Source organism: Specibacter sp. NPDC057265 (assembly GCF_042668835.1).
GTDB lineage: Bacteria > Actinomycetota > Actinomycetes > Actinomycetales > Micrococcaceae > Specibacter.
Map to the genome: position 1 here is coordinate 171462 of NZ_JBHUYE010000002.1, position 57075 is coordinate 228536.

Sequence of the window (57075 nt, forward strand, 5' to 3'; positions counted from 1 at the left end):
AGGATGGTGTTGATCTGGCCGTCGCTGGCCAGCAGCATCTGCCAGGCCAGGCCCACCACCACGGTGGAGCACACGGCCGGAAGGTAGTAGGCCGAGCGGAAGAAGCCAATGCCGCGGACCTGCTTGCTGACCAGCACGGCCAGCAGCAGGGGCAGCAGCATCATGAGCGGCACCACGCAGACAAGGTAGAGCAGGCTGTTGGCGGTGCTTTGCCAGAAGGCGGAGTCCGTCAGGAGGGTGGCGTAGTTGTCCCACCCCACGAAACGCACCGCGCCGCCCATGGGCTTGGCGTTGGTGAAGGACAGCAGGATGGTGTTCAGGAACGGGTAGATTCCAAAGGTCACCACCGCCACCACGGCCGGGGCCACCCACAGCAGGGGAACCCACCAGCGGCGGTACAGGGCCGCGCCGCCGGCCCGGGCCGCGTCGCCTGCGCGCGGCCGCCTTTTTCTGGCGGCGGCCTTGCCGGAATTCCCGCCGTCCCGGGGTGTTGCGCCGGCGGCGGGACCACCTGGTGCGGTGGTCAATGCGTTGCTCATGTCTGCTCCATTAGCTGTACAGCTGGGTGTTTATGTGGGCACCATGTGCCGCTGCAGGCAGGTTTTTGCCTGCCCGCAGCGGCACCTTGGGGTGGGTGCCTAGTCGGCGTTTGCTGCGCTGAGCAGCTTGTTGGCGTTCTCCTGGCCGGTCTTGAGCGCCTCGGCGGGATCCTTCTCGCCAATGATGGCCAGCTGGAGTTCCTTCAGCACGGCGTCGCCCACGGCGCCGTTCAAGTAGTCAGCTGCTGCGTAGGGCTCGGCGTTCTTGGCTTCCTCGGCTGCCGTGGCGCGGGCGGCGGAGAAGGGGTCGGAGCTGTCCGTTGCGGTGAAGAAGGGATCCTCCAGGGCCTCGGCGGCACTGGGGAAAACCACTACATTGGGATCCATGGCCCAGGCCAGCTGGCTTTCGGAGCTGGTGACGAACTCGGCGAACGCGGCGGCGGCAGGCAGGTTCTTGGTGCTCTTGGGCACGGTGATGTACTGGGCGTTGAACATGGAGGGCACGCCCTCATTCCGCAGGCCCTTGGAGACGCCGGTCTGCGGGTAGATGGTGGGGGCGTTCTTCTTCACGTTGCGCAGGAAGCTGGCATTGGTGGAGCCGAAGGCCAGCTTGCCCTGGTTGAACGACTGGCTGGGATCGGGATCGCTCGTGACGGAATCCTTGGGGATGCCGCCGGCGGCGTAGACCTCGGCCATGCCGGTGAGCCACTCAATGGCTGCAGCGTCCTCGGCGAAGGTGAAGGCCGTCTTGTCCTCATTCATGGCCTTGACTTCCATGCCGTGCCACTGGTCCACGTAGGTCCAGTCAATGGCGCCCCAGAATGCTGAGGCGTCGCCACCGGAGGCGCCAATCTTTTTGCCGGCCTCAAACAGTTCCTCCATGGTGGCCGGCGGGTTCTCCGGATCAAGGCCGGCGTCTTCCAGGATGGTCTTGTTGAAGGTGGTGATGGACGGGCCCCAGTACCAGGGAAGGGCCGTGTGTCCGCCGTCCTTGCTGAACTCGATGGACTCCCAGATGGAGGGGACGTAGGTTTCCCCAATGCCGGGGATCTTGGCATCGAAGTTGATGAGTTCGTCGGCGTTGGTCAGGCCCACAATGGTGGAGCTGGGGGCGTTGATGACATCCGGAAGGGTGCAGCTTTGGGCGTCCGTCAGCATCTTGGAGTCGAAGTCCGCGCCGCCGGGCAGGTCCGTCCACTTGACCTTGACGCCCGGGTTCTCGGCCTCGAAGTCGGCAATGAGCGGCTCGAAGAAGCTGGCAAAGTCGGCCTTAAGCCCCTGCGTCTGGAAGGTAATGTCACCGGTGACCTCACCGGAAACGGCGCTGGAATCGGCATTGCTGGCCGGGGCGCCACATTTGCCGCCGTCTGCGGAGTCGGATGCGGAATTGGTGATGCCGCAGGCCGTGGAGGACAGCAGCAGCGCCGCCGTCCCCACCAGTCCGAAGGTGCGGAAAATGGTTGATTTCATGGTTACTCCAGTTGGAAACGGGCATGCGTCATTGCGGCGCGTGCAACAGATGTTTTTTGGTGCAACGGACTCCCGGCGGGAGCCCGGTCGTAACGTGTGGAAAAGTCTTTAGAGCGTCATGCGTAACACTGGGTGAAGGCGCGTTCGCGCTGGGTTTCCAAGGCCAGTGCCATGGCACCGGCGCAGATGGCGTTGTCCCGCACCATGGTGCTTCGGACGGAGACGGGCGAGGGGATGCTGGAGGACTGGATGCGCTGCTGCACCTTGTCCACCAAAGCCTGACCGCCCACAATGCCTACAGGTCCGGCCAAAATCAAGTACTCCGGATCCACCACCAGCCCCACAATGGACAGCAACATGGCGATCCGTTCGCTGACGGCCTCCACGTACCCGGTGGCGGTGCCCGCCATGGCCTCCGCCAGGCAGTCCTGCACGGTTTCCCCGGCCAGGCCGTGCTCACGGGCCAGCTGGACCAGGGCGTTGCCGCCTAGGAACGCCTGCAGGCCGGTGGAGTATTCGCCGTGGCCGGCAATGGGCGCCAGGTCCGACGGCGTGCGCGGCATGTAGCCGAGCTCGCCGGCCGCACCGTGCGCACCGCGGTACAGCTCCCCACCAATCATGATGGAGGCACCAATCCCCTGCCCGAGGGCGATGAGGACAAAGTGGTGCAGGTGCGGGTTGGCGTCGTGTTCGGCCACCGCACGCAGATCCACTTCATTGATGCAGGCAAAGGCGCCGGGAACGTACCTGGTCCATTCCTCCTCCACGTTCAACGTCCAGGAGGGAAGGTCCCAGGAGCTGACTTCCATGGTCTTTGGATTGACGGCGCCGGGAACACCCATGACGGTGGATCCGATGCTGTCCAGTTTCACTTTGGCTGCGGCACATGCATCCCCCACGACGCCGGCCACATCCTGAACCGTGGGCTCCGCCTGGATGGCAGCTTCCGTGGAGCCCAGCTTTTTGCCCGTGATGGTGTAGATCTCCACACGGACCGATTCAGGGGTCAAGGCAACGGCGGCAACATTGCCCAGGGTGGGCACCAGACGGAACAGTTCCGCACTGGGCCCCGGCCGGCTGGCAGCACTGACGCCGGCGTTTTCAATGAGCCCGGCGGCCAGCAGCCTGCCCAGGACATCCAAGACCGCAGGCTTGCTCAAGCCCGTCTTCTTCCCCACGTCCGGTTTGCTGAGCAGCTTGCCCCCAACAAACAAATCGTAGACAAGACGGTCATTGATGGTCCTAATGAGCGTGCTGTCGGCCTTGTTAGCCATTTGTAATCTCCATCACCTTGATTGATAGGTAATCTACCTATCAATCTTCCTGCGGTCAAGGTGGAATGAAAATCTATCGATTGGAGTTTTCCGAGTGGTGCTGCGGAGGTGATTCAGGGGTGCTCCCAGGTCTTTTTTTGCGGCGTGATCGGTACAGTTTTCTATTCTTGCTAGTGGCGGCCGCCTCGATGGAGTGCGGACTGGCCGCCGAGTTGGGTAGAGTAGTTGCCGGACTGCGCCGCAGCCTTTGACCCGCGTTTATGCGTGGTTCACGGGCGCTTGGCCTGGCCCAATGCCTCGGTAGCTCAGCGGATAGAGCAGGAGCCTTCTAATCTCTTGGTCGTGGGTTCAATTCCCGCCCGGGGCACCAATGTGATGTGTCGAGACATCGTTGACAGATGTGTCGGGACATACTTGACAGAAGCTCTCTCCTTCGGGAGGGGGCTTCTGTTATTTTTTGGGTGGGTAGTTTTTGCTGGGGTCGATGGTGTGTTCTGCGAGGAGTTCTCCGGTAGTGACGTCGGCGATCATGACTTCGGGGCCGGCGAGGAGGATTATGACGTGTTTTGCTTTGTGGGCACGCCCGATGGCCAGGTGCCGCATGGCGCTTTCGTAGCGGAGGCTGACCGTGCCCACGTCGTCGATTTTGTCGTAGCGTACCCGCCAATGTTGTTCACTCGAGGTCACCGGTGCGGCTTTGGGCAGCGAGGTGTAGACCTCGGCCGGTGTTTTGCGGTCCAGGGCCCGGTGCGGGCGTTCCTGGTTGTAGATGTGTTGGAAGCGTGCGAGCTGCCGGTCAAGGTCATCGATGGTCTCCGCGGCGGGCTGGAGTGCGAGCCATTTCTTCAATGTTTGGCGGAACCGCTCAATTTTCCCCTGGGTCTGCCGGTGGTACGGGGACCCGCTCTTTTGGATGACCCCCAACCTCTTGAGCAGGTACTCGAAGGCGTTCGGCCCCCGCCCGCACTAAGGCAAGACAAGTCATATATACCAAGGAATTTTTCGGTTAATGCACCATCCCTCACGATAGATTGGTGCAACACGGCGGAGGGCAGCCTTCCGCGGGAGGGAGTGCACCATGTTTACTGTGGCTCTGATTTTTGCCGGATTGTCGGCCTTGGTCCATGTCTATATTTTTGTGCTTGAATCTTTGCTCTGGACGGCCCCCGCCACCCGCAAGTCATTTGGCACAACTGAGACCCAAGCGGCGGCTACGAAGGAAATGGCCTTCAACCAGGGTTTCTACAACCTGTTTCTTGCCCTCGTGGCCGGGGCCGGCATCTGGGCGGTTGCAACCGGCAACGAAGGTGTAGGCAGCGCACTGCTTTTTGCTGGCTGCGGGTCGATGGTCCTGGCAGGGCTGGTCCTGCTCATTTCCTCACCCAGCAAGGCAAAAGCTGCGGTGATACAGCTTTCCATGCCGCTGATCGCCGTCGTGTTGGCCGCGGTGGCCGTGTTCGCGCAATAGATTTTGAAACAGTGGAACAACCCTTCATTCAAGCTGCCAGCCTGCTCCTTTCACTGTCCAAAGGGGGTTTGATCGGCCGGATCAGGTCCAACAACGCCTTGCCCGGGGTCCGTTCGGAATGGAAGACTACCCGTGGAAGCCAACGAAAGGAGCTCAAGATGTCAGATTTGTCAGCCAAGAAGGTTCTTGCAGTGGTCACCAACCGCGGCGTCGAGCAGGACGAGCTGAAGGACCCGGTCCAGAAGCTTCGGGACGCTGGAGCCGAAGTAACCATCGCCGCCCCGGAAACTGGCCAAGTGCAGACCCTGGTGGGCGATTGGGATCTAGGCGAGGTTTTTGCAGTGGACGCCACCCTGGCCGAGGTCAACGAGGCGGATTTTGATCTGCTACTCATTCCCGGCGGAACGCTCAACGCCGACAACCTCCGTCTGGACGAGGACGCACAACGCATTGTGAAGTCCTTCGCGGCAACGGGCCGCCCCGTGGCATCCATCTGCCATGGCCCGTGGCTGCTGGTCGAAACCGGGTTGGTGAAGAACAAAACCCTCACGTCCTACACGTCCATCAAAACCGACGTCATCAACGCCGGCGGCACATGGAAGGACGAGGAGGTCTTCCGCTGCACAGCGGAGAACTTCGTCCTGATCACCTCACGGAACCCTGGCGATCTGGACGCGTTCAACGCCGCCATTGCCCAAGAGCTTGGCGCTTAGACGCATCCTGTTCCACACTTTGAAACCCCCGTTCAGGGCCGGCCGTTATGGATGGCGGATTCCAACGCCATCCATAACGGCCGCGTAGCCCTCGCGGAACGTGGGATAGGAAAACTCAAACCCGGTCCCCCGCAGCCGGCTGTTGCGCAGGCGCTTGCCGCGTGCCTCCTGACCGGGGGAGGAGTCGGCGGCTTCAGGCACGGCCACGCCCAGGCTGCTCGCCAGGAATTCAACCACTTCGCGGCGGTCCACTGGGAGGTTGTCGACGCCGATGTACACCGTCTCGGGCCATTCCTGCATGGTGGCCAGATGCACCAGGGCCGCCGCGGCATCATCACGATGGATGCGGTTGGTGAACTCAGGCGTAGAGGGAATGCTGGCAACTCCCTGGCGCACGCGGTCAATTTCCCGGGTGCGCCCTGGCCCGTAAATTCCACTCAACCGCAGAACCGCAGCGTTGGGAATCAGCCGGAGCAATGTCTCCTCTGCCTCAAGCAGCACGGTTGCCGTGGGCGTGGAGGGCTCGGCAGGAGTGGTTTCGTCTACCCAAGATCCGTCATCAACGCTGTAGACGGCGGTTGAGGAAACGTACAGCACGCGGGGTGGCATGGCACAGTTGTTGCTGATGGCGGCGGCAACATTCCTAACGCTCTCAACGTAGGCTGCCTGATATGCCTCCGCCGTGCGTGCGTCGGGGCTCATGGCAATCACCACAATGCCGGTGTCGGCCGGAAGCGTGGGCACTTCCTCGGAAAGGTTTACTGCCTGCCCCTCAATTGCGGATGGCAGCTTTTCCGCCGACCGCCGAAGCCCCACTACCCGATGTCCCAGGGAAGCGAACCTCAACCCGGCTTCGGTTCCGAGGTCACCACAGCCGGCAATCACCACAGTCATTTCATACTCCTTGGGCTATTGATGGTTCGAACGTTTTCATCGGTGGGTTCCAGCATTGCAGACCACCCTGTGATCCTACCGAGCCATCCAGACGGAACCCTCCATGGGCTGCCGCCTCCCATCCAGTTCGCCTGCCGACCGTAGGCAAGGTGTTCGACGTCAGCGCCCTGACCGGGGTTTCGCAACGCCGGGCCCTTATGGAGAATGGGACCATGCAGAAACCCTCTGATGGACATGAAGCGGCGCCCCCAAATGTTGGGCATGCCTTTGATTTATCGTCAGCACCGGATGCGCCCTACGAGCTCTATTTGCGCTGGCTCCAGGAAGCGCTCGACGCCGGCGTGCCCGACGCCCGTGCCGCCACGCTGTCCACCGTTGACCCGGACGGCATGCCGGATGCCCGGGTGCTGACGGTCAGGGGCCTGGACGGAGACGGTGGCTTCAAGATCACCACCACCGACGATTCCGCCAAGGGCCGCCAGCTGTCCGCCAATCCACAGTGCGCCCTGACGTTCCACTGGGGTTCCCAGGACCGGGCGGTGCGCATCCGCGGCACCGCCCAACGCGCCACCCCTGCGGAATCGGCGAAGGACTTCCTGACGCGCCACCCCCAAACCCGTCTCAACGCTTTGGCGGCCCCGCAAAGTTCAATCATTCCAAGTGATGCGGCCCGGGACGAACTGACCGCACGGGCCCAGTCTGCCGTCGAACGTGGTCCGGACCTTGTTTCCCCGCAATGGGCGGTGTGGAGCATCCAGCCACAGTCCATTGAATTTTGGCAGGGCAATCCAGACCGGAACCATCAACGGCTCCGCTACCTGCGGACCGGGACCGGCTGGGACAAACAGCGCCTTTGGCCGTGACCGCAGGAATCAGAGCAGGCCCATGGCGTTCCGGACCTCATCCAGGATGTGATGGACGGCGGTTTCCGCCATGACCGCATCGCCGCGGGACACCGCCGCCGCAACATCCTCATGGGCCTGTAAAGCCTCGTTCCGCGGCTTGAAGGGCATCAGCCCCTGCTTGGTGCGGCTGGTCAGCACCTCGGCCACCATGCCTTCAAGGGCCGCAAACATCTCATTGCCGCAGCTCCGAAGCAGCAAACTGTGGAACTCAATGTCCACCGCGAGGAAGGCCTCCAATTCACCCGCCTCACCCAGCCGCCTCAATTCGGCGGCCAGAAAAACCAGCCTGGCCCGCTCCGCAGCACTTGCGCGGCGGGCGGCTCCGGCAGCGGCAATGGGTTCCACGGCAATGCGCAGTTCCGTCAGGCTGCTGTATTGCAGCTCGCGTTGCGGGGAGTTTAGACGCCAACGCACCAGATCGGGATCAAAGGCATTCCAGAGGCTGCGCTCCTGGACCACAATCCCCACCCGGCGGCGGGAATACACCAGGTTCATGGACTCCAGAACCTTCATGACGTCCCGGGCAACGGTGCGGGAGACGCCGTATTCCTGCTGGAGCCCCTCAAGGGTCAGCCGGCTGCCCGAAGGGAGAACCCCCTCGGCAATGGCGGATCCCACCGCCTCCAAAACACGTCCATGCATGGCCGGGGCCGCTCCGCCATCCGGTGCATCAAACGCTGTTGCCGCCACCATTTCACTGCCCTCTTCCCGCGCGTGGGCGCAAGTCCATGGTACTAGGAAATCATCAAAGGTATGACTTGAAACACCAAAAGATAGTACCTGTCCACCGAAATGGTGATACCTTTCTGTCAGTGCCTCCGTTACCCAAAATGCAGGCACCGCCCCACTGGCCGACGTCGTCCTTTTCCTGGAGTTGATTCATGCAGCATCACGCTATGCACCTGGTGGTGATGGGCGTTGCCGGTTCCGGCAAGTCCACCATTGCGGCGGCTCTGGCCGGGAAGCTGGGCTGGGCCCATGCCGAGGCGGACGAGTTCCATCCGCAGGCCAACATCGACAAGATGACCCGCGGCATCCCCCTGCAGGATGAGGACCGCTGGCCGTGGCTGGAGGAAATCCAACACTGGATGACGTCCCATGGCACTGCCCGGGAGGGCACCGTGCTGACCTGTTCCGCACTTAAGCGGAGCTACCGCCAGCTGCTCTCCCAGGCGACGGGCCGCGTGGTGTTCATCCACCTCGACGGCAGTGCCGAGCTGATCGGCCGGCGCATGCAGGGCCGTGAAGGCCATTTCATGCCACCGACGCTTCTGCCCAGCCAGTTGGCCACCTTGGAGCCCTTGACGGCTGAGGAGCTTGCCACCGGAAGCCTGCGCGTGGACATTTCCCAATCCCCGGAGGAGATTGTCCAGGCCGTGCTGGCCGCCCTCCAGCCATCCACTCCCCCACAGCTCAAATAAACACGGTCCAAAAAATGCGGCCCGGCGCTTCCTGACGGGGCCCTCGGGTCCGCTGTATTTTTTACCCTACTGCCACATAGTTTCGTTCAAAGGAGAACCATGGTCATCGAAGGATGGACCCAAACGCTGGGCGCAGGACCCCTGCTGCTCATTGCCGCGGCATCAATTGTGGTGCTGCTGTTCCTGATCATCAAACTTCGGATGCATGCACTGGTCGCCCTGATCGTGATCAGCCTCGCCACTGCATTCGCCACCGGAATCCCCGCCAACCAGGTGGTTCCCGTGCTGATCAATGGCTTCGGCACAACCCTGGGCACCGTTGCCCTGCTTGTTGGCCTGGGCGCCATGCTGGGCCGCATTGTTGAGACCAGCGGCGGAGCCAAGGTGCTGGCCGACTACCTGATTGGCGTGTTTGGCGAAAAACGTGCCCCGTTCGCCTTGGGCCTGGCCTCCCTGATCTTCGGTTTCCCCATCTTCTTCGACGCCGGCCTGGTGGTCATGCTGCCCGTCGTGTTTGCCGTGGCCCACCGCCTGGGCGGGGGCGTGCTGCGCTACGGCCTCCCCGCCGCCGGCGCGTTCTCCGTCATGCACATCTTCCTGCCCCCGCATCCGGGCCCTGTCTCCGCCGCCGCCTTCTTTGATGCGAACATTGGCTTGGTCCTGATTGCCGGCCTCATCACCGCCATCCCCACCTGGTACGTCACCGCCTACCTGTTTGGCCTGTGGACCGGCAAGAAGCTGGTCCTTCCGGTTCCTGCCATCCTGGGCCAGGCCAGCGCCGAAGCCGAATCCAACCCGCCGCGCTTCCGCACCATCATTGGCCTGCTGTTGCTTCCCCTGGTCCTGATCTTCCTGAACACCGGCTTGAACACCCTTGCCTCCGGCGGCGTCTTGTCCGACGGCGTCAAGGACGAGCAGTGGTTCCAGATCCTGCGCACCTTGGGCGAAACTCCTGTCGCCCTGCTAATTGCGGTCCTGGTTGCCGTATTTGTCCTGGGAACCCGCCGCGGCAGGGACGCCGGGGACATCGAGAAGCTGCTCGAATCCTCCCTGGGACCGGTCTGTTCGGTCATCCTGATCACCGGCGCCGGCGGCATGTTCGGCGGCGTGCTCCGCACCTCCGGCATCGGCTCGGCCCTCGCCGATGTGCTGGGCGACCTGGGCATTCCGCTGATCCTGGCAGGCTTCCTGATCTCCGCCATCCTGCGGATTGCCCAGGGTTCGGCCACCGTGGCCCTGACCACCACCGCCGGCCTGATAGCCCCGGCCGTTGCCTTGGCCGGCATCTCCGACATGCAGGTGGCCGCACTGGTCATCGCCGTGGCAGCCGGCTCGGTGGTGGTTTCCCACGTCAATGACTCCGGCTTCTGGCTGGTGGGCAGGTTCTTCGGCATGGACGTCAAGACCACCTTGAAGACCTGGACCGTCATGGAAACCCTGATCGGCGTCATGGGCTTTGCCATTGCTGCAGTCATATTCCTGCTGGCCGGTGTGGCCGCCTAGCGTTGTATTGGCCAAAGCTGGCTGATTGAAGCACGACGGCGGGGCGTCCCGGGAAAGTCTGGCGCTCCGCCGTCGTGGTCCCCTGAAATGTCAGACTGGATCCCCACCACGCCCGCGTCCGTTGCAGGGCCATCAACCATCGGGAATTACCACGATGCTCTGATCCAAATTTCCACACCGACGCCTCCATCTCAAAGGTATTGTTGAAGGATGAATGTTGACGCCCAATCAACTGTCACCCTTGACGGCCAGTTTGCCCGCGAATTTCCCGAGCTGGCCATTCACTGGCAGGCGGAGCAGGCACCGGATCCGCAGCTGGCCGCACTCAACGAGCCGCTGGCCACCGAGCTGGGCTTCGACCCCGAATTCCTGCGCAGCGCAGAAGGCCTACAACTGCTAATTGGTACCGCGCCGTTCAATGGCAGCACACCCGTTGCGCAAGGCTATGCCGGTCATCAGTTCGGCAGCTACTCGCCTCGTCTGGGCGACGGCCGGGCACTCCTCCTCGGCGAGCTGGTCAACGCCAGCGGTGACCTGTGCGACATGCATCTCAAGGGCTCCGGACGCACACCTTTTGCCCGCGGAGGCGACGGACTCGCCGCCCTCGGTCCGATGCTGCGCGAATACTTGCTGAGTGAGGCGATGCACGCTTTGGGCATACCCACCACGCGTTCTCTGGCAGTAGTGGCAACAGGACGGCCAGTTCGCCGCGAGACCATGTTGCCCGGAGCCGTGCTGACCCGGGTAGCCAGCAGCCATTTGAGGGTCGGCAGCTTTCAGTACGCCCGTGCAATGAACGACCTTGACCTGCTGCGCCGCCTTGCCGATCATGCCATTGCACGCCACTATCCCGCTGTGGCAGAGGCAGAGAACCGGTATCTTGCCCTGTTCGACGCGGTGGTCTCTGCCCAGGCATCCCTGGTGGCACGGTGGATGTTGGTGGGATTCATCCACGGCGTCATGAACACAGACAACATGACCATTTCGGGTGAGACCATCGATTACGGGCCGTGCGCCTTTATGGACGTCTTCGATCCCGGCACGGTCTACAGCTCGATCGACGAAACCGGCCGCTACGCCTACGGCAACCAGCCCGCCGTGGCCCAGTGGAACCTCACCCGCCTCGCCGAGGCACTCCTGCCTCTCCTCCATGCGGACCAAGAACGGGCTGTGGCCCTTGCACAGGAATCGCTCGGAAGCTTTCCGCGCCGGTACAGTGCCGCATGGCTATCCGGAATGAAGGCCAAGCTTGGCCTGGCCGCCGACGTCGACGATAAAACAGCTACGTCACTCACCGACGGGCTGCTCACCCTCCTGCAGCAGGACCGAGTGGACTACACATCCTTTTTCCGGAGTCTCGGCACAGCTGCGCGCGGTAACGCCGGTGCCGCCCACTCCATGTTCTCCGACACGACCGCGTTCGAAATCTGGTTGAAGCGCTGGCGGACCTTGAAACCGGATGCAGAGCTCATGGATCGGAGCAATCCCGTCAACATCCCACGGAACCACCTTGTCGAGGAGGCCCTTGCCGCTGCAACCGACGGCGAATTGGGGCCGTTTGAACAGCTGTTGGATGCGGTGACCACACCGTTCGAAGAACGTCACGGTCTTGAGCGATATGCCGCACCAGCCCCCGAGACCTTTGGGCCCTACCAAACCTTCTGCGGAACCTAGGCCACAGTTGGGGCCGCATCAGTGTCACCACCCGGGGCAGCACTGAATCCCCGTCAGCCAACCGACACCACCTTGCCCGCCCGGCAGCTGCGCAATCACCGCCGTGGCGGGAACGCTCCCTGGCCCGCCCGCGACGCCAATATATTCAAGGTCATTCAGCGTCAACCCCTGCACGGGAGGCCTCGTGGAGCGCCAGAATGCAGTGGCTTGTTTTCTGTGACCGGTGGGACCGGTACCGCCGTTGGGCACAGCGGGCACGGCTCGTCCCGAGTCAGCGTTGGGATTGAAACAGATGCAAATCCCCCCGGGGGCGCGGAATGATTCCGCAGTGCCGCTCACCCCTTCACTAGAGGCGGTACGGGACGAAATACCCTCTTCCAAACCAGCCTATTAACCCCAATTTGACCCTCGTTTTTGCCCTTTAGACTCCAATTGTCCGGTGTTACGATGAAGTACCGATTGATCACAAACGTGCAGCGTTGCACGGGAAGGAGACGTCATGGCTGAACGTGGCAGCACCAAACACGGACCACACCTGGATGATGAAATGCAGCATGAGACCCAGGGAATGGTCAGAGGCAACCAACCCGCACACGCCGAGGAATGGCGGGAGACGGAGCCTTTCCCCGATGAAACCGATTCCGCGGAAGTCCAGAACGCCCTCAAGCGGACACGCACCCCGGAGTCCGGCGGGAAGGAGGCTGAACAGTGACTGACAGCCTCAAGGAATATGCCGACCTTTACCGGCACGAAGGCCCCTGGTCCGTGGCGTACATTGAAGCCGACACCGGCACAGTGGACACCTTGGAGGCGGCGGATGTCCGCCCCGGCCACGTCCGCGAAACCCTTGCCGCCAAGGGCGCCCCCAAACCGGACCTGGACGCCGTGGAAGAAGCGGTGCAACCGGCCACGGGGGAACCTTCACCGGTGGCGCGCTACATTCTGGCCCGCCAGGGAAAGGTTGAACTCAATGTTCTGCTGCCGGGCCCGCTGGTTGTCCCGGAACGGATTTCCGTGGACCCCATTCCGGATCTGCTGCCGTTGGTCCGGCACCGGCCCAGCGAGTACCCGTACCTTGTGGTCGAGGCCGGCCGCGACGACGCCGAGATCCGCCTGCACTACGCCGGCAAACACAGTCCCGACCACGTCCAGAAGGTCCAGGGAAGCGACGAGAACCTCAAAAAGGTTCCGAGCGGCGGCTGGTCCCAGGGCCGCTACCAGCACCGGACCGAGGAAATCTGGCGCCGGAACGCAAACCAGGTGGCCGAGGAAATTGACCGGATAATCCGCAGCAGTGGAGCTAAATTGCTGGTGCTGGCCGGTGACATCAGGGCGCGGGGTCTGATTCAGGACCAGCTCTCCGAGGCCAGCCGTGAATTGCTGAGCGTTGTGGATTCCCACACCCACACCGGCGGCGCCGATCAGGAGGCCTTCAACCACCAAATCAATGAACGGGTTGCCCTGCAGTGGGCGGCGGAGCAGCAGGAGGTTTTGGACCGCCTCGCCGTGCAGCAGGGCCAGGCGAATCCTGAGTCCACCACTGGGGCGGGGGCTGTGGTCCATGCCCTCCAGCAGGCGCAGGTGGAAGTGCTGATCATGAACGATCAGGCCTTTGCCGACCGTGAATTCCTGGCACTCAGTGCGGAACCATGGATAGCCACCGCGCAGGAGGAGGCGCTGGGCGCCGACGTTCTGGGGAAAGTCCCGGCCACGGCGGCGCTCCTGCGGGCCGCGGCCCTGACCGACGCCCGGATCCTGTTGGTCCCGGAAGGCGTCCTGCCGGACAAAACCGACATTGCCGCCCTGTTGCGGTGGCCCACCGGCCCCGCGGCTCCTTCGGCCTAGACGCCGGGCAGCCGGCACCTGGGCCCGAACTGGATCCACCACCGGAAAAAATTTGAAGGAGATGTCATGACCAGCGCCAATGAAGAACCGGATGCAGGAGTGATCATTCCGCAGGAAGATGCCCTGCCCAACCCTGTGCGCAGCGGCCACGGGAAGATGCCTGAAAACATTGATGATGAGGTGTACGAGAAAGCTGCGGAGCAGGAACGCGTGGCAGCGGGTCTCAGCGACTATGCGGCCGACGACGTTCCGCTGGCCACCGACCCCCTGCCGCCGGAAAGCTCGGAGGCCGCGGACCTTGCCCAGCGTGGGCTGCTTCACGATGCCGGGGACAGCACCGGCCCGGAATAGTCCGGACCGCGATGCCCAAGCCGCCGGCTGAAGTCCCAGGCTGCGGATCGCAAAAAGGAGGCCCACCGCCCGCGTCACGGTGCGGTGGGCCTCTTTGTGGGCACTGCCACACAATGCCGACGCGCCCAGCCAAGCCCAGCCGGGGATGCGCCGCCTAGGTCCGGGGCTGTGCGGGGTTGGTGGGATCGCCGTGTGAGGGCGGGTTGATCTTGGGGCCGGTGGTTTCCGGGGAGACCCGGGAACCCTGCTGGTTCTGCGTCACCTCGGGCAGGTCTTCCGGCAGGGAGCCGCTGGGTTCGGCGCCGCCGCGCAGCGCCTCCAGGCGCCGCTCCAGAATCTGGACCACGGGTAGACGGTTGCCATGTGCCTTCTCTTAGGCGAGCAGGCCCGACACGCCGTTGTCATCCAAGGCGTGGATGCGGGAAGGCAGCGTGCCCAGCGGGATGTGGTCGTAATCCGGCAAGGCGAGTTCATCATGAGTTGGGATGTGCGTCATTGTGTCTCCTCCTGATTCGAATTTCCCTAAATACAGCCACCCACAACCGTCCGCGGTGTGTCCGGACGGTCCTATGGCGCCTCCGACGTATCCCGGGGGTACTCCTCATCCCCGGCATCCACTTCCCCGCCGTCGGCATGCTGGTCCAGGCGGTCGGCCTCGGAACCATCGGGCAGTAGCGCGTCCGTGGCAGGCGGCGTCGAACCCTGCGCGGCTGCTTCAGCCTGCGCGGTCGGGACCGCTGGAATCCCCTGTTCCCAGGCGTCTGCTTCAGTGGCGGTGGGAATGGCGGCCTGGTCATCTGTGCTGTGCATGTGCCCCCCTGGGTCTTCACAACCTGCATTGACACCACTAGATTAGTGGCTTGCCCAACACTTTTCCAGAGACTGAAGGGACAGCCATGAACCAGCCGGCGCAGCAACAGGAAACCCCGGGAACCCAGGACAAAATGACGCCCATCCCGGACTGTGGTGAACACAGTTACCGGGGCATGGACAAACTGGCGGGCAAAACCGCCGTGATCACTGGCGGCGACAGTGGAATTGGCCGGGCCGTGGCCATTGCCTTTGCCCGTGAAGGCGCCGACGTGGTCATTTCCTACCTCAACGAGGACGACGACGCGAAGGACACCGCGGCGTGGGTGGAAAAGGCGGGCCGGCGTGCGGTGCTGGTGCGCGGGGACCTGGACACCGCCGAGCAGTGCCGCAAGGTCATTGACACCGCTGTGCGGGAATTTGGCAAGGTGGACATTCTGGTCAGCAACGCGGCCTACCAGATGACCCACGAGTCCCTGGAGGAGATTTCCGACGAGGAGTGGGAGTACACCTTCAAGGTGAACATCAATGCCATGTTTTACCTGGTCAAGGCCGCGCTGCCGCACATGGCGCCGGGGTCGGCGGTCATTGGCAGCTCCTCGGTGAATTCGGACATGCCCAGCCCCACCCTGGCACCGTACGCCGCCACGAAGGCCGCCATTGCCAACTTCTCCGCCAGCCTGGCGCAGCTGCTGGGGGAAAAGGGGATCCGGGTCAACAGCGTGGCTCCCGGCCCCATCTGGACGCCGCTGATTCCCGCCACCATGCCGCCGGAGAAGGTGGAGTCCTTTGGCTCCGATGTGCCGTTGGGACGTGCCGGCCAGCCCGCAGAGCTGGCACCGACCTATGTGCTGCTGGCCTCCGACGACGGCAGCTACATCTCAGGTGCCCGCGTCGCCGTCACCGGGGGCCGGCCCATTTTGTGACCCTTCAGGTTCCCCGGCCACGGCAGCCACCGGCGTGCAGTAACGTGGTTCACATTCCATGGGGGAACTTCCGCCATGAATGGACCCTGGGGGGACAAGACCTTGCTGCTGACCATCACCTTGGAGTCCGGTCCTGATTCGACGCTGGACACCACCGCGTTGTCCCACCTCTTGCGCAAGCATCCGGGGCGGCTGCAGACATTCGAGCTTCCGGTGGGCAATGCCCACGTGTTCTATCCGGAGTACTCGCCGCAGCGGACCACCGCGGCGTTGCTTCTGGAGGTCGACGCTGTTGGCCTGGTCCGCAGCAAACGTTTCCGCGGCGACAACGGCGTGCTGGACTACTACCTCAATGACAAGCCGTACAGTGCCTCCAGCCTGCTGGCCGTGGCACTGGGCAAGGTGCTGCGGAACGCCATGACGCCCACCAGCGAGGCCTATCCGGAGCTGGCGGATTCGCCCTTGCCGCTGCGCCTTGAGGTTCCGGTGGTCTCCACCCGCGGACGGGACGGTGACGGCTTGGTCCAGCGTCTGTTCGCCCCCTTGGGGTGGACTGTCACACAGCGGCCCATTCCTTTGGACGGGGACTACCCCTCATGGGGGGACTCCCGCTACAGCAGCCTGGTGCTCACCGGCCTGGTGCCGCTGCATGTGGCCCTGCGCCAGCTCTATGTCCTGCTGCCGGTCCTTGATGACGGCAAGCATTATTGGGTCAGCGGCGACGAGGCCGAGAAACTGGTCCGCCAAGGCGAAGGTTGGCTGCCCGGGCATCCCGAACGCGCGCTGATCTCCCACCGCTATCTGGCCCATCAAAAGGATCTGGTGGCCGCGGCCGACCACCGGATGGCCGGGGAAGCGGCTCCCCCGGCCGAGGGCTTTCCCGCTCAGACCCCGGACGACGGCGCCGCTCCCCCGCCGTTGCGCGTGCAACGGGCCGATGAGGTCATCCGGGCGTTGAAGGACTGCGGCGCCCGTCAGGTGGTGGATCTTGGCGCAGGTTCGGGCGCGCTGCTGCGGCGGATGCAAAAGGATGGGCACTTCACGCGGATCGTGGGCACCGATGTTTCGGTGCGGTCGCTGGAACAGGCGGCCCGCAGCCTCAACGTGGACGAACGCACTGATACGGACCAGGCCCGGATCTCCCTGCTCCACAGTTCCGTGTTGTACCGTGACGACCGGCTGGCGGGTTTTGATGCGGCCGTGTTGATGGAGGTCATTGAACACCTTGAACCCGGCAGGCTTTCAGCGCTGGAGGACTCCGTGTTTTCCGCAGCCGCCCCGGCCACCGTCATTGTCACCACGCCCAACGCCGAGTACAACCACCTGTACCCGGCGTTGGCCGCGGGAAGCATGCGCCATGACGACCACCGCTTTGAATGGACGCGGGATGAATTTGTGCAGTGGGCGCAGGGGGTCGCGGAACGCCATGGATACAGCGTGCATTACCGGCCCGTGGGTGAAGAATCGGCCAGCGCCGGGTCTCCCACCCAGATGGCAATCTTCCGAAAGGCGGCGGCATGAGTGGGATTCACATCCCGGAGCTGGCGCTGGTGCTGTTGGTGGGCGCCTCGGGGTCGGGCAAATCCAGCTTCGCGGCCAAGCACTTTGGCAGTTTTGAGGTCATGTCCAGCGACTATTTCCGCGGGCTGGTGGGCAACGACCCCACCGACCAGTCGGTGACCCCGGCGGCCTTTGAAGCCCTGAACTTTGTGGTGGCAAAACGTTTGGAGGCGGGACTGCTGACGGTGGTGGACGCCACCAATGTCCAGCCCCCGGCCCGCCAGGCATTGGTGGAGGTGGCCCGGAACCAGGATGTGCTGGTCTGCGCCATTGTGCTGGACCTTCCCCTTGAACTGTGCCTGGAACGCAATGAAAAGCGTTCCACGGGGGCCGTGCCACCGGCGGTCATCAACCGCCAGCATCGGCAGCTGGCAAAATCCCTGCGTGGAATGCGCCGGGAGGGGTTTTTGCGCGTCCAGGTGTTGTCCTCGCAGGAGGAGGTGGACACCGCAACCATCCGTCGGCACAAGCTGCTCAACGACTTCCGCGACCAGCACGGTCCGTTTGACGTGGTTGGGGATGTCCACGGCTGCCTCGACGAACTGCTGCTGCTGTTGGGGAAACTCGATTATGCAGTGGCCCGCGACGGCGAGGGCCGCCCCACTGATGCAGTGCATGGCGAAGGGCGGCGGGTCATCTTTGTGGGCGACCTGGTGGACCGGGGGCCCGATTCCGCTGGAGTTTTGCGGCTGGCCATGGGCATGGCCGCCAGCGGCAATGCCCTGTGTGTGCCCGGCAACCACGAGGAAAAGCTGGTGCGTGCCCTGCGTGGACGCACAGTGGCGTTGACCCACGGCCTGGATGCCACCCTGGACCAGCTGGCCGGGCAGGAAGATGGCTTTGGCCGCAAGGTGGCCGATTTCTGCGACGGTCTGGTCTCCCACATGGTTTTGGATGACGGCAAGCTGGTGGTTGCCCATGCGGGCCTCATTGAGCGCTACCACGGCAGGGCCTCCAAACGGGTGCGTGCCTTTGCCCTCTACGGGCAGGTCAGCGGTGAAGTGGATGAGTACGGCCTGCCTGTGCGCTACCCGTGGGCCAATGACTACCGCGGGGATGCCGCCGTGCTTTACGGCCACACCCCCGTCACCGAGGTGGCCTGGATCAACAACACCGCCTGCCTGGATACCGGCTGCGTGTTTGGCGGCGAGCTCAGCGCCATGCGCTACCCCGAACGTGAGGTGGTCCAGGTTCCGTCACTGGAACAGTACTGCGAGCCGGGCAGGCCGCTGGAGGCCCCCCGGAAACCTGAACGCAGCCCCAACGTGTTGTCCATGGAGGACGTCACCGGGCCGCTTTTCCTCAAGTCCGAGGGCTTGGGGACCGTGCGGATCAACGAGGCCCAGGCCGCCGGCGCGCTGGAATCCATGAGCCGCTTTGCCATTGATCCGCGGTGGCTGCGCTACCTGCCACCCACCATGTCCCCGGCTGAATCCTCATCCCAGCCGGGGTATCTGGAACACCCGGACGAGGCCTTTGCCTACTACCGGCGGCAGGGCGTCACGCAGGTGGTCTGCGAGGAAAAGCATATGGGTTCCCGCGCGGTCATGCTGTTGTCCAGGGATCCCGCCCGCTTTGACGCCCCCGCTGGGTGGCTGGGTGCCCTGCACACCCGCACCGGACGCGGGTTCCTGGCACCCGGGCAGGAGCGGCAGGTGTTGGCGCAGGCCCACGCGGCCATGGAACAGGCCGGATTGTGGGACGAGCTGGGCACCGACTGGCTCATGCTCGACGGGGAACTGATGCCGTGGTCGCTGAAGGCGGAACCGTTGATTAAAGACACCTTTGCGTCGGTGGGTGCCTCCGCGCTGGCCGCGACGAACGCCGCCGTCGGCCTCTTGGAGCAAACGGCCACCAATGGCGTTGACGTCGCCGGGCTGCTTTCACGCACACAGCTGCGGCAGGCAAACGCCGGCGCCTTCCAGGATGCCTACCGGCGCTATGTGGGCTCCGGCGAGGATCTGCGCTTCGCCGCCTTTCAGGTGTTGGCAGCCGAAGGGCAAAGCTTTGAAACCCGGGACCACGGATGGCATTTGGCCATCAGCGGCAGGCTGGCAACGGCCGAGCCGGGGTTGTTCGCCAAAACCCGCAGTCTGCGCGTGGATCTGGGTGCGGACGGGGACGTGGCGGCCGCCGTTCAATGGTGGGAGGAGGCCACGGCCGCCGGTTCCGAAGGCATGGTGGTCAAGCCGTGGCAGAACCTGACCCGGTCAAAGCGTGGCTGGGTGCAGCCCGGCATCAAGGTGCGTGGCCGGGAGTACCTGCGCCTGGTGTACGGCCCGGACTATTTGGCCGAAGGCAATGTGGAACGCCTGCGCCAGCGCGCCACGGACAAAAAGCGCAACCGTGCCCTGCAGGAGTACATCCTGGGCCTGGAAGCCTTGCGGCTGACTGCCCAGGGGGCGCCGTTGTGGAAGGTCCACCAGATGGTTTTCGGAGTCCTGGCTTTGGAATCCGAACCCCTGGATCCCCGGTTGTAGGGGAAACATGTGCCTTGGCGGGGTCTTGACAGCACCCCGGTAGGCTCAATGCCAGCATTCAATTCCACCTAAGCGAAGGACACACCATGCCGCTTTCCCTCGACAAAATCGGCACCCAGGCTCCCGGGCTGCTTTCACTGGCCAAGACCGCATCGGAGGCCGTGGATGTTTCGGGCCTCCGGGGCCAGACGGCGAAGGTTGCCGTGGCCCTGGACTTCTCCGGATCCATGCGCAACGCGTACAAGTCAGGTTCCATGCAGCGCCTGGTTGAGAAGGTGCTGGCGCTCGCCACGCAGTTTGACGACGACGGCGACATTGACTTCTTCGTCTTTGACGCCAAGGCCTCCCATTTGGGCGAAATTGGGCTGAAGGACTTTGCGGGATCCGTGGACCGCCTCACCAAGGGCCGGCGCATGGGCACCACCAACTACGCCGACACGTTCCTTACCGTCCGGGACCACTTCGGCTTCGCGCCGCCGGCCCCGCCCAAAAAGGGTCTCTTCGGCCTGCGCAAGGCGCAGCCTGCCCAGATGGGGCCTGCCGAGGTTCCCGTCTATGTGCTGTTCCTGACCGACGGCGGCCCGGACAGCAAGCCTGCCGCCGTGAAGGCGTTGACCGAAGTCTCCACGGCCCCGATCTTCTGGAAGTTCCTGTCCATTGGCAAGGAGTCCATGGTCTTCCTGGAAAAGCTGGACACCTTGGCGGAGCGGTTCATCGACAACGCCAACTACCACGCCCTCGGGGACGTGGACAGCATCAGCGACGCGGAACTGTTTGAAAAAATGCTGGATGAGTTCCCGGACTGGCTCCGCGAGGCCCGCGCCAACGGGCTGATCAAGTAACTGCAACACGGCACAATGGCATCATGAATAAAACCGTAAATTCTGAGTCCACTTCAGCGCTGCCGGCGGAGGTGCTGCGCCTGTCGGTTTTTGCCGACGGTCCAGGCGGAGGCAACCCGGCCGGCGTCGTGCTTGCTGCCACTTCGCTGACCGAGGCACAGATGCAGGGCATCGCGGCGGGTGTGGGCTATGCCGAGACGGCGTTCGTGGTGGATCCCGCCGTGGACGGAGACGCCCGCCATGTGCGCCTGCGCTACTTTTCGCCCGGTGCGGAGGTGCCGTTCTGCGGCCATGCCACCATTGCGACGGCGGTGGCGCTGGCTGAACGCCGTGGCGTGGGGGCATTCACGGTGGACACCCCCGCGGGGCGCAACGTCATCGACACCTTGCATGGCTCCGGCGCCGGTGGTGGTGCCGGTGCCGTTGGCGAAGGAGGGCAGGGGTTCGTGCTGGCCTCGTTCACCAGCGTCGAACCGGAAGTCCGGGAGCTCGATCCCACTGTGGCAAGCCACCTGCTTCAGCTGTTGGGCCTGGAGGTCGCCGACCTGGAGGGCCGCTGGCCCCTGCGGGAGGCCTTTGCAGGGAACTGGCACCCCGTGGTTGCCCTTCGCAGCCAGGAGGTGTTTGATGCCTTCACCTTCGCACCGGCGAAGGTCCGCGCCCTGATGGACCAGCAGGGCTGGTCCGGCACCGTGACGGTGGTGTGCCGCCAGGAGAACGATGCGTCCGGGCATCTGGTGGTGGAGGCCCGCAACCTCTTTCCGGTGGGTGCCATCACCGAGGACCCTGCCACGGGGTCGGCGGCCGCTGCCCTGGGCGCCCACCTCCGTGATCTTGGGGTGGTGGCGCCTCCGGCCCGGATCCTGGTGCGGCAGGGGCGGCACATTGGCCGCCCCAGCCTGCTCACCGTGGATGTTCCAGTCTCCGGCGGCATTACCGTGACCGGGACGGCCGAAGCCATCAGCCCATCACCCGGCCGCGCTTAAGGAAATGTCCTAAACGAGCTGGCGCCAGTCGTCGGCCAGCGGGAGGCCGTGGGCGTTGGAGACGGAGTGGTGGGCGATTTGGCCGCCGGCCACATTCAGCCCGGCGGCAAGGGCCGGATCCGCTTCCAGCGCGCCGGCCACCCCCAGATTGGCCAAGGCCACGGCGTGGCGCAGCGTCACATTGGTCAAGGCGTAGGTGGAGGTGTTGGGCACGGCGCCCGGCATGTTGGCCACACAGTAGAACACCGAGTTGTGGACCTTGAAGGTGGGGTCGGCATGCGTGGTGGGGTGGGTGTCCTCAAAGCAGCCCCCCTGGTCCACGGCAATGTCCACCAGCACCGATCCGGGCTTCATGCGGGCCACCAGCTCATTGGTGACCAGCTTCGGTGCCTTGGCGCCGGGAATCAGGACCGAGCCAATGACAAGGTCCGCCTGCATCAGCGAGCGCTCGATTTCCAGGGCATTGGAGGCCACGGTCTTCAGCCGGCCCTGGTAGACGGCATCAAGTTCCTGCAGACGGGCAATGTTGATGTCCAAAATGGTCACGTCCGCGCCGCTGCCAATGGCCATGGCCGCGGCGTTCGTGCCGGACACGCCCGCACCCAGAATGACGACGTTTGCGGGGCGCACGCCCGGCACACCACCCAGCAAAATCCCCTTGCCGCCGGCCGGGGCCGTAAGGCATGCCGCGCCGACCTGCACCGACAGGCGTCCGGCCACCTCGGACATGGGTGCCAGCAGCGGCAGCGTTCGCCCCACCTGCACGGTTTCATAGGCAATTGCGGTGACCCCGCCGTCCATGAGCGCCCGGGTCAACTCCGGTTCGGCGGCCAGGTGCAGGTAGGTGAACAGCACCAGGCCCTTGCGGAAATGTGCGTACTCAACGCTGATGGGTTCCTTGACCTTCATGACCATGTCCGCCCGGCCCCAGACCTCGGCCGCGTCCGTGACAAGCTCCGCCCCGGCCTGCTCATATTCGCTGTCCACAATGCCTGAGCCCACCCCGGCGCCGCGTTCAATCAGCACGGAATGGCCCTGGCGGACGAACTCGTGGACGCCGGAGGCCGTCATGGCCACCCGGAATTCGTTGTTCTTGATTTCCTTGGGGACTCCAATGATCATGACTGCATCCTTTTGCTGTGCTTGGCTGCTTGGCGGGCCAAGGGTGGGCGGTTTCAATGGCTACAACACTAGGACCGCTTTGTGAGGTGGCTCATGGTTGCCCGGCGTGGGCCGCCGTGGAAACCGCGGCAATACAAGGATTAGTCTCACGCCCCTGCGACATTTGTCGAATGCACCTGGGGCAAATGTCGGCTGTTGTCGGCGGTGCCGGTTTACGCTTGGGTGATGCGGAATCAGGACATTGAAGACCTGGTGGAACGGCTCGCCGTCGAACTGGGCCGGGGGCTCTCACTGGAGGATCTGGACGGGCTGCTGCTGGCCTACAGCGCCAACCAGTCCCATGCGGACAGGGTGCGGGTAAACTTCCTGCTCAGCAAGCGGGTGCCCGCGGACGTCAGCAGCTGGCAGCTCTCCCACGGCATAGCCACGGCCGTGCGCCCGGTGGTGGTGCCGGCCAATGCGGAGCTGGGCATGCTGGGCCGGATCTGCGTGCCCCTGCTGGTGCGCGGCTTCCGCGTGGGCTACCTGTGGGTCCAGCAGGATGTGGCCGAGCAAAGCGCGACGGCGATCCTTGCCCAGCTGCCGGAAGTCCGGGACTCGCTGGATCTGCTGGCCACGCTGCTGCTGGATTCCAACACCGCCGAATCCAGCCAGCGCCGTGCCAGGGAACAGCAGTTCCTCAACGCCGCCGAGGGCGACAGGCACTTGATTGAGGTGGTGTCCGAATGGCCGGAGATCCGCCAACGCGGCCCCTGGCAGCTTGCCACCGTCCATGCCCTGACTGATGTGGAGCAATCCGGTTCCGGCCCGGGCCCCGTGCCCTATGACCCCCTGGCCGCGGCACTGGTGCACCGCAGCGCTGGGCTGCAAGCCACGGTCGGCATTGCAGGGGCCTTGTTCACGGCGGCTTTGGGCACCCACGCCGTCATGCTTTTTCAGGCAACCCCGGGCAGGTCCGGACACGCGGCCGTCCTTGAGCGCTACACGGCGGAGCTGGCCAAGCGGACGGGCGCACCGGCGTCGAACGTGGTGATGGGGATCAGCGAGTCCTTCGCCTCCATGCGGGGACTGCCCATGGCCCTGCGGGAGTCGAAAATTGCCGCCCAGGCCGCCACCGTGGACCCGGCGCTGGGCACCATTTTGGATGTGCGCGGCGCCGGTGTGTACGAGGTGCTGGCCGGCGGGGCCGCCAATCCCGAGGACAGCGTGTACTACCGGCTGCTGCGGGACAGTGGCGGCGCCTCCGAGCTCCTGCCGGTGCTTGAGCTGCTGTATGACAACGACGGCGCCGTGGCCAGGATTGCCGGTGCGCTGCATCTGCACCGGTCGACCGTCTACAACCGGCTGGCCCGGGTCCGCAAAATCATTGGCGCCGATCCCCTGGCGGGACGCGTCAGGCTGGAGCTGCACCTGGCGCTGAAGGCGGCACGCTGGGCGGGGAGACCGCGAATATAGTGCGCGGGGCCATCACGCATCCGCTCCCCATGCAGGAAAATCTAGCGGTACCCCGGTTTATTGTGCTCACTCAGCACGATGCTGCCCCCTGCCCATTGCATCCCACAAGCCGGGCACTTGATGTACCAGTCGTTCGAAACAAGGCTCTCAAGCATTATGCCCACTTTCTCACCGCTGGAGGGGCACCGTCGTTTCAGCTCCTCCGCCCGCCCCTTCATGTCCTCTTCCGCTTGCATTTCTGCATAGAGTTTTTGAAAAAATTCCGAGTTGTCTTCGTAGCTGCCCATGGTGGGGACCTTACGCAGGCCCACTGACATTGACGTCTTGTCAGAGTCCTGGGGCAGAATTTCTGCATGGCTTCTTTTCCCATTCGATCCGCCCCACCGGACAAGGCTGTTCCTCCCGGAAGGATCGGCTATGACCTCGACGCAGATGTCCTTCTGCTGCACACCGTCCAGACGAATGCCGCCTTCGAGGAACTGTTGACTTCTGGCATGCTGCGGCAAAAGCCGGAGTTGGCCGACCCTTGGTTTCCGGATGCCTATGACTGGATGAACAGAATGATGGCTGCACGGCTGCCCACATCCGGCAACTCAGCACTGTGGTTGTGGGCAAAGATCCGCAGGCGCGATCTGGTCACCCACTGCCGGTACGGCCGCGGCCAAGTCCTGCTGACGTGCCGGATACCCCGCGAACGGGTGCTGCTCTCACATGACTCCAGCTGGTATTCCGCGCTCAACTGTTATGTTGCCGTTCCGAGGCTGCCGGGTGAGTCAGATGATGAGCGCCATAGGCGGTGGAGCCACCTTGACGACGATTTCAACGACCGCCTTCAAACCGCCGGCGCTGCCGATGCCCCAGTCCACCAATGGCCAAAGGAACTGCGTGAAGAGATGGAGGGGTCATGGGAGTGCATATTCGACCGCAAGCACTTCCAGGCCACGGACTACTGGCAGGCCACCGTGCATGAAATTTACGCTGGCGACGTGGTCGAGGCGGTCCGGATCGCGGCCTGACACCTGGCCTGCGTGCAAAGGGCGCCGGGTGGAGCCCCATCCAAATGGACAGCCCGCTCTTGCCCACCGGTACCCGTTCGAGCCCCATCCCGGCACCCCCGCATCAAGAGACACAGGAAGCGGAACGATGCGCCGTGACGCGGCCCACACCATTTTCCTGCGCCCCCCTTTCACCAGCAAGCACCGCGAGGCGCTTTGCCCTGCCCCATCGTCTTTTTGGCCAAAAAAAGCCCAGGTCCAATCCAACCCCTGTACGCGCCAAAAGCTAACTAGTAGGGTTCCTACAAGAGCGAGGAAATCGTTCGTGACCCCCCGGATGGCCCCACTGTGGTTCCCACACTGCATGCCCTCCGCGATGCGAAGGAGCATCCATGACACATCCAGCCTTCCCCCACCCCGGCACCAGCCGCCGTGACATCATGCGGGCCGGGGCGGCCCTGGTGGCCGCCGGTGGCTTGATGGCCCTGTCCTCGGCACCGGCGTCGGCCGCCAACACCACCTACTACGTGGCAGCCACGGGCAACGATTCGGCCAACGGCACCTCCCAGTCCACCGCCTGGCGTTCCCTGGCCAAGGTCAATTCCATGACCTTCGGCGCCGGGGACCAGATCCTGTTCCGCTCCGGGGACACGTTCACGGGTGTCCTGACGCCGCGCGGCTCCGGCTCCGACGTCTCCCGCCTGGTCTTTGGCCGGTACGGCTCGGGTCCCCGGCCCATCCTGCAGGGCGCCGGAGCGCTGCCTGCAACGGTCCACATCACCAACAGCAACAACCTCACCATTACCGGTTTGGAGATCACCAATACGGCCTCCACCGGCGGCTACCGCAGCGGCATCCTCATCACCACACCTGCCAACGGGCTGAACAACATCACCCTCCGGGACCTGAGCATCCACGACATCACGGGGTCCTCCTACACCGGCCAGGGCGATTACCCTGCAGCTGCGTGCGGCGGAATCAGCGTCACCAGCCCGGGCGAATCCGTGGTGAACAACCTCTTGGTCCAGGACGTCAAGATCACCAATGTGGACGACCACGGCATCCGGACCACGGCAACCACCCAGACGGCGCGCGGCACCAACTACACCTTCCGCTACGTGGATGTGGTCAATGCCGGCGGCAACGGCATTGTCATTGCCAATGTCAACGGCGCCCTGGTGGAAGGCTGCACGGTCAGGGACAGCGGCAAGCGCTCCATCGCCTGCGCGGGAATCTGGCCCGTCTACTCAAACAACGTCACCATCCAAAACAACGGCGTGTGGAACCAGACCACCATCACCAGCGACGGCTTCAGCTACAACTGCGACTGGCAGAACACCAACGCCATATTCCAGTACAACTACTCGCAGGACAGCCAAAAGGGCTTCTTCCAGTCGTTCTTCCAATCCACGGCCATTGTGCGCTACAACATCAGCCAGAACGACTGGTCGGGCTTTGCGTTCTACGGGGCGTCCGGCCTGCAGATTTACAACAACACCGTCTTTGGCCGCAGCGGCTCCAGCGGTGCCATGATGAACAGCTTTGTTGACCAGGGCCGCACCCCCTCCAACAATGTTCTGACCAACAACATCCTGGTGAACAGGGGCTCCGGCGGCTACGCGAACCTGGGCGTCTCCTACAACCGCAACTTGTTTGCAGGAAACCACCCGGCCACCGAACCCGCTGGCGGGGCAAAGCTTATTGGCGAGCCAAACCTGTTCGCGCCAGGGACCGACTCCTCGTGGGCGGCCCAGGGCTACCGGCTGCGCGCGGGCTCGCCGGCGTTGTCCAGCGGGGTGCTGATCCCCGCCAACGGGGGCAAGGATTACTACAGCAACGCCGTCAGTGCCTCCGCGCTGCCGCATCTGGGCGCGTACAACGGCCCCGGCCTTTAAGAATGGCCATTCACCAAGCAGCATGACCGGCCGGGCCGGTGGACCTTTCCCTGGTCCGCCGGCCCGGCACCTTGGCCTCCAGGCAAAGCCGCCTTACGGCCTCCGGGGCAGGTTCGGTTCGGCCACCGCTCCGCCCCACAGGTCCTCGCGGGCCAGGGAACGCCCCAGTTCCAAAGCCCCTTCCAGCTCAATTAGTTCGTGCGCCTGGCCAGCCACCACGGTGGCGTCAAAGGGCGACATGGTGGCAAATGCGCGCCCCACCCTGGCGGCCAAATCGTCCCCGCCGCCAAGCGCCGTCGGCCCCTGCAGGATGAAAAGCCCCGGATCCACCACGGAGGCAATGGAGGCGCAGGCGACGGCGATCCGGCGCGCCACCTCGTCGGCATATTGCTGCTCGGCGGCTCCGGACGCCTGCGCGGCCAACTCGAGCAGGGAGCTTGGACTGTGGCCGGCCAATCCCATGTCCTGGGCCAGCGCGCGCAGGCCCTGTTCCCCAATGGAGGCCTGCAGATCGCCTTCGAAGCCGCCCGGCTGCGGGCGGACCGACGGCACCGGCGAGCCGGGAACGGGCGTGTACCCGATCTGGCCCGCGGCCCCCGACGCACCCTTCAGCGGCTTGCCGTCCACCATAAGGCACGCCCCCACACCCGTTCCCATCCAGAGCAGGGCAAACGTGGCGGGGACGTGGCGCCCGGGGGAAGCCGATTCGGCAAATGCCGCAAGCTGTACGCCATTGAACAACTGCACGGGGGCGGAAAGAAGCTCCTGCAGGGGTGCCAGAAAACGGCCCTGCAGGTGCGGCAAATCCCAGGAAAAGCCCAGGTCGCCGGTGGCCGCGGTGACAACGCCGGGAACGCCCAGCACAGTGCGCTGGACCGAACGTGCAGGCACACCGGCTTGGGACAACACCGAAAAAACCACCTCCGCCACCTGCTCCGGCAGCGGAGTGCCGTCGCAGGGCCGGTCAACAAGCTGCAGGGCCGGCCCGCCCATCAAATCCCCCACGACTGCGCAGACCCGGTTGTCACGGACGTTGGCACCCACCACAAAATTCACGCCGCGGACAAGTCCGTACAGGGTGGCCTTGGGTCCAAGCCGTGACTGGCGCTCCTCCCCCACGGCCTGGACGTGGCCGGCGCTTTCCAGCCGCTTCACCAGCTCAACCACCGTGGGCTGGGAGATCCCCAGCTGCTCGCGCAGCTCGGTCCGGCTCAATGGCCCGCGCAGGGCCAGCAGGTCAAGGGCGGCACGGTCGTTCAACTGCCGTGCGAGCGCGGGCGTGCGTTGGGGGGAAGCGGCCACACTGCCATCAGACAATTGGCTCCCTGCCTTTCCCACCATCCTGGCTCCAAACATCGAAGTGTTCCGGGGCCACAGGGTCCATGGGCGCACCGGCAGGGGCCGTGCACGTCCCCCGCTCCCCCAGCCTATCGGCAGGACACGGCACGTTTGTTCCTGCGCCCGGGAAACCCGCCCAACATTGAGCCCGGGCAACCAACCCCCTAAGCTGGCAAAAGTGGCCTTCCCTGGATTCGGCCGATTGCTTGGCTCGGATCCACCCCGTCAGGAACCGGAGAACGTTTTGAACAACCAGAACAGCCAGCCCGATCCCGAACAGCCAAATCACCAGGATTCAACAGCGGACACGCAGGACTTCACGCTCCTCAACCGCTACTGGGACGCCGCCAACTATTTGACTGTGGCGCAGATCTACCTGCAGGAAAATGCCCTGCTGCAGGATCCCTTGAAGGCCGAACACATTAAGCCCCGCCTGCTGGGCCACTGGGGAACCGGCCCCGGCCTCTCCCTGGTCTACGTGCACCTGAACCGGCTCATCCGCAATACGGGCGCGAAGGTCCTGTTCCTGGCCGGCCCCGGACACGGCGGTCCCGCAGTCATTGCCAACCTGTACCTGGAGGGGACGTATTCGGAGGTCTACCCCCGCGTGGACCAAAACCACGACGGGCTGCGGGAGCTGGTGCGGCAGTTCTCCACCCCCGGCGGCATTCCCAGCCACGTGGGTCCGCCCACGCCCGGTTCCATCCACGAGGGCGGGGAGCTGGGCTATTCGCTGGCCCATGCCACCGGTGCCGTCCTGGACAACCCCGAACTCATTGTGGCCTGCGTGGTGGGCGACGGCGAGGCGGAGACCGGACCGCTGGAAGGCTCATGGAAGGCACCGGCGTTCATCAACCCGGCCCGGGACGGTGCCGTGCTGCCCATCCTGCACCTCAACGGCCACAAGATCTCCGGCCCCACGGTCCTGGGACGCCAGTCCGACGAACAGATTGAGGCGCTGCTGCGGGCACATGGCTGGGATCCCGTCGTTGTCTCCGGCAGCGACCCGGAGCTGCTGCACCCGCAGCTGGCCGCAGCCCTCGATGACGCGCATGCCAAGATTGTCAGCATCCAGCAGCAGGCCCGCGAGCATGGCGTGGACGGCCCCGCGCCGTGGCCGGCCATCATTCTACGCACGCCCAAGGGATTGACGGGTCCGGCCGTGGTGGACGGCGAGAAGGTGGAGGGCACCTTCCGTTCGCACCAGGTGCCGTTGTCCGGGGTCCGCGAAAATCCGGAACATCTGGCCCAGTTGGAGGCGTGGATGCGCTCCTATGCGCCTGAAACCCTTTTTGACGCCACGGGCCGGCTGCTCCCGGAGCTGGCCGCCCTGGCCCCCGAGGGCCAATTGCGCATGGGTGCCAACCCGGCGGCCAATGGCGGGGCCAATCCTGTACCGCTGACCTTGCGCCCGCTGGAAAACTACGCCCTGGACGTGCCCGCCCCCGGCGCCACCAAGCATGAGACCACCAAGGTCCTGGGCGAAATGCTCCGCGACATTTACCTGGACACGCAGGACGATCCCCGCTTCCGGCTGTTCAGCCCCGATGAAACCAACAGCAACCGCCTGGGTTCCGTCTTTGAGGCCACGGACAGGTGCTTCATGGGGACCGCGCACGACGGCGACGACCACCTCTCCCCCGACGGCCGGGTCATGGAGGTGCTCTCCGAACACCTCTGCCAGGGCTGGCTTGAGGGCTACCTGCTGACGGGCCGGCATGGCTTCTTCGCCACCTACGAGGCCTTTGCCATGATCAGCGCCTCCATGACGGTCCAGCATGCCAAGTGGCTCCAGCATGCCCGCGAACTGGAGTGGCGCAACCCCGTCCCCAGCCTGAACATCCTGCTCACCTCCACCTGCTGGCGCAACGACCACAACGGCTTCAGCCACCAGGGCCCGGGCCTCATTGACACGGTGTTGTCCCTGGCCAGTTCAGTGGTCCGCGTGTACCTGCCGCCGGATGCCAACACCCTGCTGGCGGTGTCCGACCATGTTTTGCGCAGCGAGGACTACGTGAACCTGGTGGTGGTGGACAAGCAAAACCACCCGCAGTACCTGAACATCGACGACGCCCGGAAGCACGCAGCGGCCGGAGCCTCGATCTGGCACTGGGCAGGAAACGAAGCCCCGGCCGGGGACGACGGCGGAAAAGCCGCGCCCGACATCATTCTGGCGAGCGCGGGCGATGTGCCCACCGAGGAAATCCTGGCCGCGTCCTGGCTGCTCCAAAGCTGGGTCCCGGACCTGACGGTGCGCGTAGTCAACGTGGTGGACCTGATGGTGCTGGCGCCCGGGGACGCCCACCCCCATGGATTGTCCGAGAAGGCCTTTGCGGAGCTGTTCACCACGGACGGCGAAGTAATCGTGGCCTGGCACGGCTATGCCCGCGCCTTCCACCAGCTGCTTCACGGCCGCCCCCATCCAGGCCGCTTCCACGTCCGGGGCTACAGCCAGCAGGGCACCACCACCACGCCGTTCGACATGGTGGCGGTCAATGGGATGAGCCGCTACCACCTGGCCCTGAATGCCCTGGACCGCGTCAGCGGTGACTTTGCCGGAGCCCGCGAACTGGCCGAACACTGTCACGGGATGCTCGCCAAGCATGAAAGCCACATCCGTGAGCACCTTGAGGATCTGCCGGAAATCCGTGACTGGGTCTGGACCCCGCCGCAGCCGCCGGAAGGCGTGTGAGCGGCGGAATTTAAAAGGCTCCTGAGCTGACGGATTCCTCAAGACAACCTTCCGCCTGGATCTGCCGGAATTTTTTCCGGCAGGTCCAGTGCCTGCGCTGCCCGGCCGGGGCGGACCCCCTCCGGCCCCGCGGTGCAGGTGCTGGGGCCACATAGTCGGCGGTGTGCTGCTTGTGGTCTTGACGAAATGACTTGACCATCATGCCCCGGGCGCCCCCAAGGGCAGGCCGTTGCCCCCGGGCACATTCTGCTGCTGTCCGGGACAGGGAGGCACCGCCTGCCGGGTCGAGCCGGCCCGTTTCAGACGCGCCCTAAGCTGGCCGGCCGGCACGCCAAGGGCCCCGGGCCGCTGCGCAGCCGGCTTCTCCGCCGGGCCCGGTGCAGCGCACTTCTGCCGTGCCTGCGAAACGGAAAAACCCTGGCCTCCGGCACTCAAAGGCATCCCCGGGCGAAACCGCCAAACGCAGCGGGCAAGCTGGCCCTGCAGCCAATCCAGAGGAAACCTTCAGGCGTTCTTGAGCCGTTCGGGAAATCTGAGGAATTCTTGATGCTACGGGAAGAGAACCTTCAGATGGGGATGGTTAGCTTCAAGGGTGGAAGACACCGTGTGTTCCACCCTGCTACGGGAGGTGCCGGATAATTTCCCGCCGGCGGCCCGCTGGGGCTGGAATCTCCCTTCCAAGGGCTTGGGCCTATGCTTTTGCCCCTGCCGAGCCTGGCGGGCCTCCCGCCTGGCAATGTCTGGCGACTGTACGGGAAACGGCCCTCAAACCGGCGCGGAAGCGCGCCGCGCCGCCGGCAGCTTCAACCAAACAGGCCTTCCTGAGGCTTGCCTTTTTTACTGCACGAGCCACGTCTGGCGCATCTCAACCCAAGAAGCTGAGAGCAAAGCGGCGTTGATATCCCAGCCCACACCATTGCCTTAGAGGAAGGAACGACTTCTTGTGAAGTTCCTGATGCAGGACTCGTACACCCGACAAATGTCCGCGTTGATTGTCTTGGGGCTGGTGTTATCGGCACTGGTTCCGGTGGCCCTTCAATTTTTGCCCGAAGGCACCACGCTGCCAATCCTCGCTGCCGCTGTGCTGCCGCTGCTTTTGGCGTTGGCGCTGATCTTCAAGCCCGGCATCAGCGGACCGCGGCCGGCCACGGAGAGTCCGTCAACGGAACGGATGGGGTCCGCCCTCCTGCTGTATCTCTCACCCGTCATCCTGTTGAACGTTGTGTATCCCCTGGTGAGTCCCGCCATGGCTGCCCGGAACATTGACGGGGTGCCCTTGGCCATGATTGTCCTGGCCTCTTCCATTACTGTGCCGTGGATGGCCCAGGCTGCATGCCTGCCCATTTACCGGGTTCTTGGTGATCTCATGGCCGAACGTGATTTTGTGCAGATCACCCGAAGGTTCTGCCAGTCCTGGCCAATGATCTTTGTCCAATCCCTGCCCTTGATTGCCGTGTTCGCTGTGCCCATGTGGCTGGCAACAGGGTGGTCGGTGAAGGTGATGCTTGACTATGCGGTCCTTTGTGGACTGCACCTGCTCTTCGTGCAATCCCTGGTGCTTGCCAACGTTGCCAACCGCCGGGGATTGTGGGCCATTGCGTGGACGGGTTACGCTGCGGCACTATTCATTGCCCCCACCGTGTGGTGGCTGCCGCCGCTGGTGGGCACGGCGACCCAACTTTTGACCGTGGGTTCCGGCCTTCGCCACCTGTCCTTTGCCCGACGTCTGGGCATGGGCGTGTTTGCCCGCGATCTGGTCCGCGGGCTCCTCATGGGCGCAGTTTTGTGGTCGGACAAGTTCGCCTTGTTCCTCGTCACCGGCGGCAATTTCCAGGTCGTGGCGGTCTTCGCCGCCATGCTGCCGGCCGTCATTGCCTACAACTATTACTTTGTCCACCTGGCTCCGGGCATCGACAAAGCCCTGCACGGCCTGCACCGGGACATTGCCGAAGCACCCATATCCGCCCTTAAAGGCAGCTCCCGCCGGCTGACCCGCGTGGTGGAAAGGTCTGTGGTGCTCACCGCCTCCATTGCTGCCCTGCTGACACTTTCAGTGTCCCTCGCCATGGCGGGTGTGGCTCCCGTGCACATCCTCTTGGCGGTGGCGGCAGCCATGGCGTCGTGGGGCTTTATGGTTTTGACGCTTTTGAGTTACGAATTGGACTTCATTGGCGAGAAACTCACACCACAAATCATTGGGGCCGTGCATCTGGCCGTGTGTTTCCTGGCCTTTTTCAGCGGCGGCCTGGTGGGCCCGTTCAGCGGGGCGGTGGGAAGTTATCTTCTCCTGGGCGCGGTGGACATTGCCCTGATCGGCATCGCCTGGATGTTCTACAAGCACCACTGGCGCCAGCCTGAATACACACTCTTCTGGCGCCACGCCACCGCCTGGTAGGCGGCGCAAGCAAACCATCGGCGGACACCCGCCACATCATTGACCTGCACGCCCGAATATCCAGTATGTCCAAGGGGAAAACATGTACTCGATCGCCAGAAACCGGAAGACGCCGCAGAAGGCCAGGCTGCGTGAAACCGCTGCCGTGCAGGAGAAGGCGCCTCAGCCTGTCTATGCGGACGTGGATGTTGCCATTGTCATGGAATCCACGTATCCGTACCTTAAAGGCGGGGTCTCGGCCGTGGTCCATGACATCGTCACCCACAACCCCGACTTGAGCTATGGAATCATCCACATCACGTGGGATTCGGAATCCCCGCAGACGGACCTGTACGGGATGCCGTCCAATGTGCAGTGGGTCCGGACCGTGTACCTCAGCATGGAAGAACACCGGCAGGATTTTCTCTCCGTATCCGCCCAGGATCTGGACATGACGTCGGCGCAGCGCGAGGCACTTTCCCACCGCCTCTTTGACGCTCTCTACGCTTTGTCCGAATCCGGCGAGGTGGACGGTTTGTGGCAACTCATCGACGAGGGCCTGAATGAGCGCACCCGGCAATACCCGCTGTGGGCCCTGTTGGGTTCCAGGGAGTTCATGGGCACGCTTCAGGAGCGCATGCCGCAACTGAATTTATCCTTGTCAGACTCATTCTGGACACTGCGCAACTTCTTCTCCCTGGCCTTTGCCGTACTCGGCGAAACCATGCCCCGGGCCAGCGTCTACCACGCCCACACCACCGGTTACGCTTCGCTGCTGGGCGCGGCCGCCGCACGGGACCATGACACGTCCTTCCTGCTGACCGAGCACAACCTCTATGTCCGCGACACCATCAACACCTTGTTGGACCGCAACATGGCCCTGTCCATCACCGAAGACGACTACCGCAGCTTTGATGTGACAGCTGAGCAGCGCGCCTGGATGGCCTGGTGGACGGAAATGGGACGCTTCTGCTATCCCAGCGCCCAATTGATCACCTACCTCTACCCCAGCGCCATCACCGAAGCGGCCCGCCTGGGCGCCGACATCGATAAGTCCGTTGTGGTTCCCAACGGCATGGTGATCGCGGAATTCGATGACAAGTTCCGTGCCCGCCAGCAGGTACTGGAAAAAATAAAGGGCGACAGTTCCAGCCACACCTGGCGTCTTGTCTACATTGCCCGGGTGGTCCCCATCAAGGGGCTGCTGGATTTGCTCTCCAGCATGCACATTTTGCGGGACCGCGGCTACCCAAACCTGCATCTTGACGTTCTGGGTCCCACCGAGCATGTTCCCGAATACTACGAAGCCTGCCTGGCTAAAATTGAAGCCCTGGGGCTGCATGACCAGGTCACCATCCATGGCACGGTCAATGTGCGCGAAATGCTTGACCAGTTCGATCTGCTGGTGCTGCCAAGCTACAACGAAGGCCAGCCCATCGTCATCCTGGAAGCCATGGCCGCCGGCATCCCCACTGTTGGATCCGACGTCGGAGGTGTGGCCCAACAAATCGCCGATGACCTCATCACCCCCGATGGACGCACCATTGGTCCGTGCGGGGAAACGGTGACGCCCGGGGACATTGTGGAAATGGCCGACGGCATCCAGGCAGTGCTGGGAAATGTTGACGCATACGCCGACTACGCCGCCAACGCCCGCCTGCGGTTGCAGGAACTGTTCCAAATGCATGAGGTGATGTCCTCGTACAACCAGATTTACCGTGCGGTGGGCAACCTTCCCGATGCCCAGGACAGTTTCATGCTGCCGACGGAAATCTTGCAAACGGTCAAGCTGTGAGTGGTGTGGGGGCCTGGATCCGCTACGGGGATCCCATCAGCACCGAACAGCTGACATTCGCGGCCAGCCACTACCGGGCCGCCATTTTGCAGCCCTGGGAACTGGAGGCGGCAACGGAGTTGAAGCGGCTCCGTCCGGACATGACGATGCTTTGCTACAAGTGCTTGTCCTCAACCCGGGACTACGAGCCCGGCCCGGTGTACACCTCCGGAGTGACACACCAGGAAGCCCTGGACGAGGGGGGAAGCTGGTTCGCCAAGCGGCTGGACAATACCCGCATCCAGTGGAGCGGGTACCCTGGCCATTGGCAAATGAACGTCCGTGATGTCCAGTACCGGAAGCGCTGGGTTGAAAATGTCACAGCCGAGCTGGCTGACTCCCCCTTCGATGGTGTCATGGCGGACAATGACGTTTTTGAGGACTACTACCAGCTGGACCTGCCCATCCAAGGTGCCGCTTCAATGGCGGATCTGCGGGAAGGGCTGGACCTGCTGGTGCATGCTGCCGGCCAATCCCTGAACAAGATCAATAAGATCCTTGTCCCCAACATTGCCGAATCGCGGCGAATTCCGGGTCGATGGGCCTCCCATGCGGCGTACGGCGGCGGATTTGAGGAAGTATGGCTCGGCTATGGCCCGTCGAACCTTTTCGATCCCCGTACGGCCGAGGCGCAGCTGCCACAGGCAAACGGTCCCGGCTTGTCAATATTGCGTGTTCCCACGGATGGCAGCGATCAGCACCCCAATTTCAAATACGGGCTGGCCGCCTTCTGGATTTTCAGCTCAGGGCGGGGTTCCTTCACGGCCACAGCCCATGACGACTACAGCCGCACCCAACACATTCCGGAACTTGATTGGGATCTGGGCGGCCCCGTGGAACAACCCCAGGGCCGCGGCCACGTCTGGTCCCGGGAGTTCAGTGAGGGTTGGGCTGCTGTGAACTTCAACGATGACGGCCGCCGCAGGCGGAGAATCAAGGTCCCTTCAGGGCTGTACGATGCAGCAGGCAACCCCGCCCCCTCATCAGTGGTGCTGGTGCCACAGCACGGCGTGATCTATCAAGGACGGGCCAAGAAACCCGTTGGCGCGTTTCCGGCGCTGTCCCGGCAGTCACCCTGGCGCACCTTCAGCGTCCCGCCAGATACCGGCTGCCAAGGGTAAGCCACCCGGCCTGGGTCTGGTCTTGGGAGGCGTTGGCGAATTTCACGGGCACGCCGTTGTCCAGTGGATTGACAATCCGCACCAGCAAAGTGTAGTCACCGGCGGTGAGCCCGGCGCCGTCAAGAGGAGTGTCCCACTGGATCGACATGTCCGTCTTCAGTTCCGAAATCCGCCATCCGGTTTTCCAAACCCGGACAATGTTTCCGGCCTTGGCGGCGGCAACCTCCACAGGCCAGTCATAGTAAAAAGGTGCAACTCCGGTATTGCTGACAGCCAAGCTCAGCGTGCCCTGCCCGCCGAGGCCTCCGTCTGAGACGACGAACCGTGTGGCCTGGAAACGGTATCCCAACGCTTGGGACGCGGCGGTGGCGTTGGCCAGCGCCTGTCCCGCATATCCGGGGTTGAAAGCATGTTGATTAAGGATCCAGGACGCGTGTGTTGCGTGGGCGCTGCCTGCAAAGTCGTTGTGGGCACTTTCTTCGATGAGGGGGCACCGTTGGGGTGTGTCGAAGATGCAGTGCTGTATCTCTGGACGCAATTCGCCCCCGACCGGTTCCTTCAGCCACTTGTCGGCCGCGCCGGTCTGTGCCAGCTTGTCCATAAAGTGCCACCCGGGGCCCGGCAGGGTGCCTACGGCGAAGGAGTCGTCGTGGTAACCAACGTTTAGATCCTTGTTCGCCGCATCGGGGTACCTTACCTGCAGCTTGGTCTTGGCGAAGGCCTGGTCATAGGCCAGCAAAATCCGCTGCTGGGTGGTTGCCGAGGCACCCCAGTTTTCCGGGGCCGCCCACCCGTCATAAGGGTAGCTGTGCCATTCGCCCCAAAACCCCAACAGGCCCATTTGGACAAAGCCGATCCGTGGATCACCGTCGTACCGGGCCCCGAGCGCCGCTATGAAGCCATCCAAAGCGTCCAACAGCCTGGGGTCCTCGTAGTCCGGGGAGAGACTCAGTCCATGGTTGTCATAATCCGGATAATGATGGGTGTCCAGTCCGGCAGCCAAAAGATGTTGGGGAATGCCGGAGGCTTTGCCGGGATAGTCCAAATAAAACCTGAAAACTGCCTGATGGCCGCGGCCGGCTATCTCATTGAGCTGTGCTTCAAAACTTGACCAGTCATAGCTTTGTGGAGCTACGAGCACCGAATTGACAGGAAAATAAAACCATTCCATGGAATGGGGCAGGCCTTCGTAACTGCCTGCATAGGGAACAAACCCCGCCAAGGGGTTGCTTGCAGGAGCGGCGCCGGCTTCCAGGACTGTCCACTCCCCCGACTTCCCAGCCGCTTCCGCCCTGAAAAACCCGGCGGCCGCAGGGACGGTCAACAATGCCAGAGCCACCATGCTGATGACCAGGACCCGGGTGGAAAGGCGTGTGCACTGCCATGAACGACGCAGGCGATACTCCAATGTATCCAAATGCACTTTCCCTTGAGAAGTGGTGTCAAGCACCAGTGAGACCAAGACGTGCATACTCCGCCATCAGGCGGCGCTTGCACCTGATCATAAGGGAAAAGGAATAAATTCCTCAAACTGGTTTCCGCAAAGACCGGTTCGCTGGTGGACACCGATTTTGGCCGGGGGCCGCTGCGGCACGTGGTCCAGCCAGGGGCCTGAGCCGAAGCTGCCGGTCCTGGCAGCCCGCATGCTTCGTGGCCGGGCCGACGGCACAACCGCCATCAACCTTGCCTGGCATGGCGGTCCGAAACCGGGGAGGACAAGCTGAATCTTCAGCGTGGCGATGTCTGCTGCGGCATATCCGCAGGGGCGCCTTGACGGCTTTAGGCGCGGCCTCCGGGAGGGCCCATGAACATCATGGTGGCCATGGTGCCGCCCACAAAGACCACAAACGCAATCCCCAGCAGCACGGGCCGGTTGAGCATCCAACGCAGCACCACGTTCACCCAGTGCCCGTCGCGGGGATGGCCGGTGGCGGTGGTGCGCCATCCGCCGTTGAGCTTGTCATTGCGCTCCAGCCACCTGTCAAAGGGAATGGTCAGATATGGAATGAAAGCGGTCAGTGCCGCCCCCACAATCAACCGGATGCGCCAGCGCTGATTCAACCCCACGAGAACCGCCGTGGTGACGTAGGCAATGAACACCAGCCCGTGGGCAAAGCCGCCCACGGTGACGGGCCAGTCCCCCACCTTCACTGCGTACTTGAGGATCATCCCGGCAATGAGCATGGTCCAGGTGATGGCCTCGGCAATGGCGATGGAGCGGTAGAAGATGCGCGGCGTCATGGGCTGAATGCAGTCCTTGGCTAGTCGGGTTCACGGGCGTGGAGAGCCGGGAACAGCCTAGCGATGTTTTCTGGGAATCCGCTGCCGAAACCAGGCGGCGAAAAATTATTAGCCTGCAGCAGGCCCGATGAGCCGGCCGCGGCTGACCCGCTGGGGAGATTATTTTTCAGGGCGCCTGACGGTGCCGGCACAAAATATTGGGCCCGCTGCCGCAGGATGGTGGATCCACTGCGGAAAATGGACCCGCCGTTTCGGACCTCAGGCAACGCCGGCGCGGCTCCCTGCCTGCTCAAGATCCGCCCGCAGCCCGGCCGCGCCGCTTGGGGGAACAAAGCTTTGCCGAATCAGCGCCTGCGGCCGAACACCCGCCAGGCCCTGCTCGCGGGAATGAAGGCAATGGCGGCAAGGAGCAGGGGGAACCACAGTGCGGCATTTCCACTCCAGCCAATGCCTACGCCGTCGTCTTGGGAAAATGCCATGACGTTGAGGAAAAAGAACCGGGCGTGAAATTCCCCGCCGGCCTGCATGGTCACAGCCAGCATCCCCATGGTGAAGGCGAAGAGGAAAAACCAGTAGACCAGCAGCAGGCAGAGGGCTGCCACCACCCCCGCCGTCCACAGCGGCCGCGATTGATCAGCACCTTCGGCGTAGTTGGCTGCCAATTCACATGGTTTGCCCAGCCCGGCCAGGACGTCCTGCAACTGTGCACCTTCGGCATCCACCTCAATGCTGTGGCGTAGATCGGCCAGGATCCGCTTGCGCACACGCGCCGGGACCCTGCCATCGAGATGGAGGTCCACTGCGAATAAATACCGTTCCCTGGCAAGGGCATCCCGCCATCGGATTTTTGGCCGCCGGACCGGCGTTGTCCCGCTGCCCTGTGGTGGCTGGTTCATGTCCCCGGCGTTCGTGTCCGTGACGTTCATGAGTTGCTCCGCTCGTCGTTGCGCTTGATTTCCCCGCCGGCAGTGGACAGGCCCCGCTCGGCCACGGCAGCAACTTGCCGCCACTTTTGTGCAGCCTCACGGCGGGCCTGTGCGCCCGCTGGGGTGAGTGCGTAGTACTTCCGGGCCGGACCCGAGGCCGAGGGCTGCAGATAACTGCTCAGCCAACCATCGCGCTCGAAGCGGCTCAGCACCGGATACACGGCCCCCGTTGCCAGCCCTGACAGCCCCAGGGAGCGCAGACGTTCCACCAGTTCATAGCCGTAAGAGGGCTGTTGTTCAAGCAGCGAGAGGATGAGCATCGGCAGCACTCCCCTAAGCAGTTGAGGGTCGTGCTGCATTGCGGGGTGTTCCATGCCAGTATTCTTCCACAGCTATTAGTCAGCGGCTAGTAGCTGCTGCTTGTGGTTTGCGCGGTTGCTTTCCGACGCCGGTGCGGGGCGGCGGGGGCTTGATGAAACTGCGGGCAAATGGTCCCCGGGGAGACCGCCTCCGGCCTTGGTCAAGGATCTCCGGGCATGCTTGCAACAGATGACCACGCCGACAAGGTGCACAGCAATACCGCGGTGCATGGCTGCCGGTTCATCCTGTTCCAGTCGCCCCACGGCAGTGCCAGCACCGGCGTTGCTGACCACGCCCATTTCCGCACCAACACGATCTGCGGCCTCGCTCAATGCAGTGGCCAAGGCTTCGTCGACGGTATCCACCTGCACGTCCAGGGCACCTTGGCCAAGCATGCGGATCTTCGCGGCGACAGGCTCGGCGGACTCCCCATCCGAATGAAAATCCACTCACCACCTCCCAACCGGCCTGGGCCACTTGGGCCCTGATCTGCCATACCGATCCCCCGCAGGCGGCGGCGCCGGTGCGGATCAGTGGCTGAGGCCACTACCCCAGACGTGCCAGCCGGGCGCGTGCAGCAGTCTCGCTGGGACCTACCGGCCCCAGACCCGCGTGGACGACGCCGAGCGCGGCCTTGGTGGCCAGGCGCACCGGCAGCTTCAGTGGACCAAGCGACGGCACCTCCAACCCTAAAATGTCACGGTACTGCGGCGGCAGCGCGGCCACGGCGCCGGCAAACAGGATCTTGTAGCCTTGCTGCTGGGAACGCGGCAGCGGCGGTTTTTTAATGAATGCCACGGTTTCGGCCACACGTTCGTCGTAACGCAGCTCCGGGCGGAAGGCCGCCAGTTGCGTCTGCAGCCCGGACACCGTGGTGGGCGGGCCATCCACCTGCATGAGCGCCCCGGCCACGGCCCAGTCGGCGACGTAGGCGTCGGGACCGCCCGGAATGGGAGCCCCATAGGCAAGGTGCGAACCCAAAAATGCCTGGGTAAAGGCCAAATGGACCCAACGCAACAAGTCCGGATCGTTGGCCGTGTAGGGTCGCTCCCGACCACTGTTTGTGGTGTAGTTCCCCCGCACATGCTTGTGGATGGCCAGCACCTTGTTCGACGCCGTCCGTGCCGTGGCGGTGTCCGCATAGGTGAGTGTGAAGATCCAGCGGATGGTGCCGGCGAGCCGGCCCAGCGGGTCCTGTTTGTAGTTGGAATGCTCCAGCACGCCTGCGAGCGCCCCCGGGTGCAGGGCCTGGATCAACAGGGCCTGGATGCCGCCCACAATGGGCGTCATGGAGCCGTGCACAGCCCAGGCCGGCGAATCCGGCCCGAAGTACCCGCCGTCGTCGCCCTGGGCCAGGTCCAGCTGCCACTGCGGAACGGCGGGGGAATTGTTGCTGAAGGTTCCCTGCAGATCCGTGCGCCAGGAAGAAATGATGTTCGCCATGCCCCCAGTCTGCCCTAGCCGTGGAGCGGCGGGCGGGCATCGACGCGGGGAATCGCCAACACCGGGATGCGTTGGGTGGCCAGCAGCTTGCGCACCACGGAACCGGCCAGAATCTCATTGACACCTGCCAGCAGTCCGGGGCGCCGGGCACCGACCACAATGACGGAGGCTGTCATGGCTGCCGCGAGCCTGCCCAGGGCCATGGCGGGGTCTCCGCCCAACACCCGGAAACTGCACTGCAGACCGTGCTCCTGCACGGCGGCCTGGAGCAACGGGCCAAGTTCGCGCACGGCGGTGGCGGCGTCATCCTCAGGGTCCAGGGCGCGCTCCAGGGAGTGGCCCAGGACATTGCCGCTGGGGTCCCATTCAATGAGGTAGCTGCCCGGGTCCACGTAGGCGCCGATGAGGTCGGCACCCGAGGCTGCCGCAAGGGAAACGGCGTAGGCCAAAACGGCCGGATCCTGATCCGGCTGCATCCCCACAATCACGGAACCGTGGCCAAATCGAGGTTTCATGGCGCGCCCCCGCGGTTGGTGCCCGGCCCTGATTGTGCGGGCTGTGCTTCCATCTTCCCGTATTGGGCGTCATTGCGACACCCAACGGCCAAAAATCCCTGTTCGCCGCCTGCTCCCGCCACCGGTTCCCACAGGCGGCGATCATTGCCCGGTCGCCGAAAAACCGCCCCAAACACGCACCTTCCCGGCGCCGTCATCACGGCGCGGGGCACTCAAGCGTTTGCAGGGGCTTTCCTGCCCCGGCGTTGCCATGCCGGCAGCAGCAGCAGGCTGCCGGTCCGTTGATCCCACAGCAGCACATACGCCACGCACAGCACCCCCGCCACAATTGCCACGGTGCGGATGATTCCCATGGAAATCCATGGGAACACGCTGAGCTGGTCGGTCAGGGCAATTAAGGTGAAAAAGCCGGTCAAGAAATACACCACCTGCGTTTGCCGGCCCTCGGTGATGCCCGTCATGCCAAAAAAGGCCAGCAGCCACAGCATGTACCAGGGCTGGATCACTGCAGAGAGCAGCACGATGGCGGCAAATGACCAGGCCATCCGCCGTATTACTGCCTGGCTGTACGCCCCGGCGCCGTCCAGGGCGGGTGCGGTGCCTGCGTTTGCTTTTGCGCTTGCGGCACCGGAGGTGGCCGGAAGCTTCACCGGCAACAGCGCCAAAGCCATGACCAGGACAATGGAGACCAGCTGGCACACGGTTTGAATGATGTCCGTCACGGCGGCACCGGCCCCGGCGCCGCCGAACAAGGTGACCACCCAGCCCAGGGCGTTGGAGAACAGCCCCACGGGTGCATACCAAATCCATACCGCGCCAGGAGTCTGCAGGGCCCCGATCCAGCCAAAGCCCAGCCCGTTGAGAAAACCCATGGCTGCCATGACGGCCATGGAAATGGCCAGGGTTGCCGCCCACAGGCCGAACTTGCGCAGCCATCCCGCGCGGGCTCCGGCCCACAACAAGCCCACAAAGGGCAGGGCAATCAAGGTGATGGGCTTAATAGCGATGGAGGCGGTGACCAACAGGATAGCGCGGATCGGGCGGTGGGTGGAGGCGAAGTACAGGCCCGCAACCACCAGACCCAGCATGAGGGAATCATTGTGCACGCTGGCCACAAAGTTGATCAGGACCACCGGGTTCAACACCGTCAGCCACAGCGTGCGGTGCGGATTGAAGCCGTGCCTGCCCGCCAGCTTGGGGACGTACACGGCCAACAGGACAATCCCGGCCAGGCACGCCAGACGGAACGGGATGAGGGAAATTTCCGGGCTCGCCGCCGGGATGGACACCGCCAGCAGCTCCAACCACAGCCACACGGGGCCGTAGGGCGTGGGTGCTTCGGTCCAGAGCGTGTCAGGGCCCAGCACAAAGTAGTTGTTGAGGGAGGAAATGCCGTCGGTGTAGGGGTTCAAGCCCTCCTGCATGAGCCGGCCCTGGCCTATGTAGGCGTAGGAGTCGCGACTGAACAGCGGCAGTGTCAGCATCATTGGCGCCACCCACAGATAAAGCGCCTTTTTCAAGACCGGGGCGGTTTCCTCCCCCCAGCCGTCCAGGTGCTGGCGCAACCGCAGCCAGGCCCGGAGCAGCAGCGCCGCCCCCACGCACAGGAGCACGGTGCTGATGATGGACGACGCCGTGGTGGTGCGCGCCACAATGAAGATGGGGTTGCGGATGAGCACGGAGCTGCCCGCCATCCAACCCACACCCAGGGAACCCAGAAGCAGCAGGACCGAGCCGGCAAAGCCCTGCCAGATCGCTGAATTGGCCGTGCCGGTGCGCAATCGGTACTTGTGTGGCACTTTGGATTTCACCTCCGGCAGGGCAACGCGGGTGCTGGTCAACTCATAACTCCTGAACTCGTTCGGCCACGAAGCCTGCGCCACCACCGGCCTTCTTCGCCCCGGTCCGGCCGGGGCAGTCCCAGTGCGCTGCGCTAATATATAAGCAGCCAAGACATTCGTCCTTGGCATTCTACCCACTCCCACCGGCAGACCCGGCGGGCCTTGCGAGCAAGCAATGCCCCCTGCTGGACCATGCCGGCGGTCTGCGGCCACGGCCGCCGCACTCATGAGAAGGACCAGACCCATCTCCTCGGATACGTTTTTCGCATTTCTCACCCGCGCCAGGGATGCCCTGCTGCCGTCAGGGGTCCAGTCGTGGCTGCTGACGCCGCGCGGCCTATGGATCGTTTTTGCCGCAACCCACCTTGTGGCCCTGGTCCTGGCCGGACTGTTGTCCCTGCGGGGCGAAGCATTCAGCGACACGTACATTTACCGCATCTGGGCCTCCGTGGACTTTGACGGTTCCCGCGTGGCCGGACCCAGCCCGTGGGTGTACCCCATCCTGGCGTTGATCCCCATGGCGGCGGCGCATGTTTTTGGTCCCGCCCCGTTCTTCTTCCTCTGGGTGCTGATCATTGCGGTGTTGAACACCTTCGCGGTGGGCAAGCTGACCCGCTGGGGCCGCAACCGCCAGGCCATCCCGGCGGCACTGTGGTGGATTGCCTTCACCCTCCTGCTGGGCTGGCTGGGTTTTGCCCGCGTTGACGGCATCACCGCCCCGGTGGTCCTCTTTGCCCTGTGCCTGGGTGCGGCCAGCCCCTTTGTGACCTCGCTGCTTTTGAGCGTGGCAACCTGGACCAAGGTGTGGCCGGCCGCCGTGGTGCTGGCACTGTTCACAGTGGTCAAGCAGCGTGTGCAGGTGGTTTTGGCCGGCGTGCTGGTGACGGCCCTGGTGGTGGCGTTGGCCCTGGCCATGGGTGCCGTGCCGGAGCTTTTAAACTTCGCGCTGGAGCAGGGCGACCGCGGCATGCAGCTGGAAGCCACCTTCACCACCCCCTGGCTGTGGATGAGCGTGCTGGGCCTGGGCGGGGCCCGCATGTACATGAACCAGGACATCAACTCCATGCAGGTGGACGGGCCCGGCTCGGACATCATGAGCGTATTGATGCAGCCGCTGCTCATTGCCGCGGCCCTGCTGGTGGCCGCCCTGATTTTCTGGGCCCTGCACACCGGCAAGCGCAACGGCGGCGCCGACCGCACCGCCCTGCTGCTTTTTGGCGCCCTGGCCCTGGTGGCCGCGTTCATTGTGTTCAACAAGGTCGGTTCGCCCCAGTTCATGGTGTGGCTGGCCCCCGCCGTCGCCGTGGGCCTGGCCCTGCAATGGCAGGCCTGGCGCATCCCCGCCACCATGTTGATTGGCGTGGCCGTGCTGACGTTTTTGATCTACCCGCTCTTCTACGACGCCCTCTCCCACAACAACCCCCTGATGGCGGCCGTGCTCACCGCACGCAATGTGCTGCTGGTGGTCTTGTTTGTCTGGAGCGTGCGCCAGCTGTTCATCATGGGCCGCAACCCCCAGGCCATTCCCCGGCACGACGCCGCCACCTCCTTCGCGGGCACCGGCACTGCCGCCGCGGCCGGCACGCACGCCCCGGCCGCCTCGGATCCCGGCACACTGGCCAAGGAGCACTGAAATTTCCGCCCCGTCCTTTGACTCGCTGCTGGCCAAGGCCACCACAGTCCGCAACCGCTTCCTGAGCCCCAAGGTGCGCACCTGGTTCCGCACGCCCGGCAGCGTCTGGTGGGGCTATGCTGCCGTCCACTTGTTTTTCCTGGCCTGGATGATGAGCTTCATTGTGCACGGGGACACCTTCAGTGACACCGAGCAGTACCGCCAGTGGGCCCTGTTGGGCTACAACCCCGACTTCCTGGGGGACGTCATCAGCCCCTGGGTCTATCCGCTGCTGGCCCAGCTGCCCATTTTCGCCGCCAACCTCTTTGGCCCCTCGCTGTACCTTTTGGGGTGGACCCTCATTGTTGCTGCCTTGAACGCCGTGGGCCTGTACTTTTTGCTCCGTGGCGGGCGGGCCAGGCAGGGCGTGGCCCCTGCCTGGTTCTGGCTCTTTTTCACCATGTTCATGGGCTTTCTCAGCTTTGCCCGCGTGGAAGGCATCACCACCTCCCTGGTGCTGGTGGCGCTGCTGTACGCTGTGGAACGCCCGGCAGCCGCGGCCCTGCTGCTGGCGGTGGCCACCTGGATCAAGGTCTGGCCGGCCGCCGTGGTGGCGCCGCTGCTCATTGCCAGTGCCCGGCGTCTACAGGTTTTCCTGGTGGGCCTGGGCGTCAGTGCCGCCGTGGCGCTTTTTGCCGTGCTGACCGGCGCCGGGGACCATCTGCTGGACTTTGCCATCAATCAGGGGGACCGGGGCATGCAGCTGGAGGCCACCTTCTCCACTCCCTGGGTGTGGCTGAGCGTGCTGGGCGTTGCCGATTCCCACATTGCGGACAATGTGGCCATCAACTCCACCGAGGTCCACGGTCCGGGAGCTGAGATCGCCGCCTGGCTCATGCAGCCGCTGCTCATTGTGGCGGCACTGGTGGGGGCCGCGCTCATGGTGTGGGCGCTGCGCCGCGGCGCCGAGCGCGGGGAGCTGCTGTTGGAGGGATCGCTGCTGATGGTGACGGCCTTCATTGTGTTCAACAAGGTGGGTTCGCCGCAGTTCATCATTTGGCTGCTGCCGGTGGTGGTGGCCGGTCTGGTCCACGACTGGGAACGCTGGAAGCTTCCGGCGGCGCTGCTCATGGGCATCGCGTTCACCACTTTCATCATTTATCCGCTGTTTTACACCCCGCTGATCCACGCCAACCCCATCATGGCCGCGGTGCTGACCATCCGCAACGTCCTGGTGGTGACCCTGCTGGTGTGGGCCGTGCGGCGCACCGTGGAGCTGGGCCGGGCGGCGGCCGGCGTGGCGCACCAGGACGCCCGCGGACACCACAGCTAGATTCCCGCTGCTCAGGGTTGTTCCGCGCTGCGGCCAAAGAGCAGCTTGCGCGTGTGGATGTCCAGCACCAGCAGGTACCCCACCACGCTCAGGGCCACCACCGAGGAAAGGGTTTTGGTGGCCACCGGCAGTTCCACGAACTGCCAGGCAAAGAGCTGGTCCTGGGCCCCAAACACCACAAAGAAGCCCACCACCACGTAACAGGCCTTGATCTGCCAGTTGTTGCGGATCCCGGTGGCCGCCAAAAAGGGCAGGAACCACAGGATGTACCACGGCTGGATGATCGGTGCCAGCAGCACAATGGCGGCAAAGGCCAGACCCAGGCGCCGCACCACGCGTTCGGGATCGCCCCGGAGGATCAACCACAAGGTGATGGCAATGCTGGCCACCGTCAGGAACGAGCGGAAGCCTCCCGCCACCGCTCCGCCGTCCAGGCCCACGGCATTGAACAGCGCCTCCACCAGCTGTCCGCTGAAGCCCGAGGGCGAATAGCCGGTGTAGCCGGGCGTGCTGTCCAAAATGGCCCAGGTCCAGCCAAAACCAATGCCGCGCGGCAGGCCCAGCAGCCACAGCAGGAACAGGCTCAGGGATCCGGTGGCGGCCCAAAAGGCAAAGCGCCTGCCCCAGCCGGCCTTTTTCCCCGCCCACAGAAGCCCCACAAACGGCAGCAGCAGGATGGTGATGGGTTTGACGGCAATGGAGGCGGTCACCAGGAGCACGCCCAGCACGCCGCGCCGGTTGGCTGCACACCAGACGCCCGCCACGGCCAAGCCCACCATGAGCGCGTCATTGTGGGCACTGGCCACAAAGGAAATCAAAAACAGCGGATTGGCCACTGAAAGCCACAGGGCACGTGCGCCGTCCACGCCGTGCTGGGCGGCCAGCTTGGGGATGAAAATCACGCACAGTGCCACCCCCGCGCAGGCAATGGCCCGGAACAAAAGCACCGAAAAATCCGGTTGGGCGCCGGTGATGCCCACCACGGCGCGGGCGAGCCACAAAAACACCGGCCCGTAAGGTGTCCGGTTCTCAGCCCACGAAGGATCGGTGCCCAGCATGAACCAGTTGTTCAACGCCGAAATGCCGTCATTGTAGGGGTCCAGACCTTCGGCCATGAGCCGGCCCTGGCCGGTGTAGGCGTACACGTCACGGGAAAAAATGGGCACCGCCAAAAACAACGGCGCGCTCCACAGGCACACGGCCGCCACCACCAGCCGCAGGGTGCCCTGACCCCAACCGGCCAGCCGCTGCCCCAGCCGCAACCAGGCGCGCAGCAGGATCAAGGCGCCCACCGTCAGCAGGATGATGGACGTCATGACCCCCGCACCGTCGGTGCGCATGGCAATGACCAGCGGATTGCGGATCATGGGGGAACCATTGGCGATCCAGCCAACCCCCACCGAGCCCGCCAAAATCAGCAGCGAACCCAAAAAGCCCTCCCACAGGGCAATCCACGGCCGCACCGCGTTCGGCGCCAACTGGGTGGGGACCGAAGGTGTTGCAGCCATCCCAAGTCTCCAGCCGTCGTCGTACGTTCCATGGTGTGGGGGCGCAGTGCCGCCCGCAGGCTGATTTTACCAGCGCGGGCCCGTGCATCAGGATCGCGGTACATTGGTGCGGTGGCTATTACTAATGAACGCATTGTATGGATTGACTGTGAGATGACGGGCCTGGACGCCGTGAACGACGCCCTCATTGAGGTGGCCGCGCTGGTCACCGACTCGGAATTGAACATCCTCGGCGAGGGTGTGGACGTGGTGATCAAACCCACGGCCGAGGCATTGGCGCAGATGGGTGACTTTGTCCGCACCATGCACACCAACTCCAAGCTCATTGACGAGCTCGACGCCGGCGTGACCATGGAGCAGGCGCAGGCCCAGGTGCTCGCTTACATCCGCCAGCACGTGCCCGTGCCCAACAAGGCACCCCTGGCGGGCAACTCGGTGGGCACCGACAGGGTGTTTTTGGCCCGCGACATGCCCGAACTGGTGGAGCACCTGCACTACCGCGTCATTGATGTCTCCACCATCAAGGAACTGGCCCGCCGCTGGTACCCGCGCGCTTACTTCCAGGCCCCGGCGAAGACGGGGAACCACCGTGCGCTCGGTGACATCCAGGACAGCATCAATGAGCTCAAGTACTACCGCGAGGCGGTCTTTGTGCCGGCCCCGGGACCCAATTCCGCCACCGCCAAGAAAATCTCGGCCCAGTTCTAGCCCCTGCGCCGCCTGATTTCCGGTGCGCACGGACGCGGTGGGTGCGATCTAGCTCACAAACAGCCCCTGAGGCCGCGTACGTGGTTTTTGGACCGTTTTGATCGTGTAGACTAGTCGTCGTTGCCACAAGCACGCGGGACATTGACAAAGGTCCGGCAGGCTTCGGCTGACATGGTGGGATTAGCTCAGTTGGCAGAGCGCCTGGTTGTGGTCCAGGAGGTCGCGGGTTCAACCCCCGTATCTCACCCCAAGTGGTTCCTGGTGAATCATGAAGAACACCCCGGTCATGTGGCCGGGGTGTTTTTTAGTGCCAAAACACAATACCGCCCCTCCCCTTCCCCGGCATGCAAAGGAAACCCCATGACCATCCATCCCGTCACCATTTTGGGTGAGCCCGTGCTGCACCGCCGCGCCGAGGAGGTGCAGGCCTTTGATGAACAGCTGCACACGCTGATTGCGGACATGTACCAGACCATGGATGTGGCCAATGGCGTGGGCCTGGCCGCACCCCAGATTGGCGTGGGCCTGCGCTTGTTCACGTACCACATGGAGAACGACGACGGCGTGCCCGCCCAGGGCGTGGTGGTGAACCCCGTGCTGACGGTGGGCAAAATTTCCGGCAACGCCCCCGATCCCGAGGAAGAGGTGGAGGGCTGCCTGTCCGTGCCCGGCATCGACTTCCCGCTCAAACGCGCCCAGTGGGTCCGGGTGCGCGGATTTGACGCCGCCGGGGACCCCCTGGACTTTGAGGCCACCGGCTGGTTCGCCCGGTGCATGCAGCACGAATACGACCATTTGGACGGAAAGCTGTACGTGGACAGGCTCAATCCCCGCTACGCCAAAAAAGCCAAAAGGGCGGCAAAAAACAATGGTTGGGGCGTGCCGGGACTGAGCTGGATGCCGGGTGTGGACCCGGATCCCTTCGGCCACTGAGGCTTTTCTCACCCTCCCTCCCGGCGCAAAGGCCAGCACGGGCGGCGCCAATGCAGTAACTTAGCCATACAGGACCGCTTTACCTAGATTTTTTTACACATCACAGGCCGCGGCTGCCCACCGGCGGCCACAAGGGGGAATCATGCCCAAGAACACCGAATCAACTCCGGCGCCCACCGGCATCCCACGGAAAGTCATTGGCCTTGCCGTGGCCGGGGCCGTGGGCGGCTTCCTCTTTGGTTTTGACTCCTCAGTGATCAATGGTGCAGTCGATGCCCTCCAGGGCGAGTTTGTCCTGGGGGACGCCTTGACGGGCTTCGCCGTGGCCATTGCCCTTTTGGGCTGTGCCGCAGGCGCCTACATGGCCGGCAAGATCGCCGATGCCAGGGGGCGCATCCCCACCATGAAGATTGGTGCGGTGCTGTTTTTTGCCAGTGCCCTGGGAACAGGCTTGGCCTTTGGCGTCTGGGATTTGATTTTCTGGCGCCTGGTGGGTGGTTTGGGCATTGGGCTGGCCTCCGTGATTGCCCCGGCGTACATTTCCGAGATCGCGCCGCGGCGGCACCGCGGCCGTCTGGCCTCGCTGCAGCAGCTGGCCATCACCATCGGCATTTTTGCCGCATTGCTCTCCGACGCACTCTTTGCCAATGCCGCCGGCGGCGCCGCCGAGGTGCTCTGGCTGGGCCTGCCCGCCTGGCGGTGGATGTTCCTGGCCGCGGCGGTGCCGGCAGTGGTCTACGGCTGGATTGCCTTTATCCTGCCCGAATCCCCGCGCTTTTTGGTCCTCCAAGGCAAGGAGGCCGAAGCCACGAAGGTGTTCCACACCATTGCCCCGAACGACGACGCCGAACGCAGCATCCGCGACATCAAGACCGCCGTGGAGGAAGACCGGTTGGCCTCCCGCAAGGGCTCGTTGCGCGGAAACCGCCTGGGCCTGCTGCCGGTGGTGTGGATCGGCATAATCTTGTCCATGCTGCAGCAATTCGTGGGCATCAATGTGATTTTCTACTACTCCACCACCCTGTGGAAGGCCGTGGGCTTCCAGGAGAGCAACTCGCTGACCATTTCCGTGGTGACGGCCGTGGTGAACATCCTGGTCACCCTCATCGCCATTGCCCTGGTGGACCGGGTGGGCCGCCGCCCCATCCTGCTCACCGGCTCGGTGGGCATGGCGGTGTCACTGGCCACCATGGCCCTGGCCTTCGCTTCGGCCACCGGCAGCGGCGAGGACATCACCCTTCCCGGCGCCTGGGGCCCCATTGCCCTGGTGGCCGCGAATGTGTTTGTGGTCAGCTTTGGCGCCTCCTGGGGGCCGCTGGTCTGGGTGCTGTTGGGCGAAATTTTCCCCTCCCGCATCCGTGCCCGGGCCCTGGGCCTGGCCGCAGCTGCCCAGTGGATCGCGAACTTCCTGATCACCTTGACGTTCCCGTCCATGTCGGCTGCGTCCCTGCCGCTGACCTACGCCATGTACGCCCTGTTCGCCGTGGCCTCGTTCTTCTTCGTCATGTTCAAGATCCCGGAAACCAACGGCATGGCCCTGGAACAGGCCGAGACGCTCTTTGTGAAAAAGCCCAAGGCAGCCAAAAAGTCCTGACTGGAACTTTCCCATGACCCTGCACGCACCCTTGGACCCCGAAGAGACGTTGGCCCTTTTGGGCGTGGCCGACGCCGACCGGCCCGGCTGCCTGGCCCTGTTGGCCGGGCCGGCAAGCCCGGCGGTGGAATGTGTGCTGGCTTATTTGGCCTCCCGGCTCGGCAGCGCCGAGGAGCCGGTTCCCGAGCTGGTCGCTGCGGGAATTCCAGTGGCCGAAGGCGACTGGCTTGCCGGGATGCTGCGCTTTGTCCCGGAACTGCTGGCCTGGCATCGGGACCGGAACATCACCGCCGATGTCACGCGGGCCACCTTGGCCGATTTTGGCCGCAACCTTGCCATCAACCGGCGCGTGCATCAACGCTTTGGCATGGACACGTACAAGTGGCTGACCCATCTCTTTGCCGGGCGGCTGTTCCAGCTGGGGCGCCTGCAGTATTTGCTGCACCAGCCCCAGGCGGACATTCCCGGCGTGCAGGCCGGCGAGTGGATTGTGGGGATCCACATTCCCGAGGACGGCGGGCTGGGCATCGCTTCCGTGCGGGAGAGCCTGGCGCTGGCGGCGGCCTTCTTTGCAGCCCATTTCCCGGACCGGCCCGTCCGCACGGCGAACTGCGAATCGTGGCTGCTGGACCCGTATCTGCGCGCGCGGATGCACCCGGACTCCAACATTGCCCAGTTTGTGGATCTCTTCAGCCCCTACGGACAACCCCGGGATGAACCCACCGACGCCGTGTATTTCACCTTCCGCACCCGGCGCATGGACGCCCTTGGGAAGCTGCCCAGAAACACCACGCTGCAGAAACTGGTTCTGGAACGCATTGCCGCCGGCGGCACCTGGCAGTTGGGCTTCGGGGCCCTGCAGCTGCCCCAATAGAGGCTTCAGGATCCGCCGGCCGCGGCTGCGGTAAACTTGGCTGTTGCGCCTCCTGCCGCATGTACAGTTTTTCCGCCCCGCTAGAAAGTAGTCTTGTGTCCTCTCCGGCCCAGTCCCCCGCCCGTGCCAGCGAAATCACCGGCCAGGCGGAACGTCGGCGCACCTTCGCCGTCATCTCACACCCCGACGCCGGCAAGTCCACACTGACCGAGGCCCTGGCCCTGCACGCAAAGGTGATTGGCACCGCCGGCGCCACCAACGGCAAATCCAACCGCAGGGACACGGTCTCGGACTGGCAGCAAATGGAGAAGGACCGCGGCATTTCCATCAGCTCCGCGGCACTTCAGTTCTCCTACCGTGACACCGTCATCAACCTGCTGGACACCCCCGGCCACGCGGACTTTTCCGAGGATACCTACCGCGTGCTGGCGGCGGTGGACTGCGCCGTGATGCTCGTGGATGCCGCCAAGGGTCTGGAAACGCAGACCATGAAGCTCTTTGAGGTCTGCAAGGCGCGCAATCTGCCCATCATCACAGTCATCAACAAGTGGGACCGCCCGGGGCTGGACCCGCTGGAGCTGATGGATGAAATCACCCAGCGCACGGGCCTGGCGCCCATGCCCCTGACCTGGGCCATCGGCATTGCCGGGGACTTCCGCGGCGTGTGGGACATCCGGCGCAATGAGTTCGCCAAGTTTGCGCGCAACAGCTCCGGCGCCCACATTGCCCTGACCGAATACCTCTCCCCCGAAGAGGCCGCCGTTTCCGAAGGCGACGCCTGGACCGATTCCGTGGAGGAGGCCTCCCTGGTGGTGGATGAGGAGGCGCCCCTGGACCTGGAGGCCTTTTACGCCGGCCAGGCCACTCCGCTGCTGTTTTCCTCCGCGGCCCTGAACTTTGGTGTGAAGCAGATCCTGGACACCCTGGTGGACTTTGCCCCGCCCGCCACGCCGCGTCCCGACGTCGACGGCGCCCCCCGCGCCGTGGACGCCCCCTTCTCCGGCTTTGTCTTCAAGGTCCAGGCCGGCATGAACCAGGCCCACCGCGACCATGTGGCCTTCATCCGCATCTGCTCGGGGATGTTTGAGCGCGGCATGGTGGTCACCCAGACCCGCACGGGCAAGTCCTTCGCCACCAAGTACGCGCAGCAGGTCTTTGGCCGCGAACGTGAAGTCATTGACACGGCCTTCCCCGGGGATGTGGTGGGTTTGGTGAACGCCTCGGCCCTGCGCGTGGGCGACAGCTTGTTCGTCGAAGAACCGGTGGAGTACCCGGCCATTCCCCTGTTCGCGCCCGAGCACTTCCAGGTGGCCCGCTCCAAGGATCCAAGCAAGTACAAGCAGTTCCGCCGCGGCATTGAGCAGCTGGAACATGAAGGCGTCATCCAGGTGCTGCGCTCGGACCTGCGCGGGGACCAGGCACCGGTGCTGGCCGCCGTGGGACCCATGCAGTTTGAAGTGGTGGAGGACAGGATGCACCACGACTTCAACGCGCCCATGCGCCTGGAACGCCTGCCCTACTCCCTGGCGCGTTTGACGACGCCGGACGCCACGGCCGTGCTGGCCAATGTCCACGGCGCCGAAGTGCTGGAGCGCACGGACGGGGAATTCCTGGCCTTGTTCAATGACATTTGGGCCATGCGCCGGGTGGAAAAGAACCACCCTGACCTTCCGTTGACTGAAATTGGCAGTTCCATGCAAAAGTGACCCCGTCCCTTCAGGGTTTTTACGCTTCACTGCCTGTCCTGGGTTTCTGCCGGGTGCAGATATCCCGAGGGCAGGCTTTGTTGTTGCGGGCACAGTCCCAGCACGCGCACCATGGCAGCCTTTTCCGCCGGGGCCACCCACAGCCGGTAACTGGCTTTGACGGATATTTGCCGGGCCACGTAGTGGCAGCGGAATTTTTTGGACGCCGGCAGCCAGCTGGCGGCATCGGCGCTGGACTTCTCCTGGTTGGCCGGGCCATCCACCGCCAATAAATTCAAGGGATCATTGGCCAGGCTTTCCCGTTGTGCCGGGCTCAGCGCCGCTGCCCCTGTCTGCCAGGCGTTGCCCAGGGCCACCACGTGGTCAATTTGCACGGCTTTGCTGCTCTCCCTGCCCCGTTCGAACGCAAGGTCCACCGCCGTGTAGGGCTCAGCGAGCACTCCCGAAGCCACCAGGCAGGGCGAGCCGTCGGTAAACTCAAGGCGTTGCAGGTCCCGGCGCAGAATGTCATTGCGTGTGTCGCAGCCATTGGCGTCGGCATCCGCCCACGGCGCGCCAAAGAGGGCGCGGTCGTAATCACTGCTGGCTGCTTTGTCTTTCACGGGCAGGGTTTCCAGCAGGGCCAGCGCAGATCCGGACTGCACTGCCACCACCGGTTGGCCCGGGCCCGGATCCGGGGCGCTAAAGACCGGCGGCGGACCGGCGTCGGGGGTAAAGGGCCACCGTCCGGCGGTGTGCAGCCAGCCTGTCATGGCCAGCAGCACTGTCAGCGCCAACACCACCGCCAACCGCCACGGGGGACGCGTCGTGTGGCAGTGCTGCGGATTTGCCCGGGCACGGCCGCGCTGGCTGGGCTGTCCCGTTTGGGCCCGTGATCCCATGGTGTGCCGCCCCCGCCCAATTTGGGAAATAGCATGCTGAGACCATTCTAGGAAGCTGCCTTGGCGGCTGGGCGCGTTTATCCACAGCCGGCCGCTGCCGGGCAACGCCAAGGCAGCGGCACCTGAGGAATCCAAGGGATCCCGGCCGGCGCCCACGACGCTTGGTCTGGCACCGTACTGGGTGGGCTCCGTCAGAAGTCGGCTGCACATTTCTTCGGAGCGTGTTGGTTCCGCTGACCTTCGTTGTCCGCGTTCAACGGCCCGGTGAATGGCCGATCGGCCCATGAAAAATGGTTCGGCCATTTCGGTCATGGTGCAGGTGTTTACATCGTGCAGTTCCAGCAGGTGGGGTTCTTGTTTCACTGCGGTCTTGACTGTTTCCCCGGAGTCGGCCATTGGCCTTGGCAACCGGCCAGCTCAGTTCACATACGCCCTGTACGTGATTTCTGACAATACTTCCGCGCGCAGCTGTCGCCGCTGTGCCTTCCAGATGTTGCCCAGCGAGTCCATGGGGGTTCTCCCACTCACCTACTTGATGTAGCTTTAACACCTCAACACCAGACCGGAGGAAGTTATGAATGCAAACGCGGCAGCAGACAAGCAGCCAGTAACCGATGCTTCCCCCCAGGAGAATCAGGACGAGAAACAAGATCAAGAAGGTAGGGAGCGCATCCCCGGGTCAAAGGAGGGCGTGGGTATTGGCCAAAGCAACGAGCCCAATACCTTCGAGTCCGAAGAGGATCCGGACGCCACCGAGGTCGACAACGACTCTTCCCAATAATCATTGGAAGCTCCGTTGCGAAAGCGCCCAGCGGGTTCGTCAGCGGCGGTTGTATAGCAGCTGCGGCGTCAATCCCCGGCTTTGGTGGAGGGTTTATTAGGCCCTCTTCATTGTTTTGATGGCGGATGGAAGTGAATGCCAGTTTACTTCCGCTTCCACGCCCAAAACGTATCCAATTCCCCCGTGGAGCCGCCGGTGGTTGTATAGCTCGATGTATTCGGCGTCCCTTGCTGAGGCCGTTCACACCGGTCCGTGGCCCCTTACTGCGGACGAAGTCGCCTGTAAGAGTGAGTTGCGCACCTCGTCCGCGCCGTTGTCCTGCGCGAGCGCTGGATACTCCCATCGACTGACGGATAGTATTTCCGGTACACCAAGCACCCAGTCCGCGGGAGGTGTATAGCGCTCCATCGTCCGCGGTGGGCCGAATTCGGGTTACCTCGATTATGCCAAGGACTCCGTTTAGCCGGGGACCGTTTCGGTGGGCGCGTATTTGCTCGGGTTGGCCCTGTTTCTCGGCCTATTGGTTCGGGCCGTCAGCTTTGATTGCTAGGATTCCGCGAGCCTGTGCAGTCCGCAGTCGTTGAACCCGTCCAGCAACGCTTGGACGTCCTTGTAGACCTCAACCGCCCCTGCTTCGCGCAGTTCGGCCTCGCTGGTGCCGCCGGAGGTGATGCCGATAGTGGGGATCCCCAATTTCGACGCGGCCAAGACATCCCAGACGGAATCTCCCACGAACACGGCATTTTCCGCTGAGAAGCCACCGGTTTTCAGTGCTGCCTTCAGGATCTCTGGTGAGGGCTTGCTGTTCTCCGCATCGTTGGAACTGGTGGCGCCCGTGAGCGCATCATCCGCGTCGATGATTCTGCGCAGTACAGCCAGCTCCTGCTTCGAAGCAGACGATGCCAGTACCACGGTCAGCCCATTCTCTGCACAACGCCGAATCAGCTTGGCGGCTCCCGGGAAAGCACGAAGAGCAGGCCAATGGCTGGAGAAGATTGCCCCGTGGGTGGAGTCCAGTTCGCTGTCCTGCTCCACGTCCCTGTCCTCCCCCAGCAGGTGCGCCACGAGTTTGTCACCGCCCAGTCCAATGGCACGATGGATTTCCGCCATCGGGATATCGTGGCCGAAGCGGCGGAACGCCTGCCACCAGGCGATCGTGTGCAGGTAATTCGAATCAACGAGTGTTCCGTCAACGTCGAAGAGTACGCCGCGTTGAACTTTTTCCGTCATTGCTTCCTCGCCCACCGTTTCAGCATCCTTCCGCGTCATTTTCCCATATCGTAACAGCACGATCTGCCCCAAATAGAGGCACCGCGGGGGAACATGGGGCTG

The 57075-nt window shown here is 63.9% G+C and carries 51 protein-coding genes and 2 tRNA genes (1 of these 53 cut by a window edge); 30 read left to right on the plus strand and 23 right to left on the minus strand.

Annotation, left to right across the window (positions count from 1 at the left end; genetic code table 11):
• The 3 genes from ACFUCV_RS02745 to ACFUCV_RS02755 form a co-directional block, all read right to left on the minus strand.
• Positions 1-539: the 5' portion of a carbohydrate ABC transporter permease gene (locus ACFUCV_RS02745; RefSeq protein ID WP_380811764.1), read on the minus strand. It extends 481 nt beyond the left edge of the window; only the first 539 of its 1020 coding nucleotides appear in the window; its start codon is at positions 537-539; its stop codon lies beyond the left edge, outside the window.
• Between the two features lie 99 nt (positions 540-638).
• On the minus strand, positions 639-2009 hold the full coding sequence (locus ACFUCV_RS02750; RefSeq protein ID WP_380811765.1) for an extracellular solute-binding protein: 1371 nt from the start codon (positions 2007-2009) through the stop codon (positions 639-641).
• A gap of 116 nt (positions 2010-2125) precedes the next feature.
• A complete protein-coding gene (locus ACFUCV_RS02755) occupies positions 2126-3283 on the minus strand; it encodes an ROK family protein (RefSeq protein ID WP_380811767.1) in 1158 nt (385 codons plus the stop codon).
• A 294-nt stretch (positions 3284-3577) separates the two neighbouring features.
• Between ACFUCV_RS02755 and ACFUCV_RS02760 the strand changes: the two genes are divergently transcribed.
• Positions 3578-3653 (plus strand) — tRNA-Arg (locus ACFUCV_RS02760).
• A gap of 80 nt (positions 3654-3733) precedes the next feature.
• On the opposite strand, the gene ACFUCV_RS02765 is transcribed toward ACFUCV_RS02760, so the two are convergent.
• Entirely contained in the window at positions 3734-4207 is a 474-nt protein-coding gene (locus ACFUCV_RS02765) for an integrase core domain-containing protein (protein ID WP_380811769.1), read from the minus strand.
• 154 nt (positions 4208-4361) lie between these two features.
• On the opposite strand from ACFUCV_RS02765, the gene ACFUCV_RS02770 reads away from it, so the two are divergent.
• Both ACFUCV_RS02770 and ACFUCV_RS02775 read left to right on the plus strand, forming a co-directional pair.
• Positions 4362-4751, plus strand: a complete 390-nt coding sequence (locus tag ACFUCV_RS02770) for a DUF1304 domain-containing protein (protein ID WP_380811772.1) — start codon at positions 4362-4364, stop codon at positions 4749-4751.
• 158 nt (positions 4752-4909) lie between these two features.
• Positions 4910-5464, plus strand: a complete 555-nt coding sequence (locus tag ACFUCV_RS02775) for a type 1 glutamine amidotransferase domain-containing protein (protein ID WP_380811774.1) — start codon at positions 4910-4912, stop codon at positions 5462-5464.
• Positions 5465-5509: 45 nt separating this feature from the next.
• Here ACFUCV_RS02775 and ACFUCV_RS02780 read toward each other — a convergent pair whose 3' ends face one another.
• Entirely contained in the window at positions 5510-6358 is an 849-nt protein-coding gene (locus tag ACFUCV_RS02780) for an SDR family oxidoreductase (RefSeq protein ID WP_380811776.1), read from the minus strand.
• Positions 6359-6570: 212 nt separating this feature from the next.
• Between ACFUCV_RS02780 and ACFUCV_RS02785 the strand changes: the two genes are divergently transcribed.
• Complete coding sequence (locus ACFUCV_RS02785) at positions 6571-7221, plus strand: pyridoxal 5'-phosphate synthase (protein ID WP_380811778.1); 651 nt, start codon at positions 6571-6573, stop codon at positions 7219-7221.
• A 9-nt stretch (positions 7222-7230) separates the two neighbouring features.
• Here ACFUCV_RS02785 and ACFUCV_RS02790 read toward each other — a convergent pair whose 3' ends face one another.
• Entirely contained in the window at positions 7231-7956 is a 726-nt protein-coding gene (locus ACFUCV_RS02790) for a FadR/GntR family transcriptional regulator (RefSeq protein WP_380811780.1), read from the minus strand.
• Between the two features lie 188 nt (positions 7957-8144).
• On the opposite strand from ACFUCV_RS02790, the gene ACFUCV_RS02795 reads away from it, so the two are divergent.
• The 6 genes from ACFUCV_RS02795 (at position 8145) to ACFUCV_RS02820 (ending at position 14057) form a co-directional block, all read left to right on the plus strand.
• The gene (locus ACFUCV_RS02795; RefSeq protein ID WP_380811782.1) at positions 8145-8684 is read left to right on the plus strand and encodes a gluconokinase; all 540 of its coding nucleotides are present in this window, start codon (positions 8145-8147) and stop codon (positions 8682-8684) included.
• A gap of 99 nt (positions 8685-8783) precedes the next feature.
• Positions 8784-10187: a GntP family permease gene (locus ACFUCV_RS02800; protein WP_380811784.1), complete on the plus strand. Its 1404-nt coding sequence runs from the start codon at positions 8784-8786 to the stop codon at positions 10185-10187.
• 210 nt (positions 10188-10397) lie between these two features.
• Positions 10398-11861, plus strand: coding sequence for a YdiU family protein (locus tag ACFUCV_RS02805; protein WP_380811786.1), 1464 nt, complete (start codon positions 10398-10400; stop codon positions 11859-11861).
• Positions 11862-12360: 499 nt separating this feature from the next.
• A complete protein-coding gene (locus ACFUCV_RS02810) occupies positions 12361-12573 on the plus strand; it encodes a hypothetical protein (RefSeq protein ID WP_380811788.1) in 213 nt (70 codons plus the stop codon).
• The gene (locus ACFUCV_RS02815) at positions 12570-13706 is read left to right on the plus strand and encodes a Vms1/Ankzf1 family peptidyl-tRNA hydrolase (RefSeq protein WP_380811790.1); all 1137 of its coding nucleotides are present in this window, start codon (positions 12570-12572) and stop codon (positions 13704-13706) included. The genes ACFUCV_RS02810 and ACFUCV_RS02815 overlap by 4 nt, the downstream gene beginning before the upstream one ends.
• A gap of 66 nt (positions 13707-13772) precedes the next feature.
• Positions 13773-14057 carry a hypothetical protein gene (locus tag ACFUCV_RS02820; RefSeq protein ID WP_380811792.1) on the plus strand — a complete coding sequence of 95 codons (285 nt, stop codon included), beginning with the start codon at positions 13773-13775 and terminating at the stop codon, positions 14055-14057.
• Positions 14058-14211: 154 nt separating this feature from the next.
• On the opposite strand, the gene ACFUCV_RS02825 is transcribed toward ACFUCV_RS02820, so the two are convergent.
• From ACFUCV_RS02825 to ACFUCV_RS02835, 3 genes are all read right to left on the minus strand, one after another.
• Positions 14212-14403, minus strand: coding sequence for a hypothetical protein (locus ACFUCV_RS02825; protein ID WP_380811794.1), 192 nt, complete (start codon positions 14401-14403; stop codon positions 14212-14214).
• A gap of 27 nt (positions 14404-14430) precedes the next feature.
• The gene (locus ACFUCV_RS02830) at positions 14431-14553 is read right to left on the minus strand and encodes a hypothetical protein (protein WP_380811796.1); all 123 of its coding nucleotides are present in this window, start codon (positions 14551-14553) and stop codon (positions 14431-14433) included.
• Between the two features lie 71 nt (positions 14554-14624).
• Positions 14625-14867: a hypothetical protein gene (locus ACFUCV_RS02835; RefSeq protein WP_380811798.1), complete on the minus strand. Its 243-nt coding sequence runs from the start codon at positions 14865-14867 to the stop codon at positions 14625-14627.
• An 86-nt stretch (positions 14868-14953) separates the two neighbouring features.
• Between ACFUCV_RS02835 and ACFUCV_RS02840 the strand changes: the two genes are divergently transcribed.
• The 5 genes from ACFUCV_RS02840 (at position 14954) to ACFUCV_RS02860 (ending at position 21661) form a co-directional block, all read left to right on the plus strand.
• Positions 14954-15793, plus strand: a complete 840-nt coding sequence (locus ACFUCV_RS02840) for an SDR family oxidoreductase (RefSeq protein WP_380811915.1) — start codon at positions 14954-14956, stop codon at positions 15791-15793.
• Between the two features lie 75 nt (positions 15794-15868).
• Positions 15869-17314, plus strand: a complete 1446-nt coding sequence (locus ACFUCV_RS02845) for a 3' terminal RNA ribose 2'-O-methyltransferase Hen1 (RefSeq protein ID WP_380811800.1) — start codon at positions 15869-15871, stop codon at positions 17312-17314.
• Positions 17311-19833, plus strand: coding sequence for a polynucleotide kinase-phosphatase (locus ACFUCV_RS02850; RefSeq protein WP_380811802.1), 2523 nt, complete (start codon positions 17311-17313; stop codon positions 19831-19833). The genes ACFUCV_RS02845 and ACFUCV_RS02850 overlap by 4 nt, the downstream gene beginning before the upstream one ends.
• Before the next feature lie 86 nt (positions 19834-19919).
• On the plus strand, positions 19920-20675 hold the full coding sequence (locus ACFUCV_RS02855; RefSeq protein ID WP_380811804.1) for a VWA domain-containing protein: 756 nt from the start codon (positions 19920-19922) through the stop codon (positions 20673-20675).
• Between the two features lie 23 nt (positions 20676-20698).
• The gene (locus ACFUCV_RS02860; protein ID WP_380811806.1) at positions 20699-21661 is read left to right on the plus strand and encodes a PhzF family phenazine biosynthesis protein; all 963 of its coding nucleotides are present in this window, start codon (positions 20699-20701) and stop codon (positions 21659-21661) included.
• 9 nt (positions 21662-21670) lie between these two features.
• On the opposite strand, the gene ald is transcribed toward ACFUCV_RS02860, so the two are convergent.
• Positions 21671-22783, minus strand: coding sequence for an alanine dehydrogenase (ald, locus tag ACFUCV_RS02865; RefSeq protein WP_380811808.1), 1113 nt, complete (start codon positions 22781-22783; stop codon positions 21671-21673).
• A gap of 225 nt (positions 22784-23008) precedes the next feature.
• On the opposite strand from ald, the gene ACFUCV_RS02870 reads away from it, so the two are divergent.
• Positions 23009-24238 carry a PucR family transcriptional regulator gene (locus ACFUCV_RS02870; RefSeq protein ID WP_380811810.1) on the plus strand — a complete coding sequence of 410 codons (1230 nt, stop codon included), beginning with the start codon at positions 23009-23011 and terminating at the stop codon, positions 24236-24238.
• 41 nt (positions 24239-24279) lie between these two features.
• On the opposite strand, the gene ACFUCV_RS02875 is transcribed toward ACFUCV_RS02870, so the two are convergent.
• Positions 24280-24525 (minus strand): hypothetical protein, encoded by a 246-nt coding sequence (locus ACFUCV_RS02875; protein WP_380811812.1) that lies wholly within the window; start codon positions 24523-24525, stop codon positions 24280-24282.
• Positions 24526-24591: 66 nt separating this feature from the next.
• Between ACFUCV_RS02875 and ACFUCV_RS02880 the strand changes: the two genes are divergently transcribed.
• Both ACFUCV_RS02880 and ACFUCV_RS02885 read left to right on the plus strand, forming a co-directional pair.
• On the plus strand, positions 24592-25254 hold the full coding sequence (locus tag ACFUCV_RS02880; RefSeq protein ID WP_380811814.1) for a DUF3841 domain-containing protein: 663 nt from the start codon (positions 24592-24594) through the stop codon (positions 25252-25254).
• A gap of 371 nt (positions 25255-25625) precedes the next feature.
• Entirely contained in the window at positions 25626-27128 is a 1503-nt protein-coding gene (locus ACFUCV_RS02885; protein WP_380811816.1) for a hypothetical protein, read from the plus strand.
• 93 nt (positions 27129-27221) lie between these two features.
• On the opposite strand, the gene ACFUCV_RS02890 is transcribed toward ACFUCV_RS02885, so the two are convergent.
• A complete protein-coding gene (locus tag ACFUCV_RS02890) occupies positions 27222-28445 on the minus strand; it encodes an ROK family protein (RefSeq protein WP_380811818.1) in 1224 nt (407 codons plus the stop codon).
• Positions 28446-28710: 265 nt separating this feature from the next.
• On the opposite strand from ACFUCV_RS02890, the gene ACFUCV_RS02895 reads away from it, so the two are divergent.
• The 4 genes from ACFUCV_RS02895 to ACFUCV_RS02910 all read left to right on the plus strand — a co-directional run bounded on the left by ACFUCV_RS02895 (position 28711) and on the right by ACFUCV_RS02910 (position 36487).
• Positions 28711-31158 carry a phosphoketolase gene (locus ACFUCV_RS02895; RefSeq protein ID WP_380811820.1) on the plus strand — a complete coding sequence of 816 codons (2448 nt, stop codon included), beginning with the start codon at positions 28711-28713 and terminating at the stop codon, positions 31156-31158.
• 979 nt (positions 31159-32137) lie between these two features.
• Complete coding sequence (locus ACFUCV_RS02900) at positions 32138-33553, plus strand: hypothetical protein (RefSeq protein WP_380811822.1); 1416 nt, start codon at positions 32138-32140, stop codon at positions 33551-33553.
• A gap of 82 nt (positions 33554-33635) precedes the next feature.
• Positions 33636-35327 carry a GT4 family glycosyltransferase PelF gene (gene pelF, locus ACFUCV_RS02905; protein ID WP_380811824.1) on the plus strand — a complete coding sequence of 564 codons (1692 nt, stop codon included), beginning with the start codon at positions 33636-33638 and terminating at the stop codon, positions 35325-35327.
• The gene (locus tag ACFUCV_RS02910) at positions 35324-36487 is read left to right on the plus strand and encodes a putative glycoside hydrolase (protein WP_380811826.1); all 1164 of its coding nucleotides are present in this window, start codon (positions 35324-35326) and stop codon (positions 36485-36487) included. Before pelF ends, ACFUCV_RS02910 begins: the two co-directional genes overlap by 4 nt.
• On the opposite strand, the gene ACFUCV_RS02915 is transcribed toward ACFUCV_RS02910, so the two are convergent.
• The 8 genes from ACFUCV_RS02915 to mptB (ACFUCV_RS02950) form a co-directional block, all read right to left on the minus strand.
• Complete coding sequence (locus ACFUCV_RS02915; RefSeq protein ID WP_380811828.1) at positions 36453-37910, minus strand: DUF4832 domain-containing protein; 1458 nt, start codon at positions 37908-37910, stop codon at positions 36453-36455. The two genes, ACFUCV_RS02910 and ACFUCV_RS02915, sit on opposite strands and share 35 nt — an antisense overlap.
• Before the next feature lie 356 nt (positions 37911-38266).
• A complete protein-coding gene (locus tag ACFUCV_RS02920) occupies positions 38267-38728 on the minus strand; it encodes a DUF3817 domain-containing protein (protein WP_380811830.1) in 462 nt (153 codons plus the stop codon).
• Positions 38729-39072: 344 nt separating this feature from the next.
• Positions 39073-39654 carry a hypothetical protein gene (locus tag ACFUCV_RS02925; RefSeq protein WP_380811832.1) on the minus strand — a complete coding sequence of 194 codons (582 nt, stop codon included), beginning with the start codon at positions 39652-39654 and terminating at the stop codon, positions 39073-39075.
• Positions 39651-40028, minus strand: a complete 378-nt coding sequence (locus tag ACFUCV_RS02930; RefSeq protein ID WP_380811834.1) for a PadR family transcriptional regulator — start codon at positions 40026-40028, stop codon at positions 39651-39653. The genes ACFUCV_RS02925 and ACFUCV_RS02930 overlap by 4 nt, the downstream gene beginning before the upstream one ends.
• A 21-nt stretch (positions 40029-40049) precedes the next feature.
• Positions 40050-40463 (minus strand): SDR family NAD(P)-dependent oxidoreductase, encoded by a 414-nt coding sequence (locus ACFUCV_RS02935; RefSeq protein ID WP_380811836.1) that lies wholly within the window; start codon positions 40461-40463, stop codon positions 40050-40052.
• Between the two features lie 97 nt (positions 40464-40560).
• Positions 40561-41457 (minus strand): oxygenase MpaB family protein, encoded by an 897-nt coding sequence (locus tag ACFUCV_RS02940; RefSeq protein WP_380811838.1) that lies wholly within the window; start codon positions 41455-41457, stop codon positions 40561-40563.
• A gap of 14 nt (positions 41458-41471) precedes the next feature.
• Positions 41472-41972, minus strand: a complete 501-nt coding sequence (locus tag ACFUCV_RS02945; protein ID WP_380811840.1) for a universal stress protein — start codon at positions 41970-41972, stop codon at positions 41472-41474.
• A gap of 212 nt (positions 41973-42184) precedes the next feature.
• Positions 42185-43813, minus strand: a complete 1629-nt coding sequence (gene mptB, locus ACFUCV_RS02950) for a polyprenol phosphomannose-dependent alpha 1,6 mannosyltransferase MptB (protein WP_380811842.1) — start codon at positions 43811-43813, stop codon at positions 42185-42187.
• A 226-nt stretch (positions 43814-44039) separates the two neighbouring features.
• Here mptB (ACFUCV_RS02950) and ACFUCV_RS02955 point away from each other — a divergent pair, with 226 nt between their 5' ends.
• Both ACFUCV_RS02955 and ACFUCV_RS02960 read left to right on the plus strand, forming a co-directional pair.
• Positions 44040-45446: a glycosyltransferase family 87 protein gene (locus tag ACFUCV_RS02955; RefSeq protein WP_380811844.1), complete on the plus strand. Its 1407-nt coding sequence runs from the start codon at positions 44040-44042 to the stop codon at positions 45444-45446.
• A 73-nt stretch (positions 45447-45519) separates the two neighbouring features.
• The gene (locus ACFUCV_RS02960) at positions 45520-46758 is read left to right on the plus strand and encodes a glycosyltransferase 87 family protein (protein WP_380811846.1); all 1239 of its coding nucleotides are present in this window, start codon (positions 45520-45522) and stop codon (positions 46756-46758) included.
• A gap of 11 nt (positions 46759-46769) precedes the next feature.
• Here the strand turns inward: ACFUCV_RS02960 and mptB (ACFUCV_RS02965) are convergent, their stop codons facing one another.
• On the minus strand, positions 46770-48266 hold the full coding sequence (mptB, locus tag ACFUCV_RS02965) for a polyprenol phosphomannose-dependent alpha 1,6 mannosyltransferase MptB (protein ID WP_380811848.1): 1497 nt from the start codon (positions 48264-48266) through the stop codon (positions 46770-46772).
• Between the two features lie 111 nt (positions 48267-48377).
• Here mptB (ACFUCV_RS02965) and orn point away from each other — a divergent pair, with 111 nt between their 5' ends.
• From orn to ACFUCV_RS02995, 6 genes are all read left to right on the plus strand, one after another.
• Entirely contained in the window at positions 48378-48974 is a 597-nt protein-coding gene (gene orn / locus ACFUCV_RS02970) for an oligoribonuclease (protein ID WP_380811850.1), read from the plus strand.
• A 174-nt stretch (positions 48975-49148) separates the two neighbouring features.
• A tRNA-His gene (locus ACFUCV_RS02975) sits at positions 49149-49224 on the plus strand.
• A 110-nt stretch (positions 49225-49334) separates the two neighbouring features.
• The gene (def, locus tag ACFUCV_RS02980) at positions 49335-49907 is read left to right on the plus strand and encodes a peptide deformylase (RefSeq protein ID WP_380811852.1); all 573 of its coding nucleotides are present in this window, start codon (positions 49335-49337) and stop codon (positions 49905-49907) included.
• 142 nt (positions 49908-50049) lie between these two features.
• Complete coding sequence (locus tag ACFUCV_RS02985) at positions 50050-51501, plus strand: sugar porter family MFS transporter (protein WP_380811854.1); 1452 nt, start codon at positions 50050-50052, stop codon at positions 51499-51501.
• A 13-nt stretch (positions 51502-51514) separates the two neighbouring features.
• Complete coding sequence (locus ACFUCV_RS02990; protein WP_380811856.1) at positions 51515-52375, plus strand: acyltransferase domain-containing protein; 861 nt, start codon at positions 51515-51517, stop codon at positions 52373-52375.
• Positions 52376-52434: 59 nt separating this feature from the next.
• Positions 52435-54081 carry a peptide chain release factor 3 gene (locus ACFUCV_RS02995; RefSeq protein ID WP_380811858.1) on the plus strand — a complete coding sequence of 549 codons (1647 nt, stop codon included), beginning with the start codon at positions 52435-52437 and terminating at the stop codon, positions 54079-54081.
• Positions 54082-54107: 26 nt separating this feature from the next.
• On the opposite strand, the gene ACFUCV_RS03000 is transcribed toward ACFUCV_RS02995, so the two are convergent.
• Complete coding sequence (locus ACFUCV_RS03000; RefSeq protein ID WP_380811860.1) at positions 54108-54962, minus strand: HNH endonuclease family protein; 855 nt, start codon at positions 54960-54962, stop codon at positions 54108-54110.
• Between the two features lie 1327 nt (positions 54963-56289).
• Complete coding sequence (locus tag ACFUCV_RS03005) at positions 56290-57012, minus strand: HAD family hydrolase (protein ID WP_380811862.1); 723 nt, start codon at positions 57010-57012, stop codon at positions 56290-56292.
• Positions 57013-57075 lie beyond the last annotated feature (63 nt).

Excerpts from the sequence above, each read along its gene's own strand:
- ACFUCV_RS02855 (WP_380811804.1), top strand. The coding sequence starts at position 19,920 with ATGCCGCTTTCCCTCGACAAAATCGGCACCCAGGCTCCCGGGCTGCTT.
- ACFUCV_RS02985 (WP_380811854.1), top strand. The coding sequence starts at position 50,050 with ATGCCCAAGAACACCGAATCAACTCCGGCGCCCACCGGCATCCCACGG.
- ACFUCV_RS03000 (WP_380811860.1), bottom strand. The coding sequence starts at position 54,962 with ATGGGATCACGGGCCCAAACGGGACAGCCCAGCCAGCGCGGCCGTGCC.
- ald (WP_380811808.1), bottom strand. The coding sequence starts at position 22,783 with ATGATCATTGGAGTCCCCAAGGAAATCAAGAACAACGAATTCCGGGTG.
- ACFUCV_RS02800 (WP_380811784.1), top strand. The coding sequence starts at position 8,784 with ATGGTCATCGAAGGATGGACCCAAACGCTGGGCGCAGGACCCCTGCTG.
- ACFUCV_RS02775 (WP_380811774.1), top strand. The coding sequence starts at position 4,910 with ATGTCAGATTTGTCAGCCAAGAAGGTTCTTGCAGTGGTCACCAACCGC.
- def (WP_380811852.1), top strand. The coding sequence starts at position 49,335 with ATGACCATCCATCCCGTCACCATTTTGGGTGAGCCCGTGCTGCACCGC.
- ACFUCV_RS02835 (WP_380811798.1), bottom strand. The coding sequence starts at position 14,867 with ATGCACAGCACAGATGACCAGGCCGCCATTCCCACCGCCACTGAAGCA.
- mptB (WP_380811848.1), bottom strand. The coding sequence starts at position 48,266 with ATGGCTGCAACACCTTCGGTCCCCACCCAGTTGGCGCCGAACGCGGTG.
- ACFUCV_RS02810 (WP_380811788.1), top strand. The coding sequence starts at position 12,361 with ATGGCTGAACGTGGCAGCACCAAACACGGACCACACCTGGATGATGAA.
- ACFUCV_RS02920 (WP_380811830.1), bottom strand. The coding sequence starts at position 38,728 with ATGACGCCGCGCATCTTCTACCGCTCCATCGCCATTGCCGAGGCCATC.
- ACFUCV_RS02995 (WP_380811858.1), top strand. The coding sequence starts at position 52,435 with ATGTACAGTTTTTCCGCCCCGCTAGAAAGTAGTCTTGTGTCCTCTCCG.
- ACFUCV_RS02945 (WP_380811840.1), bottom strand. The coding sequence starts at position 41,972 with ATGAAACCTCGATTTGGCCACGGTTCCGTGATTGTGGGGATGCAGCCG.
- ACFUCV_RS02900 (WP_380811822.1), top strand. The coding sequence starts at position 32,138 with ATGTCCGCGTTGATTGTCTTGGGGCTGGTGTTATCGGCACTGGTTCCG.
- ACFUCV_RS02750 (WP_380811765.1), bottom strand. The coding sequence starts at position 2,009 with ATGAAATCAACCATTTTCCGCACCTTCGGACTGGTGGGGACGGCGGCG.
- ACFUCV_RS02785 (WP_380811778.1), top strand. The coding sequence starts at position 6,571 with ATGCAGAAACCCTCTGATGGACATGAAGCGGCGCCCCCAAATGTTGGG.
- ACFUCV_RS02870 (WP_380811810.1), top strand. The coding sequence starts at position 23,009 with ATGCGGAATCAGGACATTGAAGACCTGGTGGAACGGCTCGCCGTCGAA.
- ACFUCV_RS02990 (WP_380811856.1), top strand. The coding sequence starts at position 51,515 with ATGACCCTGCACGCACCCTTGGACCCCGAAGAGACGTTGGCCCTTTTG.
- ACFUCV_RS02850 (WP_380811802.1), top strand. The coding sequence starts at position 17,311 with ATGAGTGGGATTCACATCCCGGAGCTGGCGCTGGTGCTGTTGGTGGGC.
- ACFUCV_RS02830 (WP_380811796.1), bottom strand. The coding sequence starts at position 14,553 with ATGACGCACATCCCAACTCATGATGAACTCGCCTTGCCGGATTACGAC.
- ACFUCV_RS02925 (WP_380811832.1), bottom strand. The coding sequence starts at position 39,654 with ATGAACGTCACGGACACGAACGCCGGGGACATGAACCAGCCACCACAG.
- ACFUCV_RS02955 (WP_380811844.1), top strand. The coding sequence starts at position 44,040 with ATGAGAAGGACCAGACCCATCTCCTCGGATACGTTTTTCGCATTTCTC.
- ACFUCV_RS02840 (WP_380811915.1), top strand. The coding sequence starts at position 14,954 with ATGAACCAGCCGGCGCAGCAACAGGAAACCCCGGGAACCCAGGACAAA.
- ACFUCV_RS02770 (WP_380811772.1), top strand. The coding sequence starts at position 4,362 with ATGTTTACTGTGGCTCTGATTTTTGCCGGATTGTCGGCCTTGGTCCAT.
- ACFUCV_RS02805 (WP_380811786.1), top strand. The coding sequence starts at position 10,398 with ATGAATGTTGACGCCCAATCAACTGTCACCCTTGACGGCCAGTTTGCC.
- ACFUCV_RS02780 (WP_380811776.1), bottom strand. The coding sequence starts at position 6,358 with ATGACTGTGGTGATTGCCGGCTGTGGTGACCTCGGAACCGAAGCCGGG.
- ACFUCV_RS02860 (WP_380811806.1), top strand. The coding sequence starts at position 20,699 with ATGAATAAAACCGTAAATTCTGAGTCCACTTCAGCGCTGCCGGCGGAG.
- ACFUCV_RS02940 (WP_380811838.1), bottom strand. The coding sequence starts at position 41,457 with ATGGCGAACATCATTTCTTCCTGGCGCACGGATCTGCAGGGAACCTTC.
- ACFUCV_RS02930 (WP_380811834.1), bottom strand. The coding sequence starts at position 40,028 with ATGGAACACCCCGCAATGCAGCACGACCCTCAACTGCTTAGGGGAGTG.
- ACFUCV_RS02880 (WP_380811814.1), top strand. The coding sequence starts at position 24,592 with ATGGCTTCTTTTCCCATTCGATCCGCCCCACCGGACAAGGCTGTTCCT.
- ACFUCV_RS02885 (WP_380811816.1), top strand. The coding sequence starts at position 25,626 with ATGACACATCCAGCCTTCCCCCACCCCGGCACCAGCCGCCGTGACATC.
- pelF (WP_380811824.1), top strand. The coding sequence starts at position 33,636 with ATGTACTCGATCGCCAGAAACCGGAAGACGCCGCAGAAGGCCAGGCTG.
- ACFUCV_RS02790 (WP_380811780.1), bottom strand. The coding sequence starts at position 7,956 with ATGGTGGCGGCAACAGCGTTTGATGCACCGGATGGCGGAGCGGCCCCG.
- ACFUCV_RS02820 (WP_380811792.1), top strand. The coding sequence starts at position 13,773 with ATGACCAGCGCCAATGAAGAACCGGATGCAGGAGTGATCATTCCGCAG.
- ACFUCV_RS02755 (WP_380811767.1), bottom strand. The coding sequence starts at position 3,283 with ATGGCTAACAAGGCCGACAGCACGCTCATTAGGACCATCAATGACCGT.
- ACFUCV_RS02845 (WP_380811800.1), top strand. The coding sequence starts at position 15,869 with ATGAATGGACCCTGGGGGGACAAGACCTTGCTGCTGACCATCACCTTG.
- ACFUCV_RS02795 (WP_380811782.1), top strand. The coding sequence starts at position 8,145 with ATGCAGCATCACGCTATGCACCTGGTGGTGATGGGCGTTGCCGGTTCC.
- ACFUCV_RS02875 (WP_380811812.1), bottom strand. The coding sequence starts at position 24,525 with ATGGGCAGCTACGAAGACAACTCGGAATTTTTTCAAAAACTCTATGCA.
- ACFUCV_RS03005 (WP_380811862.1), bottom strand. The coding sequence starts at position 57,012 with ATGACGCGGAAGGATGCTGAAACGGTGGGCGAGGAAGCAATGACGGAA.